The following is a 57,671-nucleotide window of genomic DNA, read 5'->3' as shown; positions in this document are numbered from 1 at the left end:
TCATTGGTGTATTTCCATAAATTAATTTTTTATTATTTAATAAATTTGAGCACTTTTCAAATAACTCATCATAAATTTTTATCTCTTCTTGTAAATCAGATATTAAATCTATTTCTAGAACTTTACCTAACTTTTCATAGTTTTTAAGTATCGTTTCTTTGTTCATATGCTTATCAAAATAAACATAGTCTATATCAAATTTTTTTTGCATCTCTTTTGCTAAGTCTAAAGCTATCATGTCCGTTACTATATTTAGCTTCGACTTAGGAGCATTGTTAATGCTTTTTATATCACACTTTGATGGTATTACTGTATTTATATTTACATTATGATTTTTTAGTAGTTTTACAAGTTCAGTATTTTCAACATCATCTTGTCTATGTCCAAGTATGTTTACACCACTTTGATTTTCACATTTTTTCATAGCACTACTTAATGATTTAAGGGCCCTAGACATTCCTGGTATATGTGAGTTGCATTTAAAGTGTTCTGTATTAACTACAAATATAGGTATATCTACAATATCTTCTAAGCTGTATTTTATAGAAGAATAATCTTCTCCTATTAGCTCTGGTACACATGTTGTTACTATCATCACTGCATCTGGATTTTCTATTTCTATGATTTGTTTTATAGCATTTTCAACTATCTTTTGAGCTCCAAATACAACTTCTTTTTCTTTTAATGCTATTGAATAAACACTATCTTTACCTTTTTGCCTATGATATGCAAAATTTTTAGTGTAGTAAGTACATTCACTTGTACCTACTACAACTAGGGGCATATTTTTTATATAACTTGCTGTAAGCGCTACTCCAAATAATGGACAATGAGTCCCTGGAAATATAGCATGAGACAAACTCTTAATATCTTTATCCTCATTTATATCATCTAATTTATTTAAAATATCTAAACTATACATTATCTCTCCTTATATTTTTATGCTATTTTTATAGTTTGTATTGGATGTATCCTTGGCTTATTGAATATTGGATCATTGTCTATATCACAATCAATGCAATAAACATCTTTTATAACTTCTTTGTTTATAATCTTATTTGGGCATCCATCACAAACTATTTCTCCACACTTCATAATTACTAGTCTATCGCTATATTTACTTGCTTGATTTAATTCATGAAGTACCATAACAATAGTTATATTAAACTTTTCATTTATTTCTCTAATTAGCTCCATAAGCTCTAATTGATGGGATATATCCAAATACGTTGTAGGTTCATCTAATAATAGTACTTCTGGTTTTTGACATAATGCTTGTGCGATATAAGCTCTTTGTCTTTCTCCCCCTGATAGTGAACCTATTGGAGTATTTTTATATTTTTCTAGCCCTGTATTTTTAATTGCCCAATCTACAAGGTGTTTATCTTCTTTATTTTTCGTTTCATACCATTTTTTGTGCGGTATCCTTCCAAAGTAAACCAGCTCTTCTACTGTTAAATCTGAAGGAGCATTATTATGCTGTGAAAGTAAACATATCTTTTGAGAAATTGTTTTATTATTTAAACTTGATAAGCTGTTATTTTCAATAAAAATTTCGCCTTCAATTGGTTTTATCATCCTAGATAATGTTTTTAGTAAAGTACTTTTACCGCATCCATTAGGGCCTATTATTGATAAAACTTCTCCTCTGTTTATAGTTAAACTTAAATCATCTATTACAACCTTGCTTTCATACCCTATTTTTAAATTTTTAGCGCTAATCATTAATAATTACCTCTCTTTCTTAGTAAATATAAGAAAAATGGTCCTCCTACTATAGACATAATAACCCCTACTGGAATTTCTATAGCTCCTCCTATTGTTCTACCTAATGTGTCTGCTACTAATAAAACTATACTTCCTAGTATCATACTAAAAGGTATTGTATACTTATGATCGCTTCCCATAAGCATTCTAGATATATGTGGAACTATAAGTCCGACAAAACTTATAACTCCAACTACTGATGTTGATGTTGCAGCTAAAAATACAGCAACACCTGATATTAATAATCTTGTTAAATTAACATTAAATCCTAAATTTGTTGCAGCTTCATCTCCTAATTGCAACACATTTGCACTTCTTATAAGTAGTAGTGAAACTATAAGCCCTATTATTGAATATGCAAATAACATATTTACATCTGCCCAAGTTTTAGTTGCTAAACTTCCATTTAACCAAAGCATCGCACTTTGGATTCTATCACTATACATAGTTGATAAAAATGATATCACTCCACCTAAAATAGTATTTATAGCAACCCCTGCAAGAACTATTCTTCCTGGTTTTAATCCATTTTTCCAAGCCATTACAAATACTAATAAACATGCTATAGCACCTCCTATAAAAGCTACAATTGGAAGAACTTTCGTATAGCTTGGTGCTAATAATAAAATTATTATAGCTGCCACACTTGCCCCAGAGGATACACCTGTTATCCCCGGGTCTGCTAGTGGGTTTTTCATAACTGACTGTAAAAGTATCCCAGATACTGCTAGGTTAGCTCCTACTAATGCTGCTAATATATTTCTAGGTAATCTCATTTTATAAACTATAGTTGTTACTAGCTTATTATCATCATGTATTAATGCACTTATAATTTCATTAAATTCTAAGTTTACACTTCCTACAGTTGATAACAGTATTAGTAAAACAGCTAAAGTTAGTAGTGATAAAGCTATTATTAAATAGTTTTTATTTATTTTCATTTTTATTTACCGTAGAATATTTCTCCAAGAGTAGTTATAGCATCTTTAACTTGTAAGTTTGCAGATACATTAAATATACTTGGGTCTAAATCTACAACCTTATTATTTTTTACTGCATCTAATTCCTTATATGCTGGATTTTTATCAAATGCATCATCAAATGACTTTTTAGTTTCTTCTATATTTCCATGAGCAAATCTTAATATATAATCTGGATTTTGCTTTAATATTTGTTCTAAACTAAATTGAATATATGGTGATTCAACCTTAGTATCTAAGTCTGTTGCTATGTTTTTAGCTCCTACTGTTTTAGCTAAATCTCCTAAGTATGATGTTTCTGTTGCTAGCATAAAGTTTTCTCCACCACCAAATATAATAGCAACTGTTGGTTCTTTATCTCCTTTTTTTGCTACAGCTTCTTTTTCCACATCTTTTAATTCGTCTATTACTTTTACTGCTTGTTCTTCTTTATTTGTTTCTTTTCCTAGTTCTTTGATACTATTTAAAAATGCTGAATATGTACTTGTATCAAAGTAGAATGTATTTATATCATACTCTTTCATACTTTCTTCTACGTTTTCTTTAAACATATTGTCCATTACAAACACATCTGGTTCTAGTGATGCCACTATTTCTAAATCTGGATTCATAGCTTGACCGACTTCAGGAAGTCCTTTATACTTTTCAGGTAATTCCTGTTTAGTTGTTGGTATACCTAATAAATTTGCATCTAACTTATCTAGAACTTGTGTTGCCGATACTGTGGCTGATACTACATTTAATTCTTTTTCTGATTCTTTCGCTGCTTCTCCTTTGCCTGAATTTGATGACTGGCATCCTGTTAATACTAATGCCGATATTAAAAATATTGATCCTAACTTTCTTAACTTCATAATTTCCCTCCGTATTGTTTATTCATTTACTATTTTTTTAGCTAATTCAAGATATACATTTGCCATATAGCTATTTTCATCTTTTTCTATTACTGTCTTTCCATCATTTTCTGATATTTGAACTAACTTATCTCTTGGTATATAGTGAAATACTTCTGATTCTATTTCATTAGCTAGTTTATTAACTAGATTTTGTTCATCTTCTACGTTTTTAGCATTTAATATTAAACCTTTTAAAGATGCATATCCTCTATTTTTAAATTGATTTACAGCTGTAGATATATTACTTGCTGCATACATAGACATCATTTCACCTGATGTTACTATATAAACATCTTTTGCATATCCATTTCTTATAGGCATTGAAAATCCTCCACAAACAACATCTCCCAAAACATCGTATATAACTATATCTGGCTTAAATGTTTCAAATGCTTCTAATTCTTCTAGCTTTTCAAATGCAGCTATTATACCTCTACCTGCACATCCAACACCTGGTGTAGGTCCTCCTGCTTCTACACATAACACTCCATTGTATCCTTCAAATACAATGTCTGAAAGATTTACATCATCTCCTTTTTCATTCATAACATCTAAAACCGTTGGTATAAATTTTCCGTTCATTAAATTTTTAGTTGAGTCTGCTTTAGGATCACATCCAATTTGCATGACTTTATATCCTAAATTAGATAAGGCAGCTGATAAATTTGATGTTGTGGTAGATTTACCTATACCTCCCTTACCGTAAATGGCTATTTTTCTCATTGACTTTCTCCTTAATTTCTTTCATAATATTTATGATATTGATTATCATTTACATTTTTAATTTTATACTTTTTATTTATTAAAGTCTTTAACTATATTTAGTTATTTTTTAAGTATATTTAGATAGATTATATAAAATAAGTTACATATAAAAATGGAGGTATTAATTTGAGTAAATTAGATGAAATTTTAAATGATTTTTATTGTTGTTTAAGTACTCCTATTCATTTTGTTAATAAAAAATTTAATGTATTAGGTGAAAAAGGTATGTGTGATGATTATTATGATATGATTAAAAACACTACTATTTATAAAGATATAAAAGAAAATGCTTTATCTACGCTTAATCTTACATATTCTAATAATATTAGTTTTCTTGTAGTTCCTATATTAGATTATGATTTATATAGAGGCTATTTTATTGTTGGTCCTTTTAAATCAGATTCTAGCTGTACTGTGCCTGACATGGTTTATAAACCAGCTTACTTGATAGATAATATGTCGCAAATTTTAAAACATATTATAAATGAAAAATTAAGTTCTTATAATTCACTTAGTTCTTATACTAAGGGCTGTATTGATTATGTTCATAGAAACTACTCTTTAGATATTAAGATAGATGATATATGTGAGCATTTAAATGTTAATAAAAGTTATTTTTGCTCTGTTTTTAAAAAGGAAACTGGATATACTTTTACTAACTTTTTAAATATGATGAGAGTTGAAAGAAGTAAAAGACTTCTCATGGATAAAAATAATTCTATTTTAGATGTTGCTTTATCTGTTGGTTATAACAACCATAATTATTATACAACTACTTTTAAAAAATTAAATGGAAATACTCCTTTAGAGTATAGAAATAATGTTTTATTTAAATCCATAAAAAACTAACATACATAATAAAAAACAAACATATTAGAAATAAAATGTTTGTTTTTATTATGCATTTTATATATATAGAAAACATTTTTTCAATTGAATAACAATATGTTTTTATTGTTTTAAATAATTTTTTATATTTTTTTCAACAAAAATATATTGATAAACAATAAATAACTTACTATAATCTTAATATAAATTCGATAACTAGTTAAGAATTAAATCTAAAAAATAAAAAAGGATGATAAAACTATGAAAAAATATCTTTTTACAATTACACCATTTATATTAGGAGTTATATGCTTTGTTGCATTTAACATTATTGGATCTGAGGTAGCTCCTGACGGTACATTAGTAGAACCATTTGGTCTTATACCAGTTGGATTCTTATTAATTTCAATCTCACTTATTGCTTCATTTATTTTGAGTACTTGGGCTTTATTCCACAACCCAACAAAGATAGATAAAATAGCATTTGGAGTATCCTTAGCGCTTATATTACTATCAGCTTCTTATTTATTTTTATCATTTTCATATCTTCACTCTTTGGATATGGAAGAGATATCTATGGTAAGTAAAAGCATAGTTTCTTAATAAAAATATGATTTTATTACTACAAGTTTTTTATCTGTTTACATTTTTTATATTCTCTAATAGGTTAAATGTATGTTTATCTTTTGCTATATGTTCAATAGTTAATATATTAAGCTTATCATTAATTTTAGTGAATATAAAAAAGTCGCTTCGCTCCTATCGCCAACGACTTCGTCCGTTGCTAAAAAATAACTGTAACTATAAAATTTTATTATTATTAATAAGCATCATAGAAATTGTATTAACAATATTTGTATATCTTCTTCCTGAGGCTGGTTGTATTGCTCCTATTAAGTTAAGTATATAACTTAATACTCTACAGCTATGGAATATAAACTGTAATTTCTTAATAATAATGTTTATTCTATATAATATACCCCTAAGAAATTCCCTCCAATTAATTTGTTAATTTTTTACATTATGTTATAATATTTGTGATTATAACTTGGGAGGTAAATATATGCACAAAAAAGCCATTAGTTTTATTACATTAGGGTTAATTTTTATATCTAGTAAAAATAGTGTATTTGCACAATCAACATCATTTACTGATATAAATGGTCATTGGGCTAAATCAACAATAGAGGACTTTGTTAATCAAGGATACATAAATGGGTATTCAGATAATGAGTTTAAACCAAATCAAAATATGACTAGAGCTGAATTTGTTAAAATATTTAACAGTTTTTTTGGGTTAACAAATAAAAGCAATAAAGTATTTGAGGATACTAAAAGTCATTGGGCTAAAGAAGCTATAGATATAGCTGTTACGAATGGAGTATGTAAAGGTATAACTAATACAGAATTCAAACCAAACAATCCTATAACTAGACAAGAAGCATCCGTTATGATTTCTAATTATAAGAATCTAAATGATAATAACCATGAGGAAATATTTTACTTAAATGATTTTTCAGATATTTCTTACTGGGCTAAAGACTCTGTTGAAGGTGTTTTAGAAAGAGGATATATGAAAGGTTTCGATAATTCATTTAGACCTCAAGATAAAATAACGAGAGCCGAAGCTGTATCTACGTTAAGTAGAGTTCATAAAGGAAATGTTCCTCCAGTAGAAAATACTGACATAAAAGAAAGTGATAGAATTGAAAGAGCAAAAGAAAGTGTAATGAATACATATGGTTATTCATACTATGAAATATCTACTTATTTTGATATAGATAATTTAGATAATTTATGGTTAACAGGAAAAAATTATTATTCTTTTTATGATACAGAAGGCAGTGATCGTATAATCTTAGTTGATAAAGATACATTTAAAGCTTATAGCTGGTATTCAAATGGAGATTTATTCCAAGAAACTGATGCAGCAATAAATAATTATGTTAATGTTGTTCTAGATAAACTAAATTCCATCTATAACTTCGGAGAAAAATTTACTTATATCGACTTGATTGAAAAAAAAGATAGTATATATACAGTTTCTGCCCTTGTTAAAAGAGATATAGATTCTAAACCTTATAAATATGTATTTAATATAAAAAATAATAAAATAATAAGTTATTACTTAGTATAATTTACTTGTTCTCAAATCAATGGGAGTATAGATATGTCTATATTCCCATTGATTTTTTACACTTGCAGATATTATATCTGTATCAAAATCTATGTATAAACTACCAAATACAGTTATATCAACATACTAATTTTAATCTAAAAAAATATTTTAAGTAACGTATGAAGTCGTTGGCAGCCTAAAGTGAATCTTTTATAAGCTTATCTATTTTAAATTTAATAGCATGTAAAAGTTGATAAATCTATATCTTCTGTATTATACGATATATAAAAAGCTTTCTCATTGTATTTTAATTCAATCTCATTAAGTTCACTCATTTTAGGCAATTCATTAACTTTCATATTAGCTGTTATGAATTCTAATACTTCTTTTGCCATAAAAAGTGCTTCTTGCTCTGTTCTAGCACAACTTATACACTCTGGTATATCTGGAAATTCTATACCTATTCCATATTGTTCTTCATTTCTATCATATTCTTCATAGTTAAATATTGCATAATATCCTATTTTCATAATACTCTCCTGTATAAAATAAATTTTTAGTAACTCCTATCATTGGTTATCTAAATGGCAAACTTAAAATATAACCGGTATAAAAAAATAACTCTCGTAATAAAAACGGTACTTGGCTATTTAATGTTTTATATACAGAACTTGGAGTAGGTGATGAATATGCTTTTATACCAGTGTTTTTTGCCATTAAAATTGCTCTTTTCATATGTAAAGGATCACTTACAATAGTAAAGGTTTTTAAATTTTTTTCATTAGCAACTTCATAAGCATATTTTATATTTTCTTCTGTTATTTTTGATTTAGTTTCAATAAGGATATCATCCAAACTAACATCATTTTTAATAGCATAATCTCTTGAAACCTCAGACTCAGAATACTTATTACCTTCACCCTTCCCACCAGTGAAAATGATTTTATCTAAATAATTATTATCATAAAGCCAAATAGCATGATTTATCCTTTCACGTAAAACAGGAGAGGGCTTATTATCCCAAACAGCAGCACCAAGTACTATAGCTGCATCAGTTTTAACTAATTGTGATTTGTTGCCAAAACTCCAAATACTAAAAGCCAGATAACCAATAAAAATAAAGATTACAGATATCACAAGAAAGGCTATCTTTAACTTATTTTTTTTAATCAATTTTAATCAATCCTTTCAATATAAAAAAGTCGCTTCACTCCTGTCGCCAACGACTTCGTCCGTTGCTCAAAATGTTTTTTATGCTCAAAACAAATTTGTTGATATAACTTACTTTTATGAGTTATCCATAGAAAATGAAATATTATAATATCCTTAAGCATAAAAAATTGTTAATAATTTAATCTTAGTTTAAATCTGTACTATTCTTTTTATATCATAGCTTATTATAACTGATTAATTTATGTTAATCCACTATATCAGATATGTTCTGTATATATGATAAGTACATTGATATAACTAATATTAAACTAATTATCTACAATTATGAGTTAATCATAATTTACTTCATCTTTAAAAATAAGAAATTTTTAAAGATCTTAAACTCACTAGATATATAAATAAATTAGAGCTATAATTAATATGGAAAAATATGTAATTATTTTATTGATTAACTATAATAAGAATAATTATTGTAGAAATTAATAAATGTATAGGGGGGATATGCTATGAACTTAAAAAAATATTCAGTATCAGTATTTACATTGATGCTTGTATTGTCAAATTTACTAGTTGCTAATGCTCAGCCATTATCAGATATAGACAGTCATTGGGCTCAGTCAACTATAGAAAAATTTATAAATCAAGGGTACATAAGTGGATACAAAGACGAAACATTTAAACCTAATCAAAATATGACTAGAGCTGAATTTGTAACAATACTTAATAACGTATTTGGACTAACAAATAAAAGCAACAAAGTATTTAATGATACAAAAGGACATTGGGCCAAAGAATCTATAGATATAGCCGTTACTAATGGGGTTTGTGAGGGAATATCTAAAACTAAATTCAATCCAAATGGTAAAATAACAAGAGAAGAAACTGCTGCTATGTTATCAAATTATAAAAATATCAGTGATTATGCTTTAGATAAAATAAACACTTTTAATGATAAAAATAACATATCAAACTGGGCTAAAACTTCAGTAGAAGGAGCTATAGAAAATGGATATATGGGTGGATATCCTGACAAAACTTTTAGACCTAAAAACTCTATCACAAGAGCTGAAGCAGTTGTAACTTTAGATAATGTTATTAATTCAAATACAACAAATCAAAATCCTATTCCATCGGATGATATGAAGTTACCTACAATTAATTATGCTAAAGAGCAAAATGTAGCAGTAACAGGCAGAGGTGGCGCTAAAGGATACAGTAATGTTTATTATTCACCGAAAAACAAAATCAAAGGAACGATATATGCAAAATATGGTGATCCAACTAGGGGTATGCATACATATGGATGTACTACACAAAAAGAATATGACATGGTAGTTAAATTTGTAAAAGATAATCTAAAAACTATTAATTTTAGATTAGAACCTCATTGGGTTTACTTACAGACTTATTTAACAAAAGGACAGCAACATGACAATTATATAGATAGTATACTAGAATCAAATAATATAAAAACAACATATTCTGATTGTCTATATGATGGTTCACCTACATCTCATTCTTTCATAATATTAGACTTAGAAGGTAAAAGATTAAGTCAGGAAGATGCCGAGCTATTGCAAGTTTATAATAGTGCTAGTTCTTACATATTAAAAAACATCCCTCACTCTAAAGATGATTCAAAAGCTTTTTCTGCATACGATACTATATTTAGAGGATTAAGTAGCAAACAGAGTATTTGCCAGCTTAATTTGCTTATTGCTGATATTTTAGGATTAAATGGATGCATATTAAATGATTATTATGGTGAAGAAAACACATCCATTTATCTATTGTTTAAAGATGAATGGTTCACAACATTTGGCCGCGGTATTTATATGAAGTCATCTAATATATTCAAACAAGATAGAGGTGTTTTAGAATCACCAACATATAATCTAGGGTACTAGATATATTTAAATATAAAAGGTAAATTCTATACAATAATTATGCATAGAATTATTCCTAAAGAAATTAAGAAATATATAGCTAGGGGGAAATCTATACTATGAAATTAAAAAAATATACAGTATCAACACTTACATTGATACTTATATCAGCAAATTTAATAACCGCAAATGCTCAACCATTATCAGATATAGATAATCATTGGGCTCAATCAACTATAGAAAAATTTGTTAACCAAGGGTACATAAGTGGATACAAAGACGAAACATTTAAACCTAATCAAAATATGACTAGAGCTGAATTTGTAACAATACTTAATAACGTATTTGGACTAACAAATAAAAGCAACAAAGTATTTAATGATACAAAAGGACATTGGGCTAAAGAATCTATAGATATAGCCGTTACTAATGGGGTTTGCGAGGGAATATCTAAAACTAAATTCAATCCAAATGGTAAAATAACAAGAGAAGAAACTGCTGCTATGTTAGCAAATTATAAAAAAATAAGTGATTATGCTTTAGATAAAACAAACACTTTTAATGATAAAAATAACATATCAAACTGGTCAAAAGCTTCAGTAGAGGGTGTTCTAGAAAAAGGATACATGGGTGGATATCCTGACACAACTTTTAGACCTAAAAACTCTATCACAAGAGCTGAAGCAGTTGTAACTTTAGATAATGTTATTAATTCAAATACAACAAATCAAAATCCTATTCCATCGGATGATATGAAATTACCTACAATTAATTATGCTAAAGAGCAAAATGTAGCAGTAACAGGAAGAGGTGGTGCTAAAGGATACAGTAATGTTTATTATTCACCTAAAAACAAAATCAAAGGAAAGATATATGCAAAATATGGTGATCCAACTAGGGGTATGCATACATATGGATGTACTACCCAAAAAGAATATGACATGGTAGTTAAATTTATAAAAGATAATCTAAAAACTATTAATTTTAGATTAGAACCTCATTGGGTTTACTTACAGACTCATTTAACAAAAGGACCACAACATGACAATTATATAGATAGTATACTAGAGTCAAATAATATAAAAATAACATATGGTGATTGTCTATATGATGGATCATCACTTGCATCTCATTCTTTTATGATATCAGCATTAGAAAATAAAAGATTGAGTCCTGAAGATGCTGAACTATTACAAACTTATAATAGCGCTAGTTCTTATATATTAAAAAAAATACCTCATGCTAAAGAGGATTCTAAAGCTTTTTCTGCATATGATACTATCTTTAGGGGATTAAGCAGCCAAGAGAGTATTTGCCAAATTAATTTACTTATTGCTGACATTTTAGGATTGAACGGATGTATAATAAACGGTGTTTATGTTGAAGGAAGATCATTACAAGGACCACATCTTAGCCTATTGTTTGGAAATCACTGGTCTACAACATTTGGTTACTTTATTTATGGGAAAGAAGATAATCTATTCCAACAAAATGAATCTATTTTAGAGTCGCCAACATATAATCTAGGTTACTAGATATATTTAAATATAAAAGGTAAATTCTATACAATAATTATGCATAGAATTATTCCTAAAGAAATTAAGAAATATATAACTAGGGGGAAATCTATACTATGAAATTAAAAAAATATACAGTATCAACACTTACATTGATACTTATATCATCAAATTTAATAACTGCAAATGCTCAATCATTATCAGATATAGATAATCATTGGGCTCAATCAACTATAGAAAAATTTGTTAATCAAGGGTACATAAGTGGATACAAAGACGAAACATTTAAACCTAATCAAAATATGACTAGAGCTGAATTTGTAACAATACTTAATAACGTATTTGGACTAACAAATAAGAGCAACAAAGTATTTAATGATACAAAAGAACATTGGGCTAAAGAATCTATAGATATAGCCGTTACTAATGGGGTTTGTGAAGGAATATCTAAAACTAAATTCAATCCAAATGGTCAAATAACAAGAGAAGAAACTGCTGCTATGTTAGCAAATTATAAAAAAATAAGTGATTATGCTTTAGATAAAATAAACACTTTTAATGATAAAAATAACATATCAAACTGGGCAAAAGCTTCAGTAGAAGGAGTTATAGAAAATGGATATATGGGTGGATATCCAGATAAAACTTTCAAACCTAAAAAATCTATAACAAGAGCAGAAGCAGTAGTAACTTTAAATAACGTTGTTAATCCAAATACAACAACTCCAAAGCCCCAACCTATGCCAGTAGATGATATGAAATTACCTACAATTACTTATGCTAAAGAACAAAATGTAGCAGTAACAGGTAGAGGTGGCGCTAAAGGATACCGTAATGCTGTTTGTTCACCGGACAACAAAATTCAAGGGACAATATATGCAAAATATGGTGATCCAACTAGAGGCATGCATACATATGGGTGTGTTACACAAGAAGAATATGATATGGTAGTTAAATTTGTAAAGGATAATTTAAAAACTATTAATTTTAGATCAGAACCTAATTGGGTTTACTTACAAACTTATTTAACAAAAGGTCGACAAAGTGCAGACTATGTTGATAACTATATATATACTAGACCAGAAGCTAATAATAAAAAAGAAACATTTGGTGACTGGAGTAGCAGTCATGCTTTTATGTTTTTAAATTTCTTAGAGTCAAAAAATAAAGAAGAGGCAGCTATATTAAGCACAGAAGAGGCAGAACTATTAGAAATGTATAATAGTACTATATCTCATATCTTTAGAAATATCCCTAATTCTAAGTACGATTCAAAAGCTTTTTCTGCATATGATACTATATTCAGAGGGGTAAGGAGCTCAGAAAGTAATTGCCAAGTTAAGTTACTTGTTGCGGATATGTTAGGGTTAAATGCATCTATTGTAACTGATGGTAATATATATGGAAGACCATTAAATGGTCCGATGGTCAATGTATTAGCTGGTGATTGTTGGTGGCTATCTGGAACTCTATTTGATTGTGGTAAGTCCTTAAATCTATTCAACGAGCATAGAACAGTTTTAGAATCTCCAACGTACAATCTAGGTTATTAGGTTTATATAACTGTATTTTATAATTTATCAATAGTTATTGATATAATACAATTTCTTTAAACTAAAAAAGAGTGTGTAAATTTGAATTTAAACAAATCTACATACTCTTTTTATATACTAATGTATTATAATTTATTATTAATTTTTCTTTATAAGTTTGCTACCTTCCATTGTTAAACTAGCAACTACTGCTAATGCAAAACATGTTCCTAAGTTTTGTAAACTAAAGTACTCTGGTATAGCAAATACTTCTCTCATAAATGGTAATAATGTTAAACTAAACATACCTAAACATACAACTACTGCACCTAAAGCATATTTATTGCTTGTAAATCCAAGCTTGAATACTGTTTCACTGTTAGATCTAGCTGCAAATGTTTGTATTATTCTAGATAAAGTAAGTGTAGAGAATGCCATTGCTGTTCCTAATTGTGGTGAGTATCTGTTACCTACATATTGAGCAACTATAGTAACTATACCTATTATACTACCCCTTATTAATACACTTCTTAAAGTACCACCTGCAAGTATACCTTCTTTAGGATCTCTTGGAGGATTTTTCATTACAGTTTTTTCAGGTTTTTCAAGTCCTAATGCTATTGCAGGAAGTGAATCTGTAACTAAGTTTATAAATAGTAATTGTAATGTTGTAAATGGATTTGCCCAATCTGCAAATACTGCAAATAGTATAGCAATTATTCCACCTAAGTTGCCTGAGAATAAATAAGTTATAGATTTTTTAATGTTATCATAAACTGTTCTACCAACTTCTACTGCTTTTACTATTGTAGCAAAGTTATCATCAAGAAGTACCATAGCTGATGCATCTTTAGCAACTTCTGTACCACTTCCCATACCTATACCTATATCTGCTTGTTTTAATGCTGGAGCATCATTTACTCCATCTCCTGTCATAGCACATACTTTACCTTTTCTTTGCCATGCTTTTACTATTCTTATTTTGTTTTCAGGTGAAACTCTTGCATAAACTGATATATGATCTAAATCTTTATCTAACTGATCATCAGTTAATGCATCTAATTCTTGACCAGTTAAAGCTAAGTCACCATCTACCATTATTCCAATGTCTTTAGCTATAGCTGCTGCTGTTGTTTTGTGATCTCCTGTTATCATAACTGTTTTTATACCTGATTTTTTAGCATTTTTAACAGCTTCATAAACTTCATCTCTTGGTGGGTCTATCATTGCCATAAGACCTACTAATGTTAAATCATCTTCATCATCTAATGTTGGCGCAAATTTTTCACTTCTAACATTTTTACTTGCAAATGCTAAAACTCTTAGTGCTTTATTTGAAAACTCTTCATTTATTTTTCTGTATTCACTTATTATATCGTTATTTATTTCAACTAATTCTCCATCTTCAAGTGCATATTTACATCTGCTAAATATTACATCTGGAGCACCTTTTGTAAACATAAATACATCATTATCTACTTTGTTTACAGTTGACATAAGTTTTCTATCACTATCAAATGGTAATTCTGCTAATCTATCATTATTTAATCTTATTTCTTTGTAACTTAAATCATTTTTAGTTGCGTAGTTTATAAGTGCTACTTCTGTAGGGTCACCTATTTCTACACCTTCTTTAGTTATATCTGAATCATTACAAAGTACAGATGCTAAAGTTAACATTTCTTCTTGATAAGAACTATGTCTAGTTATTGCTGCTTCACTACCGCTTGTATTATCCACTAGGCTAGCGTCTTTAACTCCATACATATAAGTCTTGACTACTGTCATTTTATTTTGTGTAAGTGTACCTGTTTTATCTGTACATATAACACTTGTAGAACCTAATGTTTCAACTGCTGGTAATTTTCTTATTATAGCTTGTTTTTTAGCCATAGTGTTTGTTCCAACTGCTAAAACTATTGTAACTATTGATGATAGTGCTTCTGGTATAGCTGCAACTGCTATTGCTATTGCAAACATAAATGAATCAACTACATCAGCACCTCTAACTACTTGAACTGCAAATATTACTGCAGCTAGTGCTACTATTCCTACACCTAACTTTTTACCAAATACATCAAGTTTTTGTTGAAGTGGTGTTTCTTTGTTTTCTGCGTTATCTAATAAGTTAGCTATTTTACCAACTTCAGTATTCATACCACATCCAGTTACTAGATAAGTCGCTCTACCATAAACTACCATAGAACCACTGAATACCATATTCTTTTGATCACCTAAAGCACACTCTTCATCTATAACATTTTCATGTTTTAATACTGGCTCTGATTCTCCTGTAAGCATACCTTCTACAACTTTTAAAGTCTGAGCTTCTATTATTCTACCATCTGCTGGTACATAATCCCCGGCTTCTAAAATTACGATATCCCCTGGAACTAATTCTCTTGATGGTATTGTAAGTTTTGTATTATTCCTAATTACCTTTGCATTTGGTACAGATAATTGCTTTAAACTAGCAAGTGAACCTTCTGCTTTCTTTGTTTGAACTACTCCAAGTATAGAGTTTAATATTAATACTGCAAATATTATTGATGATTCAACAACTTCACCTAAAAATACTTGAACTAATGCAGCGATTAATAAAATTATTACTAATGGATCTTTAAAACTATCTACGAACAATTTCCAAGTTGGTGTTTTTTCCTTTTCTTGTAATTCATTATATCCGTACTTTTCTAATCTTTCATTAGCTTCTTGTTTAGATATTCCAGATAAATTACTACCTAGATTACTTATTGCTTCTTCTATGCTTTTTTTGTAAAACATAATATACCTCCATTTTAAATTTAATGGGAGTCGTGGTGTTTAAACGGCCGTTGTAAAACTACTATTTCCCTATGTGAATTTATAAAATAAAAAAGACCTCCAAAGCAAATTTTAATAGTTTGCTTCGAAGGTCTTGCTAACAAGTTTATTGCTTGCTAATCAACCGGGATTTTAAAGTCCGAGAATGACGATTGATTATCACTAATATGTAAGTGAAAGCTACTCCCCTTCAAGGGATTCTTATTTATTTATATTTCAATTATACGCACGTGAGTTATATTTTGCAACTATATTTTATTTATTTTACATATTTTTAACAATTCATTGATATTTTTTATAATTTATTATATATATAAAAGTACATTCCAAATTTTAGATTTTATATAATAAAATAATTTTATTTAAAACAATTATAACAAGTGAGTGAAAATGTTTAATTTAACTTTTTCACTCACTATTTTAATTTATTTTATTTTTATAACTTGGCCTACAAAGATTAAATTTGGATTTTTTATATTATTAAGTTTTACTATATTTCCTATTGTTGTATTGTATTTACTAGCTATTTTATCAAGTGTATCTCCTTTTTTAACTGTATATGTTACAAAATTTTGTTGGTCTGATTGTGGATTATGAGCTGGTACTGGAGTAACTGTAGGTTGTTTAACTGGTTCTTTTTTTGTTGGTAATAATATACCTTGTGTAAATTCATTTAAATCACATTCAGTACCTATACCTCTAACATGACCTTTTTCTGAATACTGGAATCCTACCCAACTATCCCACACTCCATTGCTACCAGGAGTATTTACTCCATAATGTGCTACCCATAAAGGATAAACATTTAAACTTTTTTGTAGATTTTCCTTTATAAAACTTGTATATGAATATATAACAACATCTAGCCCACTAAGTCTTTTTACTTCTTCTAAGAAGATTTTACTAAGATTAGTTATTGTAGATGCACTAAGTCCTTTATTAACTTCCATATCTAATGCTAGTCTACAGTCACAGTGATATGGCTTTATAGTTTCCACAAAGTGAGCTGCTTGTTTTCTAACTGACTCTTCTGTACTAGGATTTAAAAAATGATAAAAACCAACTAATAATCCAGCTTCCTTAGCTTTTACTGCATTTGATTTGAAATAAGTATCAACTGAAGTTTCACCTTGGGTTGCTTTTATATAAACTACTTTTATTCCTTGATCTTTTACAGTCTGATAATTTATTTCACCATCCCAATGACTTACATCTATGCCTTTCATATTACCACTACTTCTACTTTGCATATTATCATCCTTTCTTTGAAGAGTTTCAAGTTATATTATGAATTTTATCTACAAATTGTTACATTTTTAAACTTTTTGTAACAAACTTATTAATTCCACAATATATTAAAATAGATTATTTTTTTAATATTCTAGTTATTAGTTAAAATATAATGATTTAAAATTTAAAATGAGGTGTTAATATGAGTAAAAAAGTATTTATAGACCCAGGACATGGTGGTAGTGATAGCGGCGCTGTTGGAGTTAATAATTTACTTGAAAAAAATATAAATTTGCAAGTTGCTAAAAAAGTAGAGTCTTTACTAAAAAAACAAGGTATTGAAGTCAAATTAAGCAGAGATAATGATGTATTTTTATCTCTTAGTGATAGAACTACAATGGCAAATAATTGGAAATCTGACTGTTTTGTTTCCATACACTGTAATGCTTTTGATGGTTCGGCTAAAGGGATAGAAACTTATTCTTATCAATCAAGCTCTTCTAATTTAGCTACTAAAGTTCATTCTCAAACTTTAAATACTAAAGCTTATACTTTAAATAGAGGTATTAAAACTGCTAGTTTTTATGTTTTAAGAAATAGTAATATGAGAGCTTGTTTAATTGAAATGGCCTTTATTGATCATGCTGAGGATTCCAAAATCCTTACTCAAAGACAAGATGATTTAGCACTTGGTATTGCTAAAGGTATATGCGAGTATCTAGGAGTTGAATATAAACCTAATCCTGGACTTCCTGAAACTAAACCTCCTGTTGTTAATAGTGATACTTTTTACAGAGTAGTTTGTGGTTCTTTTAACAGCAAAGTTTATTCTGAGGAACGATTAGAAGAGCTTAAAAAACTAGGCTTTAATGATGCTTTTATAACTGTTTTTCAAAAAGGAAGCAATTAATTAACGTTAATAAAAATAATCTATTGTTATATTTATAAATAAAACTATATATTTTAGTAAATGACTGTATCTTAGCATAAAATATAAAAACTAAGATACAGTTTTTATATTTTTATTTTATAATTCTTATTCCCAATCATTATAGGTATAGTAATTTCCCTGTGAAATTGGTTTGTAATCTTTACAAGATCCTAGCAGACTTTTCCTTTTATCTTGAATACAATCTATGTTATTTACAAAAAATTCACATACATCTTGTTCATCTTTAAGAATTATATCCTTTAGGCAAAATATTTCATTTTCATTATCTCCATATGGGCAAAAGTTGCCATAATTACAAGATTGGCAACATGCCATATTTATATTTGATGGAAGTGATTTTTGTAAGCTTTTTATTGCATACTCCATACTATTATTTTTTTGTGACTTTATATTATTTTTTCCTAAAGTAAATTCAAAATAAATATCTTGAATTTTATTTTCATTATGTTTATAAAACATTTTTGTATGTATTTCTGTTAGCAATCCGTTAACTATATAATTAATATTTAGAATTTTTACGTTCACTAATAACTCCTCACTTGTAATATATGTTATTTTTAATATTGTTCACTTCTATTTATAAAAGTTCATAGAAAAATAGATTATGAGATATCCCATAATCTTACACATTTATGACTTAGTTGTCATATAATATATACATTTACATTTACATTTACATTTACATTTACATTTACATTTCTTAGTTTATCATCAGAATTCATTTCTATCAATCATTTTTAATCATTTTTACCTTTTTTTCGTACGCCATTTTATTACATTTTTTTCTCCTAAATATTTTTACAAAGCTTTTTAAGTAAGTTAATTAAATCTTCTGATTCTTGTTTATTAAAGTCTTTCATCACTTTTTCATACCATTTATCTTGATATTCATTTATTGAATTAAGAATAGATACTCCCTCTTCTGTAACATATAAATCAAAAAATCTATTGTCATTACTTCCTTTTTCTTTAATAATATAATTTAAACTTTCAAGCTTTTTTATGTTTCTAGTTATGATAGCCCTATCTACATCTAGTAGCTCAGCTATATCTTTTAAATTACACTCTTTATTTTTTTGTATAGCCATCAAACAGCGCCACATGTTAAGGGTTAATTGATATTCTTGCAATTTTAAATCAACGTGTTTTATAAAATCCCTATTTAAATCCGATAAATATTTACCTAATATTTTATATGCCAATCCTACTCCTCTTTTCTTGCTTAACTTATTTTTTGATAAACCATAGGATCAATAAACCCAAAAGTTATTTTACCATTTTTTCTAAAGACTTCACTTACATACATTTTACCATCTTCTATCTTCTCTTTTAAAGTAAACTATGTTACTTCATTAAAATGACTTACGCTTTCACCTTCATATACTCCATTTTCTTCTTTATATACCATAGGTGTAAACTTAGAAGAAGCTATAAGTTCGTTATAATCCACTCCTTTAATAATTGATACTATCAATTATATTCTAAAGTAATTGATAGTGTCAATTACTTTGAATGAAATAATATTTATATTTTATCCTTAAATCCTTAAGCTTATCATTATAAATTTAAGTCACTATATAAATCTGAAACTTTTAATATAATTACTATATAGCTTACTTTCTTAGAAGTTTATTCAAATCATCAGAATTTTTTTTATTATCCCAGTTCGAATAAAAATAAAATCCTATTATATGACCTAATACTGTAGCTATAGCCATTAATATAATCCAAGGTCTAATAATTTCAAACATATAAGGTGAAAATAGCCAAACTGAGCTAATCCCTGCAACTAAATTTATTGCTGACGAGATAAATATTTTATTGCTAGCTTTCATTGATGAAAAATTCCATAATGCTGGATACATAACTCCAAAAATTATAGAAAAAATTAAGCTTATAGCTACTAAATTCCAAATATATAAAACTGTTAATGTATCATTTTTAAAGAAAATTGATATTAAAGTTAAAATCCATATAAAAGTTATTGAAAAAGTTTGAAAAAAAGATAATCTAAATTGTTTTAACATGCTAATCTCTCCTTTATTATTTTTACATAGTGTCTATTTACAAAGTAGGATGATTTATCACTTAAAAAAACTTCTAATCGAGCATTTGATACCGATGAAAATTCTTTAATTTCGTTTATATTAATAATAGTTGCGTTATTTATTTTTACAAAATATTTTTCATCTAAATTCTCTAATTCCTTTAGGCGTTTATTAATTAAGTATAATTCTCCAGATTTCATTTTTACGCAGCACATATGGCCCTCTGATTGAAAAGCTAAAATAGAATTTATATTTACTTGTATTTTTCTATCATTAGTTGCATTAATAACAGTTATTTTTAATCCATTTTCTAAATGCTTTTTTAAACTTTCAGCAACTTCACTGTTTACAGGATTTGTTTGAATTATTAAGTCTTCTTTATTTATAAGTTTATCTAGTAAAATATTAATTTTCATCCCCTTTCCCCCCTTTCATATGTTTAATATACTATTTCAAGTTGTTATTATCTAGCTTTTATTGTTTTGTTGCACTTTTTTATAACTTTGTTACATTTTTAAGATAACTTCTATAATTAATTTAATCTTAATACTAACAAAAATAAAAACGTATTCTAATTATTTGAAGGGCAAACTAAATTAAGTCACTAATTTTCATAAATACATGATAAAAACAGGTTAAAATAATAAAATATATAAATAAAAAGCCCTGATTATAAATATTAGGACTTTTTATATGAATTAAAAATAAAAAACAAATAAAACTATTTATTTTTTAATGTTTTTAACTTAATAATAATACTGATTAACAGAGATAGAAAGCCTAAAATTGCAGAAATTAAAGCTAATGCCTCTACTCTGTATATATTATAATTTTTTAAATAAGGCTGGTAATGAACTATATTGCCGTCCTTATCCAAAATATCAGTCGAAAGGATGCCGAGAGAATTTTTCAACACCGCTATTCCTTTTTTACTTTTAGGATCGACTGTTTCGTATAACAATCTGAATTTATTTTTATCTGTCTCTAAATTTTTATTGCCCGTTTCCATATCCGCCACATAAATTTCTATTGCCTTGATTGATTTGAATTCATTTTTATTAAGTATGCTCTCTAACTCGTTTTTGTAGTTGCTTACTTTTGTCATATCATATTTTAATGATAGAACTTTCATTTCTTCATACATCTGTGCACACAATTTATTATAAGTACTATTGCATATGTTTATATAAAAAATGGAACTTAAAAGAATAATAAAACTTATTATAGGTAAATAATTAATCAATTTATTAATTTTATTTATTATTCTTGAATCAAAGGAAAGTTTTTTTATCATATCCGAGTCCTCTCTTAGTAAACTATCAAGAGAAATATTATACAAATCACTAAGTAACACTATATTTTCTAAGTCAGGGTAACTCCTTCCAACCTCCCAACTAGATATAGTTGATCTAGAAATGTTTAATATATTTGCTATATTTTCTTGAGTTAATTCTTTTTTTAATCTAGCTTGTTTTAATTTTGATCCTATCTTCATATAACATCTCCTTTCAAATTTAGTATGATAAAAAATTCTTTTATTGGCTAGCTAATTATCGTATCATACTCCAATATATAACGATACAATTTGTAGCATTGGCTTTGTTTCAACATTTTAAAATATATTGTTTTATTATGAAAATCTATTTTTTTATTTTATTTATATACTTATATTTACCTAATAAGTGTATATCAGTTAAATCATCATAAAAAATCATGCTGTTTAATAGCATGATTTTTATATTTCTCTTAATATTAGACTAGTATTGATTAAACATATAAAAGCAATTACCAATATAATTAATAATTATTTCGGTATCGGGCAGCATTTATCAATAATTATTTTAAATATAATACCTAGTATAAGCATAACTGCTGCAACTATTAAAATCTTGAAAAATTGACTTACAATAGTAGCTATTCCCATTATAACTATAAGTAATATACATTCTAATCTTAATCGTTTATCATATGCATTATATTCTTCAGGTGATACACCTGCATTTTCAAGACGTTCTAGTTTAAGTAGTCTATGATATTTATTTGCACTTGAATATAAAATACTTAATGTTAATATTAGAGCTACTATATTATAAATATCAAACATATTCTTATTCCTCCTAAGTATTAAATTTCATATACTAAACTTCTAAACTGTATAGTATTCACCCCAATAAAATATTCCGTATCTTGATATAATCCAGCTATCTAATGGTGTTTGAGTTTTTTCTTCAATTGGGTAATTGAAGATAGTATAAACTATTTGATTTCCTACCTTTTCAATAGGATCTCTACATGATGAATAATCCACTTTAAGATTTATAGCACTATTAGGATATCCCTCTCTTAGTACAGCAAATTTTAAGGCTCCTATTGGTGTAAAAAACGTGTAAAATACTATTACTCCAACTATAAATAAAGGAATAATATATTTGAATTTATCTTTCAACTTATCTTCCCCCCCTTTATTCTTTCAGTAGATAAAATAACTACCATATATATTATAGAGTACTTATTGTATAGATTTCTCGTATTCAATTAATATATATATATATTAATTTAAGATAGCTGTAAAAATTTATCAATATATTGTGCATCAATAGCTAAATTTTGTACCCGAATAGTTAAACAATAAAAAAGTAGTAATTTTAAAATTACTACTTTTTATCTTCACATTATAAATTTATTTCTTTTTTCTGTTTCCTATGTAAGCAAATAATGTAACACCATTAAGTACAGTTGTAGCTACGAGAAGAAGTGCCGCTGAAAATACTACTATATTTATAGTATCCATAATAGCTGTCCAATCTTTTAAACTTATAAGATGATTAATATAAAAAATTTGCATACCTAGTGAAAGCATACATGAAACTATACTCATTAAGGCAAAAACAAACCAATATTGGTTATTAGAATTATTGTATCGTATAAGATTAATAACCGGAAGTACAAATGCAATTAATCCAAGTACAATACTTCCTATATTTAATAAACCATAATCCATAGTAATCTTTTTCCTTTCAAATTTATATCTTATTTTAACAAAATAATCTATATAGTAAAATAAGATTAATTTTATTATATCAGAACTTCTAGTATCTCTTTAAGTAAATAATTCTCTTCTGTAATAATTCAAATTTAGTCATAAGTATTTTAATGAAATTTTATTGTATCAAATCCCCTTATAGCTACATCGACTTTTAAATATAATCTTATAATACAAATACATATAAAAGTAAAACACTTACTTTATTAGTAAGTGCTTTACTTTTATAGTCTAGCTTTAGTAACATCAAACATTGAATTGCCTTCGTTAAGTGCTGATATGGCATTAATAAATGCTTTATTGTTATTATTATCTTTATAAAACTCTTGTATCTCTAGTAACGCAATTTGATAAGAGTTTAAAACTGAAAGCAACGAATAATATCCTATCTTTTCTGGATTTTCATGTGATTCTATAAAACGAAGTATCTCATTTCTTTCTCTATTTAGCTCAGATTGTATAAGATTTATAGTAATGATGCATAGTATTTTTTTATACATGAAATACCTCCTATTAACTTTATAACAATAGTATCTGTTCTTTATTTTAAATAATACCTTAAACATAAAAGTAGATTTTAATTTTAAATTAATTATAAATAATTAAAATTTATTATAAAATAAGCTAATAGCTTATTTTATAATAAATTCTTCATCTACTTTTTTATAATCACTTTTATTTGGCATAAAGCCAGATTCAACTTCAGCTATATAAATACTAAGATTTATATTTTTAATATCCAGAGAAGAACTTTCATCGAACCTTTCTAGCATAGGCTCATTATTATTGCAGTTTCCCATTAAAAACTTAATATTAGTTTTTGAGTCATCTATTCCTTCAATATATATATCATAGTATTTATTCTCATCATAATTCTCAATTTTAGCATAAATCTTTTCTCCAATATCATTTTTAGTATATTTATCTAATATAAGTTTTGCACCACTTTCAAGTTCAATAGATTTATTTATCTTTATTTCTTCTGTATCTAACGCTAGTTGTTTACCATTCGCTTTAAATTCAAATATCCAAGGTTTTCCCTTAAATTCCCCCTCAGTCATTAAAGAAAATTCAACTTTTACATCTACGTCTCCTCTTAATTCATCTTCTTCTATTCCAAACAATCTACATTGTTCAACACTTTCTACTGTATAATTATCTATATACTCTGATCCACTTCCTCCAATGCTACTTAGCTGTTTATTATTTATATATAATCCTGATACTATTACATCAAAATTTTTAGCATCACGTAGGTTTTTCTTACTCTTAACAGTATAACTAAATACTATTTCATCATTATTTAAAACAACCTCATTTAAAGTTACTCTTAATCCATTTTTTGAAACACTTTTGTTTATTACATTCTTATAATCTTCTAAATTTGAAGATGTCCCTAGTGCTTTTGATATATTGTAGCTAATATCATATATTATTTCTTTAGCGTAAGATACAAAGTTATCATTCATTAGGCACATACTCATAAGTAAAATAGATGTTGTTAATATATATTTTTTATGTTTTTGGTTTTTAGTATTTTTATTTAAACTCTTTTTTAAATTTTTTTTAGCTTTATTTTTATCAAAATCAGTAAATTCTTCATTTTTTAATTCTTGCAAATCTATATTAACTTCATTTAACATTTTATATATATTTTTACTCATATTCTCCTCCACTATTTTATAAATAATTTTCTTAGTTTTGATTTTCCTCTGCTTACACGATTATAGATGTTATTTTTATGTATGTTCATTTCTTTACTTACGGATTCTACTGCCTTTCCTTCTACGAACAATTTCAAAAATAAAGCTTTATCCTCACAACTTAGATTATTTAATAATTTATCTAGTTCTTCACTTAACTCATTTTTAGTTACTTCTTCAAATATATTTTCTTTAGAAGGTATACTTAGTTCGTCTATGTTTTCTTTTTCAATATACTTATAATACTTTCTTTTGTAATCTATCGTTTTATATTTAGATATAGCCCCTACCCAGTTTTTAAATGAATTTTTACTTTCATCAAAATTATCAATATTATTCCATATACCAAGCAATATATCATTAAAGCATTCTTCTTGATAATCTTTTAAATTGTATAGGTATTTTTTTATAGATCCATTTATAATCCATCCATAGTTATCTATAACATATACCAAAGCTTTTTCATTTTTTAGCTTTAGATGCTGTATAAAATTTTCTTCATTTATTTTCATATATACTCCCCTTTATAAAATTACCTTATATATATTAATTCGTTTATCATTATAACAAACCTATCTTAAAATAAAAAAATAAACACTTACTAATAAAGTAAGTGTTTATTTTAAATTTTAGATTTAATTACATTTAGCATTAAATCTCCTTGATTAAGTGCTGATATAGCACTAATTAATAATTGATGACTATTTGATTGATAATAATATTGTAGTTCCAGTAGTGAAATTTGATAATAATTTAAAACTGAAAGTAACGAATAATAAAATGACTTATCTTTATCTTCAGCTTGCTGAATTTCATGTAATATTTCATTTCGTTCTCTATTCAATTCAGATTGAACAAAATCTATATCTTTTTTTATACTATTAATATCTTTACCTTGTAATACAGATAAAAAAACTGTATTTAATGAATTAGAAATTGTATCAACATCACTTAAACTTTTTTTAGGATTAGCAAAGGCTATATTAGTGCAAAGCATAAAAGCTGCAGTTACACATAGTATTTTTTTATACATAAAGACCTCCTATAAATTTTATATTAATAGTATTTGTTTTTTTTTAAGATAAATACTTTAAATAGTACTTTATATATCGAATATAAAAATTACATATTAGAGTTATTATTTTATTAAAATTTTCAATTTTCATAAGTTTTATTGGATATTTTTTAATTTGTAAAATAAATTAATTAGGTTTATAATCATTTAGGGAAATGCTTTGTAGGGGAGAGGTTTTAACATGATAAAAGAAAAAAATAATAGTCAAAAAAATTTACTATTGGATTATTTTCATTGTATTTTTTAGTACTAACATGGATTATTTTATTTAAAATGCAATTTTCATTTCATAGTTTAGTAGGTGTAAGGAACTTTAACTTAATACCATTTCATAGATCTATGATTGTTAATGGTAAAATTGATATAAAAGAAATAATTTATAATGTGATAGTATTTATTCCTTTTGGAATTTACATATGTATGATAAATAATAAATGGAGCCTTTTAAATAAAATATTACCTATAGCTTCAGTTAGTTTTATATATGAAGTATTGCAATTTGTATTTGCTATAGGTGCATCTGATATAACAGACTTTATAGGTAATACGTTCGGTGGCATCATAGGTATTGCAATTTATTTTTTAATTAGCAAATTATTTAAATCAAATCAAAAAATGAATAAAATACTTAACATAATTGCGTTAATTATAACTATATTAATTATTATATTTTTATCATTTCTAATTATAGTAAACTTATAAGATTAAAAATGCTCCTAAGTACAATAAAAGTAATTTAGGAGCATTTTTAATAAGTTACTTCCATGAAATATCGTAACTATTCAGAAACTTAATTGAAGTTAATGTTTTATATAACATCCATTAATAACCAGCTTCTATTATCTTATATCTGCCTTCATCATCCTTAGCTAAAGTATATCGAAAATCATTTATACCAGATTCTTCAGGTTGATTATCTATTTTATATTTAACATCATATGTAACGTCGAGAGTCTTTCCTTCTTTAAACATTATACTTTTTCCGTTTTTTAATTTACCTTCAACTGGTCTAAAAGTAGCTTCCTCTGAGTCTATGTATTTTATATATTTAATATTATTTAATATACCTTTTGAAGGAATAGAAAAACCAAGATATACATGGTCATAATTTTTACAAGTAAAAATACATTCTTTCATAGTATCTATATCTTTTGCATTTATTGCATTTATATAAACTTTCATAACCTCTTTAGCATCTTTGTTCCAATCTGCGCTAAGTTCATATTCATTCCACTCTGAATTAATTTTTTTCTGCTTATAAGTATCTTTCATTAAGAACATTCCAAATACTATAAGTATTAAAATAATTATTATATTTTCCTTTTTCATACGTATTCTCCTAAATTTATAATGTTTCTAATTTATCATACTATTTATTTATAAAATTTCAATAAAAATAGACTAAAATAAGTAAAATACGGATTAAAATATTATTTTCTAATACTTTCTCTAGTAATTATTTATATATATTTTTTCATCTTTTCTAGTCATTTTGTAAATTGAAAAAATCAAACATAATATGGCTACTATTATTAATATAGAATCTAGGATAACACTACCACCTATTAAATTATTATTTATTAGCATCACCATTGAATTAAAAACTATATGTAAAGTAATACTTGCTAGTAAAGAATTATAACGTATATACAATAAAACTAATACTATTCCTGATATAAAAGCTGATAGGTCTTGAATAAGATTACTATGTAATAATCCAAAGATTAATGCTTGTACAATAACTGCACTTATTATATTATAATTCTTTTTTAAATGATCAAATATAATACGTCTAAAAATTATTTCTTCATATATAGGTCCAAATACTGTAACTGCCATTACCTGTACAAGTGAGCTACTTATAATATTTGTTTCATTTTTTATCCCTGTACAATATTGATTCATATAATCAGGAATTAACTCCATTAATAATCCTATGAAATTTGCCATAATAATACTATATCCAATTCCAAATAAAGCAACGTATATTATATTTTTAAAATCCATTTTGTTTAAAAGATTCTTACTCAATAATTTATCATTATCGTCAAAAAACATTAAATTCAATATAATTAATGAAATTAAACTAGCTATAAGATTTAGTGTATATTTATAGCTATCAATACAACTCAAATCTTTACCCAAAATAGATAATATAACCATAATTATTAATCCACCTATGATGTGAGTTATACCTACCCCTATCAATAAACCTAATGATTTTAAAATTTTATTCATATATCCCCCTTCTAATATTTTATTTATCTTTTCTGGTCATTTTGTAAATTGAAAAAATTAAACTTATTATTGCTAATAATATTATTATATATTCTGAAGTATTTGTAATATTAACGAATTCAGGTAGCCACATTCCTATTAAATTAAATACCATATGTAAAATAATGCTTCCTAATAATGAATTAGAATATATATATATTAAAGCTAAAAGTATTCCTCCTATAAAAGCATCTATACTTTGTACTATGTTGCCATGAGCTACTCCAAAAACTAATGCTTGAAATACAATTGCCGTTACTAAACTATAATTTTTTTTAAAATATTCAAATATGATACGTCTATAAAGTATTTCTTCATATATAGGTCCAAAGACTACTATTGCAAGCGCTCCTATAACATTGCTACTTATAGATTCTAATTGATTTGATACGTCTGTATAACTTGGAACTAATGTATGAAGTATTGTTACATATATAGAAGTAAAAACACTAACTCCAAATCCAAATAATATAATATACAATATTTTTTTGCTCTCTACTTTTTTTAATATATCTTTGCTTAACACTTTATTGTTATAATTAGAAAAAATTGAATTCAATATAATTAATGAAACAAAATTTCCTATAGTATTTAAAATGCAAAAATAGTCTCCATCGTCTTTTATAAAAATAGAACATACAAACCCAATAAATATAACACTAATCAAATCTATTATATGTATACCTATACAAAACTCTAATGATTTCAAAATTTTTTTCATGTCTTTCTCCCTAATGACCTATTTATTTCTATTATAATAACTAAATTAAACCATTTATTTTATAAGTCAATAGAAATGCACCAAAATATAGATTTCCGGGAGTAAGTTGATATTAATTATCATTTTTATATCATATTAAATATCAATTCTTTTCACATATTTTAAATAAATTTAACCCAATTAAGTAGTCTATTTATATAGTCTACTTAATTGGGTTAAGTTTGTTTTTTTATAAAGTTTTTACTTCCATACTCTCTTTAGCCCTAAAATCTCTTGCATATAACCATAAAGAGATACTGGAGACATTATCATTTGATATGTTAATAAAAATAAAATTAATCCTAAAAGATTTTTTCTTACTTTTAAGTTCATATCTTTAAAAACATTATACGCCTGATATCTATATAAAATATAAAAACTTACTAGTGTCAAAGGTAATACAAAAATCATCATCGGCCCAACTATATAATACTTGTGAAAAAATACAGCTATTATTAATCCTGGAATCCAGAAAAAAGTATAACTAAAATCCATATAAGGGATTAGTAAATCTATGCCTGTTAAAAATTTAAAGAATACCTTAGGTTGTTGCCATGGCTTAACTTCTCTAATACCTTCAATCATGCCTCTAGCCCATCTTGATCTTTGTTTTGCAAAATGAGATAGCTTTGTCGGTACATCAGTAAAAGCAATAGCTTTTGGTTCGAAATATACTCTTTTATTTTGAGATAATATCTTCCATGTTAATATAATATCTTCTCCGATTGCATCTGCCCATCCTCCAAGATTTCTAACTATGTCAGTCTTATAGATTGAAAATGCTCCTTGGGCCACTAAAGTACCTTGGTATAAGCCTTGCATTCTTTTTATAGATGCTATACTAAGGAAATAATCCCACTCTTGCATTTTAGCTAAAATATTATCTCTACTATTTCTCACTAACATAGATCCAGCTACTGCACATACATCATTAGGTGATGATACCATTCTAGATACCAAATTATTTATTGCATCCTTATGAATTATTGTATCTGCATCAAGAGTTATTACATATTTAGTTTTTACATCTTTAAGACCTTTATTAAGTGCATTAAATTTTCCAGGTTTGGTTTCTTTTATTAAAGTAATATCTGTATCAAAATCTTTTTTAGCCCTTTGAACTTCTGATGCTGTTTTATCAGAAGAGTTATTATCAATTACGATAATGTTTATATTTCCATTATACTGCTGTTCATTTACATATCGTAGTGTATTATAAATACCAGCTTCTTCATTGTAAGCAGCGATTAATAAAGTAACACTTTCAGATGGATGACTGATTTTTCTAGTGGGTTGCTTGTCTAGTAGCAAACTAACTACTAAAAATGCATTCATAAGTCCTGGCACATATGCAACACCGCTAATTATTATAAAAGACCATATAGGTCCAACAACTTCTGATAAATCATGAATCCAAGGTTTAGATATGTTATAAGAAAATACCATCCACAGACAGCTAAGAATTAAGCTAAGAATAAACTTTTGTTTAGTTGTTATATAAATATTTGATTTATCTTTTTTTATACTGTCATCATACTCATAATCAACCTTTTCCATACGAAGTCCTTTCTTAATTATTTTAAACATAATTCGGCATATATCGACTTGATTTATAAGTATAATATATTAAGTTATAAGAGTAAATCTATTTTTGTGAGTTAATTTTTTACATGGAATTTACTGGTTTGATTCTTAATTTTAATACACTTTTATTAATTTAAAGCTACATGATTTATCGCAAGAAAAGTTATCAGAGAAACTATATATTAAGATTCATAGTTTTTAAGTATAATGTTAGTTCTAAAAATTTTTATTCTCTAGTTTGTTTACCTCATCATGCCAATGATATGGATATTTTATTATAAATTCTAAAGAATAAAAATTTCATTTTAAAGTTTTTAGTTTTTGGTACGTGTGGCATATTTTATCATTAAAGCATTATTAAACCTAAAATATTAATATTATTAACAGGAAATACTAAATAATAATTAGCTATATAAAAAATTATATTAGTAAGGAGCGACACGATGAACATATTAATTTTAACTGCTAGTTTTGGTATGGGACATAACTCATCTGCTGTTGCTATCAAACAGGAGCTAAGTAAAAAATATAGTGACTCAAAATGTTTTATTGTTGATATAAATAAATATATGTTCCCCGTTTTACATGAGGTTATTTATAAAGGATTTAATGTGGCAGTTCATAAATGTCATAATATTTATAATTCATTATATAAAATATCTCAAAAGCAAACCAGGATGCCATTAAAAGGCATTTTCATGAAAAAAGTACATGACTTATTAGATGAGTACAATCCAAATATAGTTATATCTACACTGCCTATGAGTTCTAAACTTATATCTGAATATAAGATGTATTCAAATTGTGATTTACCTCTTATTACTTGCATAACAGATGTTAGTGTTCATAGTTCATGGATTAACCCAAAAACTAATATATACTTTGTATCATCTCAAACGAGTAAAGAAAAGCTTTTGAAAAAAGGTATTTTAGAAGAAAAAATTTTTATTACTGGAATACCTGTAAAAGAAGATTTTATAAAATTTAATGATAGGCCTATAGATCCAAATATCAAAAAAATATTAGTTATGGGTGGTGGATTGGGTATAATACCTTTTGATAATAATTTATACAAAGAATTAAATGGTATGAAAAATGTTGAAGTCACAATTATTACAGGTAAAAATAAAAAAGTATTTAATAAATTAAATGGAAAGTATTCAAATATTAATGTTATAGATTATTGTGAAAATGTACATGAATATATGCAGGCATCTGACATTATTATATCTAAGCCAGGAGGAATTACATTGTTTGAGGCTATACACTCTAAACTTCCTATGTTTGTAATTTGTCCTTTCTTAGAACAAGAAATAGAGAATGCCTATTTTATAGAGAAGCACGATATAGGTAAAGTAATATGGAATAAGGACAGTAACTTATCTTCTGAAATAAATGATTTACTTAACAATGAAGGCTATCTTTATGAGGTAAGAGATAAAATGAAAAATATTCAAACAGAGTTAAATAAAATCCAAATTAGTTCAATACTAGATAAATTTAATATACCGAGAGCATTATGATAAAATTATTTATATGGATAATTACAATAATTATTGTCATATTACTTATATACAGTATATTACCCACTTTGTATTATAGAATTTTCAAAATACATGCACCTAAGCATCCAAATAATAAAAATAGTATTTTATTAAGTTTCGATGATGGCCCTAGCAAAGATTATACAAACATGTTTCTAGATTTATTAAAGAAATATAATATTCAAGCAACATTTTTTATTGTAGCAAAAGAGGCTGATAAGAATCAAGATATTATAAAAAGAATAGTACTGGAAGGACATACTTTAGGTTTACATTCCTTAGAACATAAAAGTGCTTTAGTTAAAGGCTATTTATATACTAAATATGATTTTGATGAATCTATAAAAATAATAAAAAAACTAGGTTATAATATAAAATACTATAGACCCCCATGGGGAGAAGTAAATTTATTTACACTTTACTATGTAAAAAAATATAATTTAAATTTAGTGTTATGGAATGTAATGTTGGGCGATTGGTCTCGATATACAAATATAGACAAGATAATAAATCGTCTCTTGTTAAGAGTAGGGAATAGATCAGTTATATGTTTACACGATGGAAGAGGTTCAGCAGGTGCTCCTCTTATGACAATAACGGCATTAGAAACTGTTATCCCGGAATTAATAAAAAAAGGATTTAATTTTAAAAATATAAATGAGTTTTATTAAAGTTATTAAAAATTATTCGTATCATCACAATTATAGCACTCTATTTCCATATTCTTAAGATACTACTCTAGATAGAAAAATAGACTTAAAGAAGACATCTAATTTAGATGTCTTTATTCTTTTAAACTATATATTCAATTTCAATATAATTAATATTTTTTCTATTATTTTGTTTATCAAATTTATACTTCATCATCTGAATAATTTTTCTGCCGTTCAGCAATTATCAAATTTTCATTTTGGAGAATATATTTCATTTGCTTGTAAATTGTATTTTACGCTCAATGATATCTGATATAGTTAACTTTATCATCTTTTTATTGCTTATCATAATGTACTTCTCCTTTTACAAGTTAAGTTTTCACTATTTCAGAGTTTTATATCATATAATATATATTCTAATATTTATCTATATTTCTCAAAATAGTTATTATTGTCATTTATCTTTTAACAATTGGAATGTTATTTAAATTATAATATCTTTATACATAAAGATGTATAATTTCTAATTAATTTTATTTAATACTATGCAATACAAATAAATATATCAGGAGATAATTGAAATGAATAAAAATATTTTAGGCATAAAAATTAATAATTGTATAAATCCAGAAATACTATTGAGGCATTTTGATGATTTTTATATTTCTGCTTGTAATTATGATACTGACGAAAATATATTATATACTTATAATACTAAGACAAATACATTAAAAAAAATATACTCAGTCGATTTAGAAACATTTTTCTTCTGTGATAATCTATCACAAACTATTTACAAATGTAAACAATCAGATAAAGAATTACTTATATATAAAATTAACGATAAAAAATTTAACTGTATATATAAAGAAAATTTATTTAAAAATAATCATTTAGCAGATATTTATTTTATTGATGATAATATATTTATAAAATTACAAGATGATAGTACTAACGTATATCAAAGTTACTTAATCTTAGAAAGTAATAAATATAAAATAGACAATAAGTATTTTTGTAATTCAATATATAGACCATACTATATTAATTATAAAGGGAATATATTTTTAGTTATTGATGAATCTAATTTTCAATCTAATGAGCTTTCAGAAATAACGGAATATAATATAAATAATATAGACCTATTTAATAGGATAACTTTATATAATCTATCCGATTTTATAGAATCAATAAAAAATAATAAAGTAATTTCAAAAAATATTCTAATAGAATCAAATTGTCCTAAAGAATCTGTTCAACTTTTAGGAGTGTATAAAAATAATATTATTGTATTATATAATAAAAATACTCCTGAAGTTTTACTATTCGATATAAATAATAACTTTAAAACTATTAATATTAATAATAATATAATCGATATCCTTAAAGAACAAAAATTATATTATATATATATAAACAAAGAACAACTTGGAATTTTAGATGAAAATCAAAAACAGATATTTAGTGTTAATAACTCAAGTGAAGATAAAAAAGTATCTATTGTTGGAATACATGATTCGAAATATGTAATATATAAAAAAGAGTATTATGAAGATGGAAAAATAGAAACTTATGTACATGATTTAAAGTTTAATAAACATTTTAAATATGATAGTGACTTTGTATTTATTCAAGACACTTTGATTTAAATAATACTTCTTCTGAAATTATTGATTAAACTAAATTTAGATTAATCAATATAAATGAATGTATAAAACTTGTTATTGGGGTAATTAAAATGCCCTTTCATGCAAACATTAATGATAAATCTTAGCATTTATAGTAGAGTATATAGTATCTTTACTTTTTCTTAAATCTCGCAAAATCACTTGATATTATAACTAAATTTTATACACGTAGAAAGGAAAATAAAATATGAAAAATAATATGGTTTTTAGTGGTCCAGAAAAAGATATAAAAAAGTTTATCAAAGAACTTATTTTTGGATTACTTAAATGCTTATAAAGAATTAAAAAAGCTGCCTCAATTATGAGACAGCTTTTTATTATGCTTGTTTATCTAAAGGTTTCTTTAATATTGATAATATGACCATACCAACTACAGAACCTATAGCTATTGCAGCTATATATCCTAAAGGATTTGATACAACTGGTATAACAAATATTCCACCGTGTGGAGCACGAAGTGCTGATCCAAATACCATACTTAATGCACCTGCTGTAGCAGAACCTACTACACATGCTGGTATTACTTTAAGAGGGTCAGCTGCTGCAAATGGTATTGCACCTTCTGTTATAAATGATGCTCCCATTACATAGTTAACTTTACCTGATTCTTGTTGTTCTTTTGTAAATCTATTTTTAAAGAATGTTGTAGCTAAAGCTATTGCAAGTGGAGGAACCATACCTCCTGCCATTACTGCAGCCATTATTTCAAATTGACCTGCATCAAGTGATGCCACACCAAATACATATGCTGCTTTGTTGATAGGACCGCCCATATCTATTGCCATCATGGCACCTAATACTAGTCCTAAAACTACCTTTGAACTTCCGCCAAGACCATTTAAGAATGCTACCATACCATCATTTATACCTTTTACTGGAGGTATAACTACAAATGTCATTATTACACCTATTAGTAAAGTACCAAACAGAGGGAATAATAATACTGGCTTTATACCATCAAGTGATTGTGGTAAGAAACTAAAGAATTTTTTAAGTCCTAATACTAAATATCCTGCTATAAAACCTGCTAGTAAAGCTCCTAAGAATCCTGCTCCACCTTCTTTAGCAAGTATACCTCCTACAAAACCTACTACCATAGCTGGTCTATCAGCAATTGAGTATGCAATGTATCCTGCAAGAACTGGTAACATAAATCCAAATGCATAATCTCCTATTCCTTTAAAGAATGCCGCTAAAGGTGTATTTGAACCAAAATGTTTAGGGTCTATTGCATAATTATCAAATAAGAATGCTAATGCTATTAATATACCACCACTTACAACGAATGGTAACATATTTGAAACCCCATTCATTAAGTGTTTGTATACTTTTCTAAAAGCTGTTTCGTCTTCAGCACTTTCTTGAGTAGCACTTGCTCCTGAGTGATTGTATATTGGAGCATCTCCTTTTGAAGCTCTTTCTATTAATTCATCTGCTTTGTGTATTCCATTTGAAACTTTAGTTATTATAACTTTTTTTCCGTTAAATCTAGCCATCTCAACATTTTTATCAGCTGCAACTATTATACACTCAGCATGTTCTATTTCTTCCTTAGTTAATATGTTTTTAGCTCCTGATGAACCATTTGTTTCAACTTTTATCGAAACTCCTTTTTTCTCACCTGTTTTGTTTAAACTTTCTGCTGCCATAAAAGTATGAGCTATTCCTGTTGGACAAGCTGTTACTGCTAATACTTTAGGATATTTCTTTTCTTTAGATTTTTTAGCTTGTACTTTAGGTTCTGGTTTAGATTCTGGGAACTTTTCACTTTCCTTTTTATCTATTAAGTCTATAAATTCTTCTACTGATATAGCATTTATTAAATCATTTCTAAATTCTTCATCCATAAGTATAGTAGATAATCTAGATAATACCTCTAGATGTGTATCATTTGCTCCATCTGGTGCAGCTATCATAAAGAATAAGTGAGATAAGCTTCCATCAAATGATTCATAATCTATACCTTCTTTACAAATTGCAGCCGCTAGACATGCATTATCAACAGCTTTTGTTTTAGCATGAGGAATAGCTACACCTTCTCCTATTCCTGTTGTACTCATATTTTCACGAGCTATTATTGCACTTTTATATTCTTCTTTATTGTTTAAGTTTCCACTATTATTAACTAAATCTACAAGTTTATCAATAGCTTTCATTTTGTTATCTGCATATAAGTCTAAGCTTACAGATTTTTTATTTATTAAGTCTGTTATTCTCATGTTATCAATTTCCTTTCTTGATATTTCACGTTATCGTGTCTTCATTTTGTAAAATATTTATTAGTTTATATACTCTATATTTATTTGTTCTAATAATTCATTTATAAAATCGCTAGTTGCTAAATCATATGAAAATGCTGTTGCACTTCCACTTGCTGCTCCTAGTTTTAAGGCTTCTTCATAGCTATTATTTTTTAGATATCCTGCTATAAATCCACCAACCATAGAATCTCCTGCACCTACTGAGTTTTTAACTTCTCCTTTTGCAACAGAACTTTTTAAAACTTTATTGTCTTCTGTTACTAAAAGTGCTCCATCTTTTCCCATAGATACTAAAACATTTTTAGCTCCCATTTCTTTTAATTTATTCGCATATAAAACTATATCTTCTGTAGTTTCAAGTTTTACGTTAAACATTTCTTCTAATTCAATATTGTTTGGCTTTATTAAAAATGGCTTATATTTTAAAACATTTAAAAGTAAATTTTTAGTTGCATCAACTACAACCTTTATTCCTTTATTTTCAATCCTTGCCATTATATTTTCATAAAGCTTTTCATCAAGTGTTGAAGGTATGCTTCCAGCTAAAACTAATATGTCATCTTCATTTAGGCTTTCTATTTTTTCATATAACTCATCTAACTTTTCACTTGATATATGAGGACCTTGGCCATTGATTTCAGTTTCTTCATTTGATTTTATTTTTACATTTATTCTTGTGAATCCATTTTCTAGTTTTATAAAATCTGAGTTTAATCCTCTTTCATTTAAAATACTTTCTATATATTGTCCTGTAAATCCACTTATAAATCCTAGAGCATTACTTTTATATCCTAGCTCTTTTAATATTAATGATACATTTATACCCTTACCGCCTGGATAAACATACTCCTCGCTTACTCGATTTATATCTCCTGTAGATAAATTTTTCAATTTAACCACATAATCTATAGAAGGGTTTAATGTTACTGTATATATCATAGATTTCACCTCTACTTTATTTTTCTGTATAACGTTTGCTTAAAGTAACTGACGAAGTCACTGTCTCCATAAAGTGTAGTTCTCACACAGTAACTTAAGCAAAGCTAATTTTTTCTTCGATTTATTTTTATGTTGTGTATCTCTTGTATTTATAATAACCGGAAATCTTTTTCCTTGAAAGTCAAAAAATTTCTCTTAATTAAAAGAGAAATTTATCGTTTAAACATATTTGAGAACTTTTCAAAGTTCTTATTTTCGCATATACTTATTACTTTTGCTATAGAATCTACCCTTTTGTAGATATTTAAAAATAATTCTTCATAGTCAAGTATCTTATCTTTATCAACTGCTAACATTATAACAAGTCTAACTTTACCTATCTCCCAATTTATCGGGTTTTTAAGTATTCCAATAGCAACTTTACTTTCATATATTATTCCGTTAGCTCCATGAGGTATAGCTACCATATTCCCTATCTCAGTTGTTGCTATTTGCTCTCTTTCTAAATAAGATTGCTTCATATCCTTATCTATATATTTATACTCAATTAACTTATCTGCCATGTAATTTATTACTTCTTCTTTAGTTTCTAAATCTATGTCTATAAAAAATAATTTAGTCTCTATTAAGCTCTCTACCTCTAAATCCATATATACATTACCTGTTTCTATGTATTTTTCAATCATTTTTATCTCTTTATCAGTAAGCATTGCAGATACATTTATTACAGGTATATTTTCTAATTGAAGTGGTACTGTTGATATTACAAAATCTACATCTATAGCATTTATATAATCTACTAAATAGGATGGTATTATTTTAAGTATCTCTAATCTATCTTTGAATATATTTTCTAATTTAGATTTTATAAGCATGGATGTACCTATACCAGAAGTACATACTATTATAGTTTTTAAAACTCTTTTTTCATTACCCTGAGATGATCTTTCTATTGCTCCTCCTACATGAAGCGCTATACTTGAAATTTCTTCTTCACTTATATTTATATCCAGATTTTTTTCTATAGTTTTTTTAGCTATTTTTGCTAATTCAAATGCAAATGGATATTTTATTTTTATATCATTTAGACCAATTAGATTTTGATTTATTCCTAACTTAGTCCTTTTATATAAATTGTTTATATGATTATATAAACATTCTTCAAATATTTTATCATCTATTATATCTATTGATGTTGCTGTTTTTAAGTTTTGAGTAAATTCTTTTATAGAGTTTAAAATAAGTTCTTTGTTTTTATTATTGTTTAATATATCATTTCTTTTGTTTTTGTAATCTATTATATATTTTTTTATATATTCTTTTTCTGATTTTAATATTTGCTCTTTTGATGATATTGTTTTGATTTTTTCATATATAATATTTGATTTTAACTCATTTTCATATATTTCATCTATATTTCTACTTAATGATATTAGTATAAAGTTTAATATATTTTTAAACTCTATATCTGTTAGTATCATTTTTTCATCATTTAATATATCCAAAATCATATTTTTTATTGAAAATATATTATTTTTTATACTAGGCTTTAAAAAATCACTTATACTTAATTCATTTTCTTTTTTATTGCATAAGTCCGATATACAAGCTACGATATCTTTTTCTCTCCCTAAAACTAGTATTCCTTGCTTATGCTTTGTCGCTACTTTTATATTATACTCTTTTAAAATTTCTTTAACTTCTTTTAAATCATTTTTTACTGTCGATACACTTACATACATTGAATCTGCTAAGTCTTCAAGTTTTATGGCTTCTTCATTTCTTAAATTTAATAACTCTTTTATAATATATCCTACTCTATCTATATCATTGTATATATCTTTATTTAAATCTAACTCTTCTAAGCTACCCTCTATCTTATATCCTACACCTCTTATTGATACTATTTTTCCTTTTTTAATTACTTTATTTATTTCTTTTATCTCGCTTTGTATTGTTTTAGTTGAACATCCTATAGCTTGACTTAGTGCAATACTGCTCATTGGTTCATTACTACTTAATAGTGTTTTGATTATGTTTAATTGCCTTGAAGTTGTGTTTATCATTATTCTCATCACCATATCCCATTTATTCCAAATCATTTATTCTCTTATTTATAATAATATATTATACCTATTTTCTATTTATCTAAATATACAATAAAAAATTTTTAATATATATATTTTTTTAGGTTATGCTTTTATTATAGGCTATATTTTCACCTTATTTTTTTATTTTGTGATATTATTTATTTATGTTTAAATATTTATAGCAATTTTAGGAGTAGTAATATGGAACTTTTTATATCATCTTTAGCTTGTATGAGTGTTACTGTTTTGGTATTTACTTTTATTACACATCATACGTTTAAACACAAACTTAAAATACCACCTACTAGAGTATATATTTTAATGTATCTAGTATTTATTGGCTTTAAAAGTTTACTTTCACATTGGTGGCATTTAGATTTAATTAGTTTATCTGTTGGTGAATTTTTAAATCTAGGATTTAACATAGTATATTTTTATTTATTTTATTTTTTAGTTAATGATAGCCTCTATAAATGTTGTCTTGTATATATATTTCAATTACAATATACAGGAATTTTATACTGGATATCATCTTTAGCTGTGTCAAAATATGAAAAGTTTTTCTCTGTAAAATATTATATATATGTTACTTTATTTGAGTTATTATTATTTTTAATAACCATTATACCTATAAGGAATTTTTTAGATAAAGTAGTTATTCCAGCTTTAGAGATAAGTAATATTAAAATATGGAAGTTTGTTGTTTTATCTCAACTTGGATTTTTTGTTATTAAGTTTTTAGCAATAACTTATATAGATATAGAATCTAGATTTTCATTATTTTATTTGCCAATACAAATATTTTTATTTATAGAGTTTTTTATTTTATATTATATTCAGTTTCAGTTTATCAAAAATGTTAATTCTAATTTAACACTAGAAAGAAATTCTTTATATATAAAAAATCAACTTGATTTACAAAAGAACCAATATGAAAAATTAAGTAATTATATTTGTGAAACAAAAGCTCTTAGGCATGATTTAAAACACCATATCGCAATTATGAAAAGTTGTATAGAAAATAAAAAATATGATCAGTTAAAAAAATATATTTGTCAATATGAAAGTAATTTATCTTATAAATTTAATTCTGATCTTTGTAAAAACTTTGCTATTAATTGCCTTTTAAATCATTATATTAATCTATGTAATATAAACAACATAGATATGAATATTTGTGTAGATTTGCCTAATACTATTAATGTACTCGATTCTGATTTATGCATTATATTTGGAAATTGTATAGAAAATGCTATAGAAGCTTGCCTCAACTTAAGTAAAAATAAATTTATCAATATAAATACTAAGATTTATTTTGATATGATTATTATAACTATTGATAATAGCTATAACGGAAAGTTAAAGAAAAAAGATGATATATTCTTATCATCTAAACGAGATTTCAAATATGAAGGTATTGGTATTTCTTCGGTTTTACAAATTATAAAAAAGTACGATGGAATTATAAGATTTAATTCTGATAACAATAAATTTGAAGCATCTATAATGCTACATGAAAATAAAATATAATAATCCAAAATCATTAGTATAATAAAAAGGAAGGATTTAATATTTAGTAAATAGTTCTTTTTTATTATGTTACCACTTATTACGTAAAACCCCCTTTAATATCGTAATTTTACCTCTCTTGAGATTCTAAATAAATATTGTTTTATGCTATAATTTTATATATAAATCTAGCGAGGAGTGTTTAATTTGCGTATTGCAATATGTGATGATTGTAAAGATGACTTAAAACATTTGACTAATCTTATTAATAAATACAGCTTGCTAAATACTTTAAATGTGGAAATTATGCAATATGAATGTGAAGAAAGTTTATTTAATGATTTAGAAAAAGATTATTTTGAAATTATTTTTCTAGATATTTATATAGATAAATCACTTGGAATCGATGTAGCAAAAAAAATAAGAGAAATAGATAATAACTGTTTAATTATTTTTACTACAATTAGTCCCAATTATGCTTTAGATGCTTACTCTGTCCATGCTATTGACTATTTGCTAAAGCCAATTGATTTTGACATATTTGAAAAAACACTTAATAGATGTGTTAATTTCTTTCCAGATTCATTTAAGTTTATTCAAGTTTTGTCAAATAGACTTATGATAAAAATTCCTCAGAAAAACATTATATTTATTGAAGTATTTAATAAGTATTGTTTAATACATACAACTGATGGTGTGATAAAAACGTATATGTCTTTATCTAAACTTGAAACATTGATTGAGAGTAATGTATTTTTAAGATGTCATAAAAGCTATATGATTAATATGAAACATATAGAACAGATTTTAGAAAATGATTTTTTATTAAAAAATGGCACAAAAATTCCTATTAGCCAAGATAAAAAGCTTGTATTTAAGCAAGAATATATTGATTATCTATTCAAAGTAACTAGAAGTTAAATATATTTTTTAATGGCGTATAGACTTGTAGACACTATAAATTACTATGGTAATAGTGCCTACATTTTTTTATGCTTAATTTTTATAGTTATTATTAAAAGCCTACAATACCTTTATCGTAGGCATATAAAGCTGCTTGCATTCTATCCTTTAAGTTTAATTTAGCAAATATATTACTTGTATGTTTTTTTACTGTATGCTCGGTTATATATAGCTCTTTTGATATTTCTATATTTGTTTTTCCTTTTGCTATACAAATTAATATTTCTTGCTCCCTCTTTGTTAGTTCAGATATAGTTTCTGTATCTCCATGAGATATATAATTTTCTATTAAATCCGCATCATAATATTTTTTACCCTTGTCTAATTGCTTAACTGCATATCCTATATCTTCTGAGTCTATATTTGCTAGTATATACCCATCTATACCTATTTTCATGCAGTGCGCAAATAATGTCCTATCTTCATAAAAATCTAGCACCATAACCTTTGAATTACACTCATTTTTAACTTTCTCTAGCTCATATAAATACTTTTTATTATTTTTATTTAAGTCCACTATTATTAAGTCATAATGTTCTTTATATATATCTGTATACAAATGACTTTCTTTTATGCTAGCTACGCACGATTCAGCTGATATAATTTCGACTATACCTCTTCTTATAATTAAAGATTCAGATATTATAATAGCTTTCATATTTTTCCCCCCAACAAATATTAAAGTTATTTAGCCGGTTGCACTACTGGCTCTGTATACCTCTAAGTGCCCAAATACAAGATATACTTCATAGCTTCTAAATACTTACTCTTTTCCTATATTTAACTACTCCTACAAAATAACTTATGCACTTATTATATATCCTAATATTACTATTCATAATCAGTACACAGCGGTATTATGCCTACTACCAAAGTATAATCCGTTCTACTTTTCTGTATATATACCGACCTTTTTTTCATTAAATATAATTTGAAAATGTATAATTTTTAATAAGTTTGTATATACATTTTTCTAGTTTTTTAGTGTTTGTACTATTAGCTACTTTATCTTTAGTTGACAAAAAACATATCTTTTATATAACTAGGAATGTTTTTATACTTATTTGATTTGATTTGATTTTATATATTTCTTTTTATTAATTAATAAAAAGTCTTGCACACAATTAAAAAATAAAGCTTAAATTATGTTATTATCTCTATATATTAAATATATATATTTTTCACAAAAAAAAACTTTAAATTCTATAAAACGTCATTTAATGGTGTAAACACCTTAAGCAACGTATAAAATCATTGGCACTATGAGCAAAATGATCTTTTCAATAAAATTTCGGTTAATTCAAATATATAGATTATATATAAATTTAAAATATTATAACTATCTTAGACATAAAAAAGCTAACTTAAATATATATTTAAACTAGCTTTGATGTTTATTATTTAAAATTGTACAAGTCCTTTATTATATGCATATAACGCTGCCTGCATTCTATCTTTTAAGTTAAGTTTAGCAAATATGTTACTAGTATGCTTTTTAACAGTATGCTCTGTTATATATAATTCCTTTGATATTTCTATATTTGTTTTTCCTTTTGCTATATATATTAATACTTCTTGCTCTCTTTTAGTTAATTCTTCTATATCTTCATTTTCACCTTTGAATATATAATTTTCTATAAGTTCTGCATCATAGTATTTTTTGCCTCTATATAATTGTTTCACTGCATATCCTATATCTTCTGAGTCTATATTTGCTAATATATACCCATCTATACCTGATTTCATACATTTTGAAAATAGCGTTCTATCTTCATAAAAATCTAGCACCATAACCTTTGTATTTGTAGTTTTCTTTAAATGCTCCAGGTCATATAAGTACTGCTTATTATTCTTATTTAGATCTATAAGTATTAAGTCATAATCTTCCTTATATATATCTGTATATAAATGACTTTCTTTTATACTACTTATATATTTTTCTTCTGATAAAATTTGTACGATTCCTCTTCTTATTATTAATGATTCTGAAATTACAATAACTTGCATATTACCCCCTACTTAAATATATCAAGTTATTTAGCCGGTTGCACTACTAGCTCCGTATACCTCTAAGTGCCCAGATACAAGGTATACTTCTTCACTTCTAAATACTTCTTTATTCTTTTGTTTATAAATTATAATTCTTATTATTTTTATTAATATTATTCCAATTACTAACTATTTACACTATATAGTATACATTTTTATTAATTATTAGTAATCATAAATTGTAAGTAATTTTAGGTATACTAAAGTATAATTCAACCACTTTATATCTACACTTTTCTTTTTCATACTCGATAATTCGATTTTATTCTATCATTTTTATTTTTTATAATTATTATTATCATTTTTTTTTATTTTTAATTTTAATAAAAATTTTATACTTTACTATACATAGTTTCCTTTTTTATATTTTTTAGTTCAATTAATATCGGTAGCATCTAGTATTTTTACATTCACTATAAAATAAAGATTCTCTAATATAAAAAAGAACCTTCAATTATTAATCGAAAGTTCTTCTTATATCATTTAATTACTTTGTACTAAATTATTATCTCTTGCATAAATTATTATATCTTGTCTATTTTTCAAATGTAGTTTATGCAAGATACTACTTACATGTTTTTTTATTGTATAATCTGTTACTGTTAGAGCTTTTGCTATTTCTTTATTGCTAAACCCCTTACAGACATAAGTTAATACATTAAACTCTCTTTGAGTTAACTTTACATTAGTAGCACCAATTTGATTTTCTATACTTTCTTGTAATAACTCTGAATCATAAAACTTTTTACCCATCATGATTCTTTTGACAATATATATATACTCTTCTTTATCTAAAATATTTAATATATATCCATCTACTCCAAGCTTAACTAATTCTAAAAATAAAGTCTTATTTTTTCTAACATCCATGACCATTATTTTTATATCTTGAGATACATTTTTTATTTTATCTACTATATGCACGATTTCTGTATCTCTTATAGTAGCATCTATAAATATAAAGTTAAAATTACTTAAGTCCTTAGTTTCAAATTCATTTTTATTCGAAGCTGATTCTATATAAACTTGATCAAACATTTCTTGAAATAAATTGTTTAAAGAATCTCTAACTATAAAGGACTCTGATATAATAAATACTTTCATATTTTACCCCCTAATTTATATCATCATCTATCAAATTACTCATTTCTTTATATTCTAACTAAATTGCAAATAAAAATATATTAACTAATTTGACTATATATATTATCCTATAGAGTTATTCAATTTATATTTATTGCTACCATTTAGTATAATTTAACTAAGTTTCTGGTTGTATATTATAACTTCTTGCCTATTTTTTAATTCTAATTTTTGAAGAATGTTACTTACATGCTTTTTTACTGTACACTCAGCTATGTACAGTTTTTCTCCAATTTCTTTATTATTTAACCCCTTAGCAAGTTCATCTAAAACTTGCCTTTCTCTTTTACTTAAAATATCTAAACCTTTTATATCATTATAGATTATTTTTTCTATAGCCTCTGATTCATAGACCCTTTTACCATTTTTTATCTTTTCAAAATGATATTTAAATTCATCTTTGTCTATCACATAAAGCAAATAACCCTCTATTTTAGATTTTATAGCCATTTCAAGTATCTGATTACTTTTAGTTCGATCTAGCACCATAACTTTTACATTTGGTGAGACTCTCTTTAATAAGCTTATAGTGTCTAATTCATCCTTATTTTTATACACAATTTCAATAAATATAAAGCTAAAATTTAATAATTCATGTTTATCTATTTTACTAAGAGATTTAATCGATATTACTTCCCTGGTTGTTGAATATTGTCCAAATAAATTTCCTAAAGATTCCCTAGTCATAAATGATTCTGACACTACTAATATCCTCATAAATTTCCTCCTTTTCCAAAAGATTAAGTTTTTATTTATTTAGAAAAGTAGTTTTGAATAACTATATTTAATCTATATTATCCATTTCGTATTTTATCATAACATTTAACATTAAAACGTTTTTTTCGTTCTCCTTTTTTCTACATTTTTTTATTATTTTTTCACTTTTGCACTTAAAAAAAGAAACCATTTACTAAAAATAGCTTCTTTTTTTAATTTAACGACTTAATTTTAAGTATAAAAACATTTTTTATAATAAAATATAAAGTTTTTTTATACTTTTTCTTTTAGGAATATAGTTGATTTTTTTGGTATTTTTTTTATTCCTGTCATTTTTTTACTTTTCATACGAATTCAAATTTATTTCCGGTAATACAGGTGATCTATTTTCCGTTGTAGCCTGATCATTTTCAGTTGTATCTTCCTCTTGTGATGGTGGTTGTACATCTGGTGTTTCTGGGTTTTGTGAATCATCTGTTGGAGGTTCAACACTTGGCTTGTCCTGTATTTCTTCTTCAGCTGGTGGTTGAGTTGGAGGTTCTGGTTTAGCATTATTATTTGAATTATTATTTGATCCATTATCAGGCTTTGTATAGCTTGGCTTATTTTGTGGCTTGATTATTGGCTTATAATCATGTTCTACTTTATTATTTTCATCATTTGTATCTGTGTTTGGATTCTCTTGTTTTTCATCTTGTATTTTTACTTCTTCATCAAGTTTTGTATCACTTACAGCTTTAACAACTTCAGCTGTTTGTACTTCTTTTTCTATTGTTATTTCTGATTGGCTTTTGTAGTTTCCGTTATCCGCTACAACCTCTTCCATCTGACTCATCGTAAGTCCTGAAGATACTAAAGCAGCCGTAATAACACCACCTATAATAATCTTTTTTTCCTGCTTAATCATAATAGTTTCTCCTTTTTAATATTTTTAATATAAAATTTATATTCATTATATTCTCGTAAATAAATATCTAAACCTTTATAAATATTTCCCTGTCATTCATTGTAAATTTACATTTTAGGCTATTAAAAAAAAATATCTATGATTATAGTGATGATTGTTGTTTTATCTTTTAGTTGTGTGTCTTAAAATAAAGCAATAATACTTAGAAATTAGTATCTATATGACATAAAAAATTTGCTTCGCCTAAACAAAAATAAAACACTAGATTTAAATTTTCTAGTGTTTTTATTAATATTAATATTCAATTATTCTTAAAAATCTATCTACATATTTTTTATCAAAATAACATAACTTATAATTTTCTTTTGACGATACTTTTTTAGCTTTAGTATTATCAACAATTAATTTATCAAATACCTCAAGTTCTAAGTATGTATCTTCATAAGCGCTACTTGCTTGATAGAAGTTTATTTTTTTATTATCATTTAATGTTACTATGTAATAAAAATCCCCTGGTTGACCACCGAACAACTTTCGTTGTTTTCCTATAAATCCTGCACTAACTTCACTAATATCATCATATGTATATTCAGTACCAAAAGGATTGTAAAAACTATAATCAACAATTTGAGTTTTAGTTACCACAGTAATGCCCGTAATGCCCATATATAATAACACTAAATTTAATATTATTACCTTGATAAAATTGTTTTTCATAAAATCAAATATACATGTTGCCCACTGCCACTCTACATTTTTTATACGTGTATATAAAAATGTTATAAGTAATATAAATATCTCTACCTCAAAAAATAAAGATATATAACTATAAGGAGCTTTATACATATACATTATATAATCATCCGGTACAAATATAAGTGCTTGTAACTTACCTATAAATACATATATAAATAAAGTTAAAATTAGAACTAATATTATACCTACTATAAAGCTAATTGTTCCACCGAACTTTTTATCATTTTGACTTAGATATTTCCTCCAACTTAAAGTAAGTACTACTGTTGCTATTATGCATAACATACTTTTTAATCCGATTGACTCATAGTTCTTTTCATTGATACTAGTATAAAATGTTATAAATGGACTTGACCATATTAAAGTAATTAGTAATTGAAATAATAATGAAGACTGACCAAGCTTATTTATCTCTGTTATAAGTTCTGTGTATTCTTCTGTCTCAATATACTCTAACTCATCTGAATATTTATTTAGATCAATATCTACATTTTTATTTATATCTTTTAATATTTCCCGGATAATATCTTTTTTGCTTTCAAAAGTGATTTCTTCTTCTTCTATTTCCCTTATTCTGTCTTCAAGTACTTTTTTTAGTGAAATTTTTTTATTATTAAGTTCTTTTATTTTAGAAATTGAAACTCCTAATTTCCTCAGATTCTTAATGTACTTTAATTCTTCAATATTATTCTCATCATAAACTCTATATGAATTAGAATTTCTTTTTACAGATATTAATCCTTCATTTTCATAAAAACGAATTGTATTTGCTGACAAACCCGTAAGCAACTCTGCATCTTTAATTTTCATAATTTACTCTCCCTTGCATTTTAGCTATAATATATCTTTATTTAACACCTTACAGCAACTATAATGTCAATATTTTCCTTTAAAATATTTTATAGTTTTTCTATATTTAAATCAATAGATAGCTAAAACAATTGAAATATCAAATATTTTTACTACTTTTAAAATTTATAGTAAATTATTATATAAAAAAGTTCCTAGACTAGTATAAATAACTAATTAGGAACTTTCATTTAAAAATTTTTAAATATTTTAGATAAGAAGCCTTTCTTTTCAGATGGATCTATTGCTTTACTTGTATCTATATCTTCATCTTTTATGACACTTTTCGGATTTTCTATAAATAATTTATTGGCTGTGCCTGGTTTATATTTATTGCATACATGCTGATATGCATCTTTCATTAAAGGTCTTCTATTTTCTGATCCGTGTGCATCTGTACCCACAAAATGAACCATATTTTGTCTCATAAGTGTCTCGCAAGTACTATTTAAAGAACCTAATGACTTATTCACTACACTAGAAGCATTAACTTGTACAAGAGCTCCTTCTTGTATAGCATCATATATTATACCTGGATTTTTTTGAACTTCTGCATACCTTTCTACATGAGCAAGTATTGGCTTATATCCCTTTAACTTAAATTCATATATTATCTCACAAAGTTTTTCAGGAAATTTTACATGAGAAAACTCAATTAAAACATACTTACTTCCATTTAAAGTATATATTTTACTCTTTGCTATCTGATCTAATAATTCATCACTATAATAAAGTTCATTGCCAGTTAATACTTCTAAGTCTATATTATTTTCTTTTAATGCTTTATTAAAGTTTTCTGCTTCTTTAGAAACCTTTTCTATTGATTCCTTATCAAAATCTGGATGATAATGAGACGTATTTATTATAGTTTTTATTCCTTCGCTTTGAGCAATCCTTGCCATTTTTAAAGCTTCTTTCATATCTTTTGCTCCATCGTCTATACCAGGTAATATATGGCAATGTATATCTATCATTTATAAAATTCCCCCTAATAGAATTTCTTTCATAATTACTTCTATTCATACAAATTCATCCATATGTATAATATAAAACCTTTAAAATACTTTAAGGAGGATGTTATGAATAAAAAAGATGACTTAATACCACCTATAGCCTTTGTGATATTAATGTTATGTGTAATAATGATGTTATTTTCATTTTGTATAAAACTAATCCGCTTAATATTAAATACATTTGTATATTTGACAGGATTAATAACAATATTAATCGCTGTAGCTTTCTTTATCTGTATAATTGTCTTTTGCTTTAATCAATTATGTAAACACTGTCGATCTTACAAACGATCTGTGCTAACTGTTAAAGATGTTTTTAACTTAATAGTAAAATCAGAAATGATAATACTAATTAACTTATCAATTATGTATACTATTTTATTTGTTCTATGTAGAATTTAATATTGACTATTCCGATAGTTTTGGTACTACCCTTATACGCCTTACGTGTAATACTCATTAGGTATACTAAAGTAGTAAATGACATTTCTAATATATTTATATGTATACTTTCCAAATACTTGGCTATAAATTAAATATTATTATTTTAAAGGAGTATTAATATGTTTAGATTTATTAAATTTATAGCTATTGTAGGTGTATTATTTCTAGGAATAAGTGTATTTAATGATATGAAATTTTCTTCTAAAGGCTTAATTTCTAATAACACTGAAATAAAAGAAACAACTAAAGCTAACAAATCAAAGACTAATAATAGTGTTAAATTAGATGGTACTAAGAAAAATAAGACTACTAATAATGCTGTTGGTGACAAAGCTAAAAAGTCTGATAATGATTACAGTATCTTAGTTTCTTCTAATGATTATAATGCTGTTGTTTCTTTAGATGGTGATACTAAAAAGCTTGATGTTAAGGAAGTTGGTAAGGATTTAGATAAGGTTGTTTCTGATAATTATATAAATCTTAGTGACAAGGATTTAAAGTATCTTGAGGAACATAAAGATGAGATTTTAAATAGCTTTAAAGATGGAAGTTTAATGGATAAGTATAATTTGGTTAATGATATGCTTAGCAAGTATGATAATGATATAAGTAAAACTGATCTTATAAATATAGCAGTAAAGTACCTAAAGTAATTTAGGTACTTTTTATAACTGGCGAAGTCGTTGGCAACATAAAGTGTAACCCCTATGAAGTGACTTATACAAAGTAAATTTTTTAATGTAACCTTTAAAATTATACTTGCATACTATTATATGGTAAAAGTATGGATTTAAAGGGGGATAATAAATATGGATTGTATGAAAATGCCTAAAGATAGCTCTTTAGTTAGAGTTTTTCATGCTTCACCTCAAGCACCGGCTGTAGATGTATATGTTAATGGTGATCTTTCAGTTGAGAATCTTAAGTTCATGGATTTCTCTCAATATATACCTTTAAAAGAAGGTGACTATAACATAGATGTATATGTAGCTGGCACAAAAGAAAATCCTGTTATAAGTCAAGTGTTGGAAATTGATGATAGTGATATATATACTGTAGCTGCTACAGGAAACTTAGATGATTTATCTCTAATAGTTATTGAGGATTCTATATCTCAACAACCATTTGACATGTATAGCTTTTTCAGAGTAGTTCATCTATCTCCAGATGCTCCTGCTGTAGATGTTTTAGTTAATGATAAAAAAGCTTTTGAGGATATTGAGTTTAGAAAAGGTAGTATGTATCAAGGTGTATCACCTGGACAATATAGTATTAAAATTGTGTTAAACAGTGATGGTACAGTAGTATTACCTTTAAAGATTACTTTGAAACCAAATAGAATATATACTATATATGTGCTTGGAAACGCATCTAATTTGAGTGCTATTCAAAGTGTTGATGGAAATACTACTGTATGTAGATAGTAAAAAATGAGTTAGCTCTATGTTGAGCTAACTCATTTTTTATCCTAATTTTTTTAATATTTTATCATTTCTTTGATAAATAATATTTTCTATAATATCAATTTGTTCATTTACTGTAAATTTATTTTTAGGTCTTGTTATTTTATAAAACTTTATATGTTTTGCAATCTCTATGCACTTTTTAAAATAATCTCCTGGAACTCCCCCCGAGTACATAAGCACTTCTATTCTAAATACATTTTTTATTATCTTTCGTAATTTTTCATTACCTATTACTTCTACTACTTCTACTTTTTGTATATCCCCCTGCTCTATTTCAAATAGAGCATTAAAAGGTACTTTTTCGCTTACAAAATTATCAAGTGCAGGAACTATATACTTTATATTCATATCACTTCTAAATGGAGTATACTTAGATGAATCATATCCTAGCTTTGTCATTGCATCTTCACATAGTTTTTGATACCCAAATCCAGGATTTATCATAGGTATATCACTTAATTCTATAGCTCCAACATCATCAGATACAAAATCATACCCTCTTTGTCTTAAAGCTGTAGTTAAAGTAGATTTTCCCGCTCCTTTGTCCCCTGTAAATATACATCCCTTATTATTTATTACTATAGATCCACCATGTATTGCAACAGTATTTCTTTGTAGTAGAATAATTCCTAAAACACTTCCTAATATATATACTTTTAGTATATTTAAATCTGGATTTTCACAAAGTTCAATTGTTACAGTATCTCCATTTTGAATTAAATATGTACCTACCTTTTCTATGTGAAACCATACTTCATTACCATTATAACCTGCTATTTCTTTTTTACATATTTTTTGTTTTATATCTTCATTCATAAAATCAAAAATAATTTTAACATCTATATTATCTTTATAAATTGTGTCCAATATCGTTAATTCTGGTACCATTAGTTCTGATTCTATATTTAACCCATAAACATTATAAAGATACTTCTTGTTTTCTACATTCATAATTTTTCTCCTGACTATATAAATTAATATTTTTAATGATATCATTTATATAATCAAGTTTTAATTATACTTAGGTATAATTTTTATATTAAGTAATCATAATTTCCACTATTTTACGATATTTGTTTAGTCCAATGTTCTGTTCCATTTGGCTTGTTAGCCCAAAAATCATTTAGGTGTGAAATTACATCCCCTATTGATCCAAATTTATTATTTTCATCGCAACTACATATCCAACTTGAACGTGTATTTTTCTGATTTTTTGTATCTTGTAATTTTAATACTAAAATATTTGGTTTTATCCATTTTTTTCTATTCACTTTTTTCTCCCCCTAATTAATATGTTTTCTTATTATTATATTCCTTATTTTTGCAATTATATATAATACTTATCAGTTATATTGTTACTATACTTAAGTGTTAATTACAGCATTATACTCAATTAATACTTAAGAACTATCTTTAGACCCAAAGTAGTTATTCTTAATTCATTTTATAGATTTGTAATTTACAAACACTTATAATCTATTTGTTAATTAAGCTTTTAATATTAATTGGGGGATATTTTAAAATGAAAGAAACAATAAATAAACTGAAATGGATTTATAAAAAAAGTAAGCCTGGTATTATAACACTTACAGCGGCAACTATTATAGGATCTATATTATCTGCTATAAGTGTATATAATGCTATGATTTCAAAATCATTAATAGATTCTGCTATAAATAAAAATCTAGACGGTGTGACTAAGTGGCTTATTGTAATGGGTACTATTATGCTTTCATCTATATTATTAGGTACACTTAGATCATTTTTATCTACTTATTCATCTAATAAAATACTAAATGGACTTCAAAAAGAATACTTTAGTCACCTTACTTATAGTGAATGGATGGAGCTTTCAAAATTTCATAGTGCTGGATTAATGACTAGAATTACTAGTGATACTTCTACTATTAATAACTTTATATGTGGTACTATTCCATCTATAATTACATCTATAATTATGCTTAGTATTTCTTTTTTCACTTTATTAAAAATAGAACCTACTCTAGCAATATTTACAATTGTAATTTTGCCTGTTATAGGTTTAATAAATAAGCTATGTTCAAGAAGGTTAAAAAAGTTCTATAAAGATATACAAGATAAAAATATTGAATATACTTCATTTGTTCAAGAATCACTTCAAAACCTTATGATTGTAAAAACATTTTGTAATGAGAAAAAAACAATTAATAATTTAGATAGAATACAAAATCAAAAACTAAATTTATCACTAAAACAAAGCTTATTTACTTCTTTAACAGGAATGCTTTTCTCTATAGGCTCTTCTGCTGCTTACTTTGTAGTATTTTGTTGGGGCGCTTTAAGCTTAGTTAAAGGAGCTATAACATTTGGTACTATGACTGCCCTACTTCAATTATTTAATAAAATAGAATATCCTTTATCTAGCTTAATGGGATGCTATTCTCCTATAATTTCCTCATTAGCTGCAACTGAAAGGCTTATGGAAATTGAGTCAATGACTTTAGAAAAAGGAACTGATGCTACAAATGTATTAATAAGCAATAACCCAGTTATAGAACTTGATAATGTATCATTTGGATATAAAGAAGATGTTAATATATTAAAAAATATTTCATGTACTATAAATCCTGGTGAAACAATAGCTATAGTCGGACCTTCTGGACAAGGAAAAACTACTTTAATTAGACTATTGTTATCATTAATACATCCTGAAAATGGTGATATCTATTTAAAAAACAATAACTTCAAAGAATTATTATCAAAGGATCATCGTAATTTAATATCTTATATACCTCAAGGAAATACGTTATTCTCTGGAACAATAACGGAGAACTTATTATATGGAAATAAAGATGCATCTTATGAGGATATTGTAAAAGCATGTGAATTATCTTGTTCACTTGATTTTATAAATAAGTTAGATGATGGATTTGATACTAAAATCGGAGAAAAAGGGCTTGGATTATCAGAAGGTCAAGCTCAAAGAATTGCTATTGCTAGAGCATTTTTAAGAACTAAGCCTATACTTATATTAGATGAATCAACATCTGCTTTAGATGAAAAAACAGAAGTTAGTGTATTAGAATCAATTAAAAGTTTAGAGCACAAACCTACTTGTATTATCATTACGCATAGACCTAAGGCTTTATCTATATGTGATAGGATATTAAAATTAGATAACGGATATCTAATAGAAGAAGATTGTAATGATAGCCCTCAATTAGAAATTAGTCTAGCATAACTACTTATCACAAGTGCCCAGTAATACTACTCCCGAGAGTAATTTTATAATTCGTCAAAAAAACTTAAAATCTATCATATAACTATTTATTTCCATCAAATGGATTTTATTTCTTATATATATGTGTAAAATTCATTAAATAAAAATCAAGATAATAACAATTACTACAATGAAATTTATAGTAACTAAATAAATGTATATGACTAAAATTTAATGTGGGGGATTTATAATGAAGATGAAAAAAAAATTATCAATGGGGTCTTTAGGGGCACTTGCACTTACTTTGACTAGTATCGCTACTATAAGTGCTCAACCGGCTCAAGCAGAGACTTTACAGAATCTTAATTTTAGAACGGGTCCTAGTACAAGTTATCCAATAATATCAACATTAAAAAAAGGTACAACTGTAAATGTAGTTGAAAAATCTGGAATCTGGACATTAGTAAAACATAATAACACAGTTGGATATGTATCTTCTAATTATCTAAAAAATATAACTGCTACTAATAAGCCACCTCAAAACGATAACGATACTAATAGTTCTTTAAAACTTATGGAATGTACTACTGCTAGTTTGAATGTAAGAAAAGGTCCTTCTACTTCTGATTCAATAATTGGAAAAGTTTATAAAACGGATAGAGTTTATGTAGCATACACTACATCTAATGGATGGAGTAGAATAAAGTATGGCAGTGGATATGGATATGTTAGCTCTCACTACTTAAAGGATATAAAAGAAAATAGTAACGGTAATAACAACAGCGGAAATAACAACAACAATAATAGTAGTGGAAGTAATAATGTTAATGCTACAATGCAATGTAATGTAACTTCTTTAAATATAAGAAAAGGTCCTACTCCAAGCGATTCTATTGTAGGTAGTTTAAAGTATAAAGATAAGGTAAACGTTGTAGCCAATTTAAGTAATGGATGGTCTAAGATCAGCTTCAATGGAGGATATGCGTATGTAAGTACACAGTACCTTTCTAAGTCTGAAACTAATACTCCTTCAAACTCATCATTTATGAAATGTAATACAGATGTACTAAATGTTAGAAGTGGTCCATCTAGTTCTGAAAAGATTATAGGAAAGTTAAGAAAAGGTGAAAAAGTAGAGGTTTTATATAACTTAAATTCTGGTTGGGTTAGAATTAAGTTTAATAATAGTTACGGATATGTTGCTGGCTCTTATTTAATTTAACTGTTATTGATAAATTTGAATATAAATAAAAAAAAGATTAAGTAAATTTTTTACTTAATCTTTTTTGTTTATATTGTTAACTTATATGATTTTGCGGATGCCATTGATTATGCTTATTACACCATGTCCAATCAGGATGCTGAGATGGTTTATTATTAGGATCTGTGTGCTCACCATTTCCATTTCCATTACCTTTTCCATAAGTTTCTTTTATCCCTAAACTAATAATTTTAGGTTGCTCCCATATTTTCATAATTTCACCCCTTTTAAATTTTAATAACTCAGTAAAGATCATATATATTATATTTTCAAAATTATCTTAATAATATTACTCTTTAGAATAATTTTTATACTACTTAACGTTTTAATTTGAAATAATTAGTGTTATTCACAATAATAATCTATAATTTTTCATAAACTAAATAAAAGGAGTGATACATTAATATGTATCACTCCTTTTATTTATACAACTTTAACTCATCAAACTTCACATTTAAATAAAGCTAATTATACTCTAACAATAGATTTACTGACTTCACCTATAATTTTATAAACTTATATATTTATATCTATACTACAAATCTAAATTTGATTGTTCTTCAATAGTCTTAGACTTGTATTCTTTTGCAAATAAAAATGGTAAAAAGAATATACCATTAAGCACAATGTTCATTAAAAGATCTACTGGTGTAAGTACAGATTCATATCCACCTGCAAGTATTACAATAATACTATTATTTGCTAAATGTATTAATATTGGACACCAAATATTCTCAGTTTTCATATATGCATATCCTAAAAATACTCCTAATAACATGCAATATGTTACATGAAGGATCACGCAAAAAATAGGTGTTTTAGGACTATACAAAGTAAAACAAAGTGGTAAGTGCCAAATCCCCCATATAAATCCTAAAATTAATACTCCAGATTTTTTGCCATAAAGCTTTTGAAGTCTTGGCTGAAGGAAATATCTCCATCCAAATTCTTCTCCAAAAAATAAATTAAATCCTAAAAGGAAATTCATAATAAGTCCCATTATTACTGTTAAAATAACACCTTTTATATTTATTGTAATTGATTCGTCTGATATAGCAGTAATAACTATTTTAGCAATAAGTATTGCTAAAAATATCGCTACTACAATTAAAACTTTTTTTAGATTTTTATTTAATGATAAATTAATTGACTCAAATTCAGATCCATTAAATAAAACAACTCCTAAAAGGTATAAAGATACACAGGCATCTACCACTGATGAAGTAATAATATTTTTAAATACAAGTACATCTAATATTGCT

Annotated in this window: 57 protein-coding genes and 2 riboswitches (2 of these 59 running past the window's edge); of the genes, 17 read left to right on the top strand and 40 right to left on the bottom strand. The window is 25.9% G+C overall.

The genetic code is table 11. The annotated features are described in order from the left end of the window. The 5 genes in view from NWE74_RS17275 to NWE74_RS17255 are tightly spaced (at most 18 nt apart) and all read right to left on the bottom strand, a layout consistent with a single transcriptional unit that may run on beyond the window. Positions 1-922, bottom strand: partial view of a nitrogenase component 1 gene (locus NWE74_RS17275; RefSeq protein ID WP_258244211.1) — the 5' portion only. 368 nt of this gene lie to the left of the window's left edge; only the first 922 of its 1,290 coding nucleotides appear in the window; the start codon lies at positions 920-922; its stop codon lies beyond the left edge, outside the window. A gap of 17 nt (positions 923-939) precedes the next feature. After that, entirely contained in the window at positions 940-1,725 is a 786-nt protein-coding gene (locus tag NWE74_RS17270) for an ABC transporter ATP-binding protein (RefSeq protein WP_258244210.1), read from the bottom strand. Continuing rightward, positions 1,725-2,708, bottom strand: coding sequence for a FecCD family ABC transporter permease (locus NWE74_RS17265; protein WP_258244209.1), 984 nt, complete (start codon positions 2,706-2,708; stop codon positions 1,725-1,727). The genes NWE74_RS17270 and NWE74_RS17265 overlap by 1 nt, the downstream gene beginning before the upstream one ends. Before the next feature lie 2 nt (positions 2,709-2,710). Beyond that, the gene (locus NWE74_RS17260; protein ID WP_258244208.1) at positions 2,711-3,601 is read right to left on the bottom strand and encodes an ABC transporter substrate-binding protein; all 891 of its coding nucleotides are present in this window, start codon (positions 3,599-3,601) and stop codon (positions 2,711-2,713) included. Positions 3,602-3,619: 18 nt separating this feature from the next. Further along, a complete protein-coding gene (locus tag NWE74_RS17255; RefSeq protein ID WP_258244207.1) occupies positions 3,620-4,366 on the bottom strand; it encodes a nitrogenase iron protein NifH in 747 nt (248 codons plus the stop codon). Positions 4,367-4,534: 168 nt separating this feature from the next. Between NWE74_RS17255 and NWE74_RS17250 the strand changes: the two genes are divergently transcribed. The 3 genes from NWE74_RS17250 (at position 4,535) to NWE74_RS17240 (ending at position 7,373) form a co-directional block, all read left to right on the top strand. After that, the gene (locus NWE74_RS17250) at positions 4,535-5,257 is read left to right on the top strand and encodes a helix-turn-helix transcriptional regulator (RefSeq protein ID WP_258244206.1); all 723 of its coding nucleotides are present in this window, start codon (positions 4,535-4,537) and stop codon (positions 5,255-5,257) included. Between the two features lie 240 nt (positions 5,258-5,497). After that, entirely contained in the window at positions 5,498-5,839 is a 342-nt protein-coding gene (locus NWE74_RS17245) for a DUF3955 domain-containing protein (RefSeq protein ID WP_258244205.1), read from the top strand. A 460-nt stretch (positions 5,840-6,299) separates the two neighbouring features. Continuing rightward, on the top strand, positions 6,300-7,373 hold the full coding sequence (locus NWE74_RS17240) for an S-layer homology domain-containing protein (RefSeq protein WP_258244204.1): 1,074 nt from the start codon (positions 6,300-6,302) through the stop codon (positions 7,371-7,373). Positions 7,374-7,588: 215 nt separating this feature from the next. On the opposite strand, the gene NWE74_RS17235 is transcribed toward NWE74_RS17240, so the two are convergent. Beyond that, positions 7,589-7,885, bottom strand: a complete 297-nt coding sequence (locus tag NWE74_RS17235; RefSeq protein ID WP_258244203.1) for a type II toxin-antitoxin system HicB family antitoxin — start codon at positions 7,883-7,885, stop codon at positions 7,589-7,591. Positions 7,886-7,931: 46 nt separating this feature from the next. Continuing rightward, a complete protein-coding gene (locus NWE74_RS17230; protein WP_258244202.1) occupies positions 7,932-8,528 on the bottom strand; it encodes a YdcF family protein in 597 nt (198 codons plus the stop codon). A 506-nt stretch (positions 8,529-9,034) separates the two neighbouring features. Between NWE74_RS17230 and NWE74_RS17225 the strand changes: the two genes are divergently transcribed. The 3 genes from NWE74_RS17225 to NWE74_RS17215 all read left to right on the top strand — a co-directional run bounded on the left by NWE74_RS17225 (position 9,035) and on the right by NWE74_RS17215 (position 13,484). After that, on the top strand, positions 9,035-10,435 hold the full coding sequence (locus tag NWE74_RS17225) for an S-layer homology domain-containing protein (protein ID WP_258244201.1): 1,401 nt from the start codon (positions 9,035-9,037) through the stop codon (positions 10,433-10,435). Between the two features lie 98 nt (positions 10,436-10,533). Beyond that, positions 10,534-11,949, top strand: a complete 1,416-nt coding sequence (locus NWE74_RS17220) for an S-layer homology domain-containing protein (RefSeq protein ID WP_258244200.1) — start codon at positions 10,534-10,536, stop codon at positions 11,947-11,949. Positions 11,950-12,047: 98 nt separating this feature from the next. Further along, on the top strand, positions 12,048-13,484 hold the full coding sequence (locus tag NWE74_RS17215) for an S-layer homology domain-containing protein (RefSeq protein WP_258244199.1): 1,437 nt from the start codon (positions 12,048-12,050) through the stop codon (positions 13,482-13,484). A gap of 138 nt (positions 13,485-13,622) precedes the next feature. Here the strand turns inward: NWE74_RS17215 and NWE74_RS17210 are convergent, their stop codons facing one another. Continuing rightward, a complete protein-coding gene (locus tag NWE74_RS17210) occupies positions 13,623-16,247 on the bottom strand; it encodes a cation-translocating P-type ATPase (protein WP_258244198.1) in 2,625 nt (874 codons plus the stop codon). A gap of 464 nt (positions 16,248-16,711) precedes the next feature. Then, positions 16,712-17,536, bottom strand: a complete 825-nt coding sequence (locus NWE74_RS17205; protein ID WP_258244197.1) for a GH25 family lysozyme — start codon at positions 17,534-17,536, stop codon at positions 16,712-16,714. 182 nt (positions 17,537-17,718) lie between these two features. On the opposite strand from NWE74_RS17205, the gene NWE74_RS17200 reads away from it, so the two are divergent. Then, entirely contained in the window at positions 17,719-18,426 is a 708-nt protein-coding gene (locus tag NWE74_RS17200) for an N-acetylmuramoyl-L-alanine amidase (protein ID WP_258244196.1), read from the top strand. A 126-nt stretch (positions 18,427-18,552) separates the two neighbouring features. Here the strand turns inward: NWE74_RS17200 and NWE74_RS17195 are convergent, their stop codons facing one another. The 13 genes from NWE74_RS17195 to NWE74_RS17135 all read right to left on the bottom strand — a co-directional run bounded on the left by NWE74_RS17195 (position 18,553) and on the right by NWE74_RS17135 (position 26,295). Continuing rightward, positions 18,553-18,993, bottom strand: coding sequence for a hypothetical protein (locus NWE74_RS17195; RefSeq protein WP_258244195.1), 441 nt, complete (start codon positions 18,991-18,993; stop codon positions 18,553-18,555). A 263-nt stretch (positions 18,994-19,256) separates the two neighbouring features. Further along, positions 19,257-19,670 (bottom strand): MarR family winged helix-turn-helix transcriptional regulator, encoded by a 414-nt coding sequence (locus tag NWE74_RS17190; RefSeq protein WP_258244194.1) that lies wholly within the window; start codon positions 19,668-19,670, stop codon positions 19,257-19,259. A gap of 137 nt (positions 19,671-19,807) precedes the next feature. Next, a complete protein-coding gene (locus tag NWE74_RS17185) occupies positions 19,808-19,942 on the bottom strand; it encodes a hypothetical protein (protein ID WP_258244193.1) in 135 nt (44 codons plus the stop codon). 139 nt (positions 19,943-20,081) lie between these two features. Next, positions 20,082-20,495, bottom strand: coding sequence for a hypothetical protein (locus tag NWE74_RS17180; protein ID WP_258244192.1), 414 nt, complete (start codon positions 20,493-20,495; stop codon positions 20,082-20,084). Continuing rightward, the gene (locus NWE74_RS17175) at positions 20,489-20,932 is read right to left on the bottom strand and encodes a LytTR family DNA-binding domain-containing protein (RefSeq protein WP_258244191.1); all 444 of its coding nucleotides are present in this window, start codon (positions 20,930-20,932) and stop codon (positions 20,489-20,491) included. Before NWE74_RS17175 ends, NWE74_RS17180 begins: the two co-directional genes overlap by 7 nt. A gap of 305 nt (positions 20,933-21,237) precedes the next feature. Beyond that, positions 21,238-22,011 carry a helix-turn-helix domain-containing protein gene (locus NWE74_RS17170; RefSeq protein WP_258244190.1) on the bottom strand — a complete coding sequence of 258 codons (774 nt, stop codon included), beginning with the start codon at positions 22,009-22,011 and terminating at the stop codon, positions 21,238-21,240. A 309-nt stretch (positions 22,012-22,320) separates the two neighbouring features. Next, positions 22,321-22,620 (bottom strand): hypothetical protein, encoded by a 300-nt coding sequence (locus tag NWE74_RS17165; protein WP_258244189.1) that lies wholly within the window; start codon positions 22,618-22,620, stop codon positions 22,321-22,323. Positions 22,621-22,662: 42 nt separating this feature from the next. After that, positions 22,663-22,962 (bottom strand): hypothetical protein, encoded by a 300-nt coding sequence (locus NWE74_RS17160; RefSeq protein ID WP_258244188.1) that lies wholly within the window; start codon positions 22,960-22,962, stop codon positions 22,663-22,665. Positions 22,963-23,196: 234 nt separating this feature from the next. Beyond that, positions 23,197-23,517 (bottom strand): hypothetical protein, encoded by a 321-nt coding sequence (locus NWE74_RS17155; protein WP_258244187.1) that lies wholly within the window; start codon positions 23,515-23,517, stop codon positions 23,197-23,199. Positions 23,518-23,783: 266 nt separating this feature from the next. After that, positions 23,784-24,059, bottom strand: coding sequence for a hypothetical protein (locus tag NWE74_RS17150; protein WP_258244186.1), 276 nt, complete (start codon positions 24,057-24,059; stop codon positions 23,784-23,786). Positions 24,060-24,191: 132 nt separating this feature from the next. Beyond that, entirely contained in the window at positions 24,192-25,223 is a 1,032-nt protein-coding gene (locus NWE74_RS17145; protein WP_258244185.1) for a DUF4179 domain-containing protein, read from the bottom strand. Between the two features lie 11 nt (positions 25,224-25,234). Beyond that, complete coding sequence (locus tag NWE74_RS17140; RefSeq protein WP_258244184.1) at positions 25,235-25,774, bottom strand: sigma-70 family RNA polymerase sigma factor; 540 nt, start codon at positions 25,772-25,774, stop codon at positions 25,235-25,237. Positions 25,775-25,884: 110 nt separating this feature from the next. Beyond that, on the bottom strand, positions 25,885-26,295 hold the full coding sequence (locus tag NWE74_RS17135) for a hypothetical protein (protein WP_258244183.1): 411 nt from the start codon (positions 26,293-26,295) through the stop codon (positions 25,885-25,887). 276 nt (positions 26,296-26,571) lie between these two features. Here NWE74_RS17135 and NWE74_RS17130 point away from each other — a divergent pair, with 276 nt between their 5' ends. Continuing rightward, positions 26,572-27,039, top strand: coding sequence for a VanZ family protein (locus NWE74_RS17130; protein ID WP_258244182.1), 468 nt, complete (start codon positions 26,572-26,574; stop codon positions 27,037-27,039). A 120-nt stretch (positions 27,040-27,159) separates the two neighbouring features. Here NWE74_RS17130 and NWE74_RS17125 read toward each other — a convergent pair whose 3' ends face one another. The 4 genes from NWE74_RS17125 to NWE74_RS17110 form a co-directional block, all read right to left on the bottom strand. Then, the gene (locus NWE74_RS17125) at positions 27,160-27,666 is read right to left on the bottom strand and encodes a DUF4829 domain-containing protein (RefSeq protein WP_258244181.1); all 507 of its coding nucleotides are present in this window, start codon (positions 27,664-27,666) and stop codon (positions 27,160-27,162) included. 120 nt (positions 27,667-27,786) lie between these two features. Further along, positions 27,787-28,575 carry a CPBP family intramembrane glutamic endopeptidase gene (locus NWE74_RS17120; RefSeq protein ID WP_258244180.1) on the bottom strand — a complete coding sequence of 263 codons (789 nt, stop codon included), beginning with the start codon at positions 28,573-28,575 and terminating at the stop codon, positions 27,787-27,789. Positions 28,576-28,594: 19 nt separating this feature from the next. Then, positions 28,595-29,335 (bottom strand): CPBP family intramembrane glutamic endopeptidase, encoded by a 741-nt coding sequence (locus tag NWE74_RS17115; RefSeq protein WP_258244179.1) that lies wholly within the window; start codon positions 29,333-29,335, stop codon positions 28,595-28,597. Between the two features lie 240 nt (positions 29,336-29,575). Beyond that, on the bottom strand, positions 29,576-30,931 hold the full coding sequence (locus NWE74_RS17110) for a glycosyltransferase (RefSeq protein ID WP_258244178.1): 1,356 nt from the start codon (positions 30,929-30,931) through the stop codon (positions 29,576-29,578). Positions 30,932-31,401: 470 nt separating this feature from the next. Here NWE74_RS17110 and NWE74_RS17105 point away from each other — a divergent pair, with 470 nt between their 5' ends. The 3 genes from NWE74_RS17105 to NWE74_RS17095 all read left to right on the top strand — a co-directional run bounded on the left by NWE74_RS17105 (position 31,402) and on the right by NWE74_RS17095 (position 34,804). Next, positions 31,402-32,481, top strand: coding sequence for an MGDG synthase family glycosyltransferase (locus NWE74_RS17105; protein WP_258244177.1), 1,080 nt, complete (start codon positions 31,402-31,404; stop codon positions 32,479-32,481). Then, complete coding sequence (locus tag NWE74_RS17100; RefSeq protein ID WP_258244176.1) at positions 32,478-33,173, top strand: polysaccharide deacetylase family protein; 696 nt, start codon at positions 32,478-32,480, stop codon at positions 33,171-33,173. The genes NWE74_RS17105 and NWE74_RS17100 overlap by 4 nt, the downstream gene beginning before the upstream one ends. Positions 33,174-33,736: 563 nt before the next feature. Continuing rightward, positions 33,737-34,804, top strand: a complete 1,068-nt coding sequence (locus NWE74_RS17095) for a hypothetical protein (RefSeq protein WP_258244175.1) — start codon at positions 33,737-33,739, stop codon at positions 34,802-34,804. Positions 34,805-35,160: 356 nt separating this feature from the next. On the opposite strand, the gene NWE74_RS17090 is transcribed toward NWE74_RS17095, so the two are convergent. The 3 genes from NWE74_RS17090 to NWE74_RS17080 form a co-directional block, all read right to left on the bottom strand. Then, on the bottom strand, positions 35,161-37,062 hold the full coding sequence (locus NWE74_RS17090; RefSeq protein ID WP_258244174.1) for a PTS fructose transporter subunit IIABC: 1,902 nt from the start codon (positions 37,060-37,062) through the stop codon (positions 35,161-35,163). A gap of 60 nt (positions 37,063-37,122) precedes the next feature. Next, the gene (gene pfkB / locus NWE74_RS17085; protein WP_258244173.1) at positions 37,123-38,043 is read right to left on the bottom strand and encodes a 1-phosphofructokinase; all 921 of its coding nucleotides are present in this window, start codon (positions 38,041-38,043) and stop codon (positions 37,123-37,125) included. A 212-nt stretch (positions 38,044-38,255) separates the two neighbouring features. Continuing rightward, a complete protein-coding gene (locus tag NWE74_RS17080; RefSeq protein ID WP_258244172.1) occupies positions 38,256-40,145 on the bottom strand; it encodes a BglG family transcription antiterminator in 1,890 nt (629 codons plus the stop codon). Positions 40,146-40,334: 189 nt separating this feature from the next. On the opposite strand from NWE74_RS17080, the gene NWE74_RS17075 reads away from it, so the two are divergent. Then, complete coding sequence (locus tag NWE74_RS17075) at positions 40,335-41,663, top strand: sensor histidine kinase (protein ID WP_258244171.1); 1,329 nt, start codon at positions 40,335-40,337, stop codon at positions 41,661-41,663. Positions 41,664-41,849: 186 nt separating this feature from the next. Further along, entirely contained in the window at positions 41,850-42,563 is a 714-nt protein-coding gene (locus tag NWE74_RS17070) for a LytR/AlgR family response regulator transcription factor (protein ID WP_258244170.1), read from the top strand. Between the two features lie 94 nt (positions 42,564-42,657). Here the strand turns inward: NWE74_RS17070 and NWE74_RS17065 are convergent, their stop codons facing one another. From NWE74_RS17065 to NWE74_RS17035, 7 genes are all read right to left on the bottom strand, one after another. Next, positions 42,658-43,263, bottom strand: a complete 606-nt coding sequence (locus tag NWE74_RS17065) for a response regulator transcription factor (protein WP_258244169.1) — start codon at positions 43,261-43,263, stop codon at positions 42,658-42,660. A 23-nt stretch (positions 43,264-43,286) separates the two neighbouring features. Next, positions 43,287-43,371: riboswitch (cyclic di-GMP riboswitch) on the bottom strand. Positions 43,372-44,006: 635 nt separating this feature from the next. Continuing rightward, on the bottom strand, positions 44,007-44,612 hold the full coding sequence (locus NWE74_RS17060; RefSeq protein ID WP_258244168.1) for a response regulator transcription factor: 606 nt from the start codon (positions 44,610-44,612) through the stop codon (positions 44,007-44,009). A gap of 23 nt (positions 44,613-44,635) precedes the next feature. Beyond that, a riboswitch (cyclic di-GMP riboswitch) is annotated at positions 44,636-44,720 on the bottom strand. A 417-nt stretch (positions 44,721-45,137) separates the two neighbouring features. Beyond that, a complete protein-coding gene (locus NWE74_RS17055; RefSeq protein WP_258244167.1) occupies positions 45,138-45,758 on the bottom strand; it encodes a helix-turn-helix transcriptional regulator in 621 nt (206 codons plus the stop codon). A gap of 153 nt (positions 45,759-45,911) precedes the next feature. Next, entirely contained in the window at positions 45,912-46,514 is a 603-nt protein-coding gene (locus NWE74_RS17050) for a response regulator transcription factor (RefSeq protein ID WP_258244166.1), read from the bottom strand. 337 nt (positions 46,515-46,851) lie between these two features. Next, positions 46,852-47,421, bottom strand: coding sequence for a hypothetical protein (locus NWE74_RS17045; protein ID WP_258244165.1), 570 nt, complete (start codon positions 47,419-47,421; stop codon positions 46,852-46,854). Between the two features lie 294 nt (positions 47,422-47,715). Then, positions 47,716-48,987 (bottom strand): MerR family transcriptional regulator, encoded by a 1,272-nt coding sequence (locus NWE74_RS17040; protein ID WP_258244164.1) that lies wholly within the window; start codon positions 48,985-48,987, stop codon positions 47,716-47,718. A gap of 230 nt (positions 48,988-49,217) precedes the next feature. Further along, a complete protein-coding gene (locus NWE74_RS17035; protein ID WP_258244163.1) occupies positions 49,218-50,000 on the bottom strand; it encodes a tyrosine-protein phosphatase in 783 nt (260 codons plus the stop codon). Positions 50,001-50,602: 602 nt separating this feature from the next. On the opposite strand from NWE74_RS17035, the gene NWE74_RS17030 reads away from it, so the two are divergent. Then, on the top strand, positions 50,603-51,136 hold the full coding sequence (locus tag NWE74_RS17030) for a hypothetical protein (protein WP_258244162.1): 534 nt from the start codon (positions 50,603-50,605) through the stop codon (positions 51,134-51,136). Positions 51,137-51,292: 156 nt separating this feature from the next. Then, positions 51,293-51,907, top strand: a complete 615-nt coding sequence (locus tag NWE74_RS17025; RefSeq protein ID WP_258244161.1) for a DUF4397 domain-containing protein — start codon at positions 51,293-51,295, stop codon at positions 51,905-51,907. A gap of 39 nt (positions 51,908-51,946) precedes the next feature. Here NWE74_RS17025 and NWE74_RS17020 read toward each other — a convergent pair whose 3' ends face one another. Next, on the bottom strand, positions 51,947-52,900 hold the full coding sequence (locus NWE74_RS17020; RefSeq protein ID WP_258244160.1) for a hypothetical protein: 954 nt from the start codon (positions 52,898-52,900) through the stop codon (positions 51,947-51,949). A gap of 113 nt (positions 52,901-53,013) precedes the next feature. After that, on the bottom strand, positions 53,014-53,220 hold the full coding sequence (locus NWE74_RS17015; RefSeq protein WP_258244159.1) for a hypothetical protein: 207 nt from the start codon (positions 53,218-53,220) through the stop codon (positions 53,014-53,016). A 251-nt stretch (positions 53,221-53,471) separates the two neighbouring features. Here NWE74_RS17015 and NWE74_RS17010 point away from each other — a divergent pair, with 251 nt between their 5' ends. Both NWE74_RS17010 and NWE74_RS17005 read left to right on the top strand, forming a co-directional pair. Further along, complete coding sequence (locus NWE74_RS17010) at positions 53,472-55,169, top strand: ABC transporter ATP-binding protein (protein ID WP_258244158.1); 1,698 nt, start codon at positions 53,472-53,474, stop codon at positions 55,167-55,169. 229 nt (positions 55,170-55,398) lie between these two features. Then, positions 55,399-56,370, top strand: coding sequence for an SH3 domain-containing protein (locus NWE74_RS17005; RefSeq protein WP_258244157.1), 972 nt, complete (start codon positions 55,399-55,401; stop codon positions 56,368-56,370). A gap of 76 nt (positions 56,371-56,446) precedes the next feature. On the opposite strand, the gene NWE74_RS17000 is transcribed toward NWE74_RS17005, so the two are convergent. Together NWE74_RS17000 and NWE74_RS16995 are read right to left on the bottom strand one after the other, a co-directional pair. Then, positions 56,447-56,623 carry a hypothetical protein gene (locus NWE74_RS17000; RefSeq protein WP_258244156.1) on the bottom strand — a complete coding sequence of 59 codons (177 nt, stop codon included), beginning with the start codon at positions 56,621-56,623 and terminating at the stop codon, positions 56,447-56,449. Between the two features lie 321 nt (positions 56,624-56,944). Continuing rightward, positions 56,945-57,671 carry the 3' portion of a CPBP family intramembrane glutamic endopeptidase gene (locus NWE74_RS16995; protein ID WP_258244155.1) on the bottom strand. Its footprint extends 272 nt past the window's final position, so the window shows 727 of its 999 coding nt (coding positions 273-999); its start codon lies off the right edge, out of view; the stop codon is at positions 56,945-56,947.

Source organism: Romboutsia lituseburensis (genome assembly GCF_024723825.1).
In the GTDB taxonomy this organism is placed as follows: Bacteria; Bacillota; Clostridia; order Peptostreptococcales; family Peptostreptococcaceae; genus Romboutsia_F; species Romboutsia_F lituseburensis_A.
Note: the sequence above shows the minus strand (reverse complement) of the source record. Positions and strands in the feature narration are given on the sequence as shown.

Excerpts from the sequence above, each read along its gene's own strand:
- NWE74_RS17270 (WP_258244210.1), bottom strand. The coding sequence starts at position 1,725 with ATGATTAGCGCTAAAAATTTAAAAATAGGGTATGAAAGCAAGGTTGTA.
- NWE74_RS17265 (WP_258244209.1), bottom strand. The coding sequence starts at position 2,708 with ATGAAAATAAATAAAAACTATTTAATAATAGCTTTATCACTACTAACT.
- NWE74_RS17260 (WP_258244208.1), bottom strand. The coding sequence starts at position 3,601 with ATGAAGTTAAGAAAGTTAGGATCAATATTTTTAATATCGGCATTAGTA.
- NWE74_RS17255 (WP_258244207.1), bottom strand. The coding sequence starts at position 4,366 with ATGAGAAAAATAGCCATTTACGGTAAGGGAGGTATAGGTAAATCTACC.
- NWE74_RS17245 (WP_258244205.1), top strand. The coding sequence starts at position 5,498 with ATGAAAAAATATCTTTTTACAATTACACCATTTATATTAGGAGTTATA.
- NWE74_RS17240 (WP_258244204.1), top strand. The coding sequence starts at position 6,300 with ATGCACAAAAAAGCCATTAGTTTTATTACATTAGGGTTAATTTTTATA.
- NWE74_RS17235 (WP_258244203.1), bottom strand. The coding sequence starts at position 7,885 with ATGAAAATAGGATATTATGCAATATTTAACTATGAAGAATATGATAGA.
- NWE74_RS17225 (WP_258244201.1), top strand. The coding sequence starts at position 9,035 with ATGAACTTAAAAAAATATTCAGTATCAGTATTTACATTGATGCTTGTA.
- NWE74_RS17220 (WP_258244200.1), top strand. The coding sequence starts at position 10,534 with ATGAAATTAAAAAAATATACAGTATCAACACTTACATTGATACTTATA.
- NWE74_RS17215 (WP_258244199.1), top strand. The coding sequence starts at position 12,048 with ATGAAATTAAAAAAATATACAGTATCAACACTTACATTGATACTTATA.
- NWE74_RS17210 (WP_258244198.1), bottom strand. The coding sequence starts at position 16,247 with ATGTTTTACAAAAAAAGCATAGAAGAAGCAATAAGTAATCTAGGTAGT.
- NWE74_RS17205 (WP_258244197.1), bottom strand. The coding sequence starts at position 17,536 with ATGCAAAGTAGAAGTAGTGGTAATATGAAAGGCATAGATGTAAGTCAT.
- NWE74_RS17200 (WP_258244196.1), top strand. The coding sequence starts at position 17,719 with ATGAGTAAAAAAGTATTTATAGACCCAGGACATGGTGGTAGTGATAGC.
- NWE74_RS17180 (WP_258244192.1), bottom strand. The coding sequence starts at position 20,495 with ATGTTAAAACAATTTAGATTATCTTTTTTTCAAACTTTTTCAATAACT.
- NWE74_RS17175 (WP_258244191.1), bottom strand. The coding sequence starts at position 20,932 with ATGAAAATTAATATTTTACTAGATAAACTTATAAATAAAGAAGACTTA.
- NWE74_RS17170 (WP_258244190.1), bottom strand. The coding sequence starts at position 22,011 with ATGAAGATAGGATCAAAATTAAAACAAGCTAGATTAAAAAAAGAATTA.
- NWE74_RS17165 (WP_258244189.1), bottom strand. The coding sequence starts at position 22,620 with ATGTTTGATATTTATAATATAGTAGCTCTAATATTAACATTAAGTATT.
- NWE74_RS17155 (WP_258244187.1), bottom strand. The coding sequence starts at position 23,517 with ATGGATTATGGTTTATTAAATATAGGAAGTATTGTACTTGGATTAATT.
- NWE74_RS17150 (WP_258244186.1), bottom strand. The coding sequence starts at position 24,059 with ATGTATAAAAAAATACTATGCATCATTACTATAAATCTTATACAATCT.
- NWE74_RS17145 (WP_258244185.1), bottom strand. The coding sequence starts at position 25,223 with ATGAGTAAAAATATATATAAAATGTTAAATGAAGTTAATATAGATTTG.
- NWE74_RS17140 (WP_258244184.1), bottom strand. The coding sequence starts at position 25,774 with ATGAAAATAAATGAAGAAAATTTTATACAGCATCTAAAGCTAAAAAAT.
- NWE74_RS17135 (WP_258244183.1), bottom strand. The coding sequence starts at position 26,295 with ATGTATAAAAAAATACTATGTGTAACTGCAGCTTTTATGCTTTGCACT.
- NWE74_RS17125 (WP_258244181.1), bottom strand. The coding sequence starts at position 27,666 with ATGAAAAAGGAAAATATAATAATTATTTTAATACTTATAGTATTTGGA.
- NWE74_RS17120 (WP_258244180.1), bottom strand. The coding sequence starts at position 28,575 with ATGAATAAAATTTTAAAATCATTAGGTTTATTGATAGGGGTAGGTATA.
- NWE74_RS17115 (WP_258244179.1), bottom strand. The coding sequence starts at position 29,335 with ATGAAAAAAATTTTGAAATCATTAGAGTTTTGTATAGGTATACATATA.
- NWE74_RS17110 (WP_258244178.1), bottom strand. The coding sequence starts at position 30,931 with ATGGAAAAGGTTGATTATGAGTATGATGACAGTATAAAAAAAGATAAA.
- NWE74_RS17105 (WP_258244177.1), top strand. The coding sequence starts at position 31,402 with ATGAACATATTAATTTTAACTGCTAGTTTTGGTATGGGACATAACTCA.
- NWE74_RS17100 (WP_258244176.1), top strand. The coding sequence starts at position 32,478 with ATGATAAAATTATTTATATGGATAATTACAATAATTATTGTCATATTA.
- NWE74_RS17095 (WP_258244175.1), top strand. The coding sequence starts at position 33,737 with ATGAATAAAAATATTTTAGGCATAAAAATTAATAATTGTATAAATCCA.
- NWE74_RS17090 (WP_258244174.1), bottom strand. The coding sequence starts at position 37,062 with ATGAGAATAACAGACTTAATAAATAAAAAATCTGTAAGCTTAGACTTA.
- pfkB (WP_258244173.1), bottom strand. The coding sequence starts at position 38,043 with ATGATATATACAGTAACATTAAACCCTTCTATAGATTATGTGGTTAAA.
- NWE74_RS17080 (WP_258244172.1), bottom strand. The coding sequence starts at position 40,145 with ATGATTTGGAATAAATGGGATATGGTGATGAGAATAATGATAAACACA.
- NWE74_RS17075 (WP_258244171.1), top strand. The coding sequence starts at position 40,335 with ATGGAACTTTTTATATCATCTTTAGCTTGTATGAGTGTTACTGTTTTG.
- NWE74_RS17065 (WP_258244169.1), bottom strand. The coding sequence starts at position 43,263 with ATGAAAGCTATTATAATATCTGAATCTTTAATTATAAGAAGAGGTATA.
- NWE74_RS17060 (WP_258244168.1), bottom strand. The coding sequence starts at position 44,612 with ATGCAAGTTATTGTAATTTCAGAATCATTAATAATAAGAAGAGGAATC.
- NWE74_RS17055 (WP_258244167.1), bottom strand. The coding sequence starts at position 45,758 with ATGAAAGTATTTATTATATCAGAGTCCTTTATAGTTAGAGATTCTTTA.
- NWE74_RS17050 (WP_258244166.1), bottom strand. The coding sequence starts at position 46,514 with ATGAGGATATTAGTAGTGTCAGAATCATTTATGACTAGGGAATCTTTA.
- NWE74_RS17045 (WP_258244165.1), bottom strand. The coding sequence starts at position 47,421 with ATGATTAAGCAGGAAAAAAAGATTATTATAGGTGGTGTTATTACGGCT.
- NWE74_RS17040 (WP_258244164.1), bottom strand. The coding sequence starts at position 48,987 with ATGAAAATTAAAGATGCAGAGTTGCTTACGGGTTTGTCAGCAAATACA.
- NWE74_RS17035 (WP_258244163.1), bottom strand. The coding sequence starts at position 50,000 with ATGATAGATATACATTGCCATATATTACCTGGTATAGACGATGGAGCA.
- NWE74_RS17030 (WP_258244162.1), top strand. The coding sequence starts at position 50,603 with ATGTTTAGATTTATTAAATTTATAGCTATTGTAGGTGTATTATTTCTA.
- NWE74_RS17025 (WP_258244161.1), top strand. The coding sequence starts at position 51,293 with ATGGATTGTATGAAAATGCCTAAAGATAGCTCTTTAGTTAGAGTTTTT.
- NWE74_RS17020 (WP_258244160.1), bottom strand. The coding sequence starts at position 52,900 with ATGAATGTAGAAAACAAGAAGTATCTTTATAATGTTTATGGGTTAAAT.
- NWE74_RS17010 (WP_258244158.1), top strand. The coding sequence starts at position 53,472 with ATGAAAGAAACAATAAATAAACTGAAATGGATTTATAAAAAAAGTAAG.
- NWE74_RS17005 (WP_258244157.1), top strand. The coding sequence starts at position 55,399 with ATGAAGATGAAAAAAAAATTATCAATGGGGTCTTTAGGGGCACTTGCA.
- NWE74_RS17000 (WP_258244156.1), bottom strand. The coding sequence starts at position 56,623 with ATGAAAATATGGGAGCAACCTAAAATTATTAGTTTAGGGATAAAAGAA.